Origin of the sequence: Massilia horti (genome assembly GCF_004614195.1) — a bacterium.
GTDB lineage: Bacteria > Pseudomonadota > Gammaproteobacteria > Burkholderiales > Burkholderiaceae_D > Telluria > Telluria horti.
In genome coordinates, this window is record NZ_SPUM01000081.1 from 1 (window position 1) to 57,671 (window position 57,671).

The window sequence follows — 57,671 nt, forward strand, 5'->3', positions numbered from 1 at the left end:
GCCCCGGCCTGGCGGCGCGTGGCGGAGGTGCGCGAGGGGAGGGCGGAGCACCCACCGCCGCGCGCGATCGCGCCGCACGGCGATCCCGCCGCGGTTGTGCCAAACACGGTCACCGTCCGCATTGCCCGGCCCGAACCGCACCCTGCACCGGCACCGGCACCGGCACCGGCGGCGCCCACCGTGCATGTGACGATCGGCCGGGTCGAGGTGCGCGCGCTGCCGGCGGCGCAGGTGACGCGTCCTCGGCCAGCCACTTTGAGCCTGGAGCAGTTCCTCGCCCAGCAAGGCTCGCGAGGCAAGCGATGAGTGACGCGCGCGCCATTGCCGCCGTCACGGCCACCATGCGTCACCTGCTGACCAAGCCGGTGCAGGACCTGCTCGGCAACCTGAGCGACCTGCTCGTGTCGAGCCAGCCGCTCGACCTGGCGCGCAAGGGCGAGACCAGGCCGGCCCAGATCAACATCTTCCTGTACCAGCACATGGTCAATGCGGCCTGGCGAAACAACGACATGCCGCGCCAGGCCCTGCCCGGCGAAACGGCTTTCCCGCCATTGGCCTTGAACCTGCACTACCTGGTCACCGCTTACGGGCGCGGCGACAATGACAATGACGACTCGGCCGCGAGCCAGCTCCTGATCGGCGGCGCCATGAGCGTCCTGCACGACAATCCGCTGCTGGGGCGACAGGACATCCGGGATGCGCTGCTCGACAGCGACCTGGCCGACCAGTTCGAACGGATCCGGATCACGCCACTGGCGCTGACCGTGGAGGACCTGTCGAAAATGTGGACGGCGTTCCAGGCGCCGTACCGCATATCGGCGGCCTACGAATGTGCCGTGGTTCTGATCGACAGCAAGCGGGCCGGCCGCGCGCCACTGCCAGTGCTGCGCCGTGGCCAGCAGGATCAGGGTGTCGACGCTGTCACGCGTGGTGCGCCGGTTCTGCGCGCAGTGCGGCCGCCGCTTCGCCAGGGCGCCGCGCGCCTTGGCGAAGCGGTGTTTCTCGACGGCGACAACCTCCTGGGTGGCGACACCTTCGTGCGGTTCAGCAGCCTGATTCCTCCGCTGTCGAACGCGGTCCCGATGCCCAAGCCGCCCCCGCTGGTCGAACTAGGGCCCTTGCAGGCCGACGCGGATGGCGCCGTCACGGTCGTGCTGCCGGACCTGGCGCAGGACCCAGATGCATTCGAAAAGTGGGCGCCAGGTTCGTACGCGGTGTCGGCGATTGCCCGGCCGCCGGACAGGCCGGCATTGCAAAGCCAGGCGGCCGTGGCGTTCGCGCTGGCGCCCGCGATCACGCTCACACCGAACAATACGACCGCGGCCAGCGTCGCGGCGGGCGACACCCTCACGGTCCGCTGCGCGCCGCGCTTGCGCGCCAACCAGGATGTCCGGGTGCTGTTCGGCGAGCGCGAAGTGCGCGAACTCGCGATTACCCAGCCCGATCCGGCGTCGCCGGCCTTCAAGCAGTCCCCGACCGTGATCACCTTCGCGGTGCCGGCGGTGCCCAAGGGTGTCTACCTGGTCCGCCTGCGCGTGGATGGCATTGACAGTATTCCTGTGATCACGCCGGGCGACCCGCCGTTGCCGGGGTTCGACCCGGAACAGCAGGTGACGGTATGACGACCGACATCGACCAGTGGCTGGCCGCCAACGACGAGTACCTCGCCGTCGCGCTGGAATGGTTGCGCGCGCGCCTCGGGCAGCTTGTCCAGCATAGCGCGGCGACGCCGGCGCAAGCCGGTCCGGCGACCAGCCTGGTGCCGGCCGACAGCCCGCGCTCGCGCCCGTTCCTGGGGCGATTCCGGCAAGCCGAAGCGGCCGCCATACCGGTGCCGGTGCTGCCCGCACCCGCGTCGGCAACGACGCCGCAGCCGCCCATCGCCAAACCGGCCGCCATGGTGGCGGCCGAATCGGCGGATCCGCCGCCTGCGCTGGTGCTGCTGGCGCGGCGCATGGGCTTGTCCGAATTCGAACGCCTGACCTTATTGCTGTGCGCGGCGGTTGAACTCGATCCGCGCCTGCCCGCCCTGTACGCCAGAGCCCAGGAGGATTCGGGACGCCCGTACCCGACCTTCGCATTGGCGCTCGGGCTGTTCAACGATCCGGCCTGGGACGTGATGTCGCCGGAACGCCCGCTGCGCTACTGGCGGCTCATCGAAATCAGCCAGGCGGGCGCGCAGGCACTGGTCTCCAGCGCCCTGAAGGCTGACGAACGCATCGTCAATTACCTGAAGGGCCTGAACCACCTGGATGACCGCTTGACGCCCTTGCTGGCACCGGCCGTGCAGCAACCGGGTGGACTGTCTGGTTCGCAGCAGCAAGTAGCTGACCTGATCGCGCGCCAGGCCGGCCGTGGCAGCGGCGCGCTGCCGGTGTTCCAGTTGGTGGGCAGCGACAGCGAGTGCAAGCTGCTGATCGCCCACGCCGCGGCGGAGAGGCTCGGCATGATCCTGTATCGCCTGCCTGCGCTGGAAATACCAGCCCAGACAGGCGACCTGGAAACTTTTGTCCGCCTGTGGCGCCGCGAAGCTGCACTGCTGCCGATCGCCTTGTACGTGGAGGCGGCCGGCATCGACCACAATGAAGCCGCCGCGCACATCTCGGCGCTGCGGCGCCTGGTCGAGCGCGACACGGGATTGTTATTCCTCGACGTGCGCGAGGCATGGAACGATGCGGGACGCAACTGGCTCGCTTTCGATGCTGCCCGGCCGGAGCCGTCCGAGCAGAAGGCGGCGTGGACGGAAGCGCTCGTGTCGCCCGATGCCGGTCAGTGCGAACGCCTGTCCGCGCACTTCAATTTCAACCTCCCGTCGATCCGCCAGATTGCAGCCGCGGCCGACGCCGAAGCGCGCACGGAGGGCGCCGAGCTCGGGCAAGCGTTGTGGAACCACAGCTTGCGGCGCGCGCGCCCGGCGCTCGAGCGGCTGGCGCAACTGGTGCCGGCAAAAGCCGGCTGGGCGGACCTGGCGTTGCCGCTGGCCGAAAAAGAACTGCTGCGCCAGATTATCGGCCAGGTCAAGGCGCGCGGCCACGTCTATGACGGCTGGGGCTTCCGGGCGCGCATGAACCGGGGGCTGGGTATCAGCGTTCTGTTCGCCGGCGAAAGCGGCACGGGCAAGACGATGGCGGCTGAAGTCATTGCCGGCGAGCTTGGCCTGCTGATTTTTCGGATCGACCTGTCAGCCGTGGTCAGCAAATACATCGGCGAGACCGAAAAGAACCTGCGCCGCCTGTTCGACGCGGCCGAGGATGGTGGCGCGATCCTGTTCTTCGACGAGGCCGACGCACTGTTCGGCAAGCGCAGCGAGGTGAAGGACAGCCACGACCGCTACGCCAACATCGAAGTCAACTACCTGTTGCAACGCATCGAGGGCTTCCGCGGCCTGGCCATCCTCGCGACCAATATGAAGGCTTCGCTCGACGCCGCCTTCCTGCGCCGCCTGCGCTTCATCGTCAACTTCCCGTTTCCCGGCCCGACCGAACGGGTCGCGATCTGGCGCAACATCTTCCCGGCCACCGTGCCGACCACGGGGCTTGACTATCATCGCCTGGCGCGTCTCAACCTGACCGGCGGCAGCATCCACAATGTGGCGCTTAACGCTGCTTTCCTGGCTGCCGACCGGGGTACGCGGGTGACGATGCCGCTGCTGCTGGAGGCGGCGCGCACAGAGTTCCGCAAGCTGGAAAAGCCGGTTAGCGAGGCCGATTTCCGCTGGCCCGAGGCGGCGCCGGCCGGCACAGGGGGTGCATGAACATCGAACTGCACATGGAGCGGCTGGTGCTCGATGGCGTCGACTTGCCACCTTGGGAGCGTCGCCAGTTGCAGGCGGCGGTCGAGGCGGAGCTGTCGAGCCTGCTGGGCGATGGCAAACTGGTATCGGGGCTGGCCGTACGCGCGCGGCTGCAGCAACTGGCCGGCCAGGCCATCGAACTGGCGCCGGGCTGCGATCCGGCCCGGCTCGGCCGGCAGATCGCGCAATCGGTCTTCGGGAGCATCGCGGCACGGGTGTGGGAGGCCTACCCTGGCGTTCGGGCCGAGCCGGCCGGAGCGGCCCCGGCGCAAGGGCAGGAATCGGTGTCCCGGGAATAGACGCAGGCACTGCGCAAAGCGAATCGCCGCCGGAGTTCGTGGTCCGGCAAGGCGGCAAAGGGAGGAAAACATGAAAAGCATGGCGAACCTGGACGGACATTCCGGCGCGGAGCGACCGACACCCACGACCGGTGGCATGCTGCATCGCGCAGGCGGCATGCCCGGGCAACCGGCGGCCGGTGTGGCCGAAGTGCTGCGGTCGGGCGGGCGCCCGCTCGACGCGGGCCTGCGTAGCTCGATGGAAGGGCATTTCGGGCGCGACCTGAGCCAGGTGCGCGTACACACCGATGCCCGGGCCGCCGAGTCGGCGTCGGGAATGCATGCGGCGGCCTACACCGTGGGGCGGCACATCGCCTTCGCACTGGGTCGCTTTGCGCCCGATACGGTCAAAGGCAGGCAGTTGCTTGCGCACGAGCTTGCCCACACCGTGCAGCAAGGCTTCGCCCCTGCGCCGACCGCAATCCCGGCCATTACCCGGCCTGTTGCGGCCGACGAGGGCGAGGCGAACCGCGTGGCCGCACGGGTCGGCGCCGGACAACATGCCGGCGCGATTGGGCAAACGACGGGCGGGCGCGCGCTCGTGCAAAAGCAGGATCTCGTCGAGGCGCCCCAGACCATGGAGGCGCCGGGTACGTCCGCGGCGGGCGCCACGCCGATGTCTGCCGCGTCCTTGCCGGTGACGCGTAGCTTCACGGTCCCCGTGGGCTTGAGGCGCTTTAATAATGTATTCCATATTCCCGCCAGCGGAAGCTTTTCGATCACCGCCAGCGGCGTGATGTCGCGCCACCCGGGCACCGTGTTGCCGTACTGGATAAAGCCGATCACCAGCGGATTTCACTTCAATGGCGATGAATTGGAATACACCACCAATTCCGGTCGCCAGACACGCACCTGGAGCGATCTCGCCGGGGATGTGGACTGTGGGTTGGAGATCTCGACGGCTAACTCCGACCCGTCAAACGCGTTGGTCGTCGACTTGACGGTTTCCTAGGCACAGGTCTAACACGGTCACAGCAAGGAATTCTATCGATGAGCAGCTTCCCCGGCTCCCCGCGCCTGATCAAGGGCGCCATCATTGGCCTTGATCCGCTGAACCCGCTGGCCAGCGTGGTGGTGTTCCAGTACAACCCCGACACGATGACGCGCCGGCTGGAAGCGCGTACCAGCGGCGGGGGCGACAACAGCGACCGCGCCGAAGCCTTGAGGCTGGCCGGGCCGCCGAAGGAAACGATCACCCTCAACGTCGAGGTCGACGCCGCCGACCAGCTCGAACAGGGCAATCCGCAGGCGCAGCTCACCGGCGTGTCGCCGATGCTCGCGGCACTTGAGATGCTGCTGTATCCGAAGAGCCTGGGCGTGATCGCCAACCTCGCGCTGGCGCAGGTCGGCAACATCGAGATCATCCCGCCGGAGGCGCCGCTGACCCTGTTCGTCTGGGGCCCGACGCGCGTGCTGCCGGTGCGCGTGACGGGCTTTTCCATCACCGAGGAAGCCTACGACACGCTGCTCAACCCGATCCGCGCCAAGGTCGACCTGACCTTGCAGGTACTGAGCTACGTGGACCTGAAGGTGAGCAATCCCGGCCACAGCCTGTTCCTGGCGCACCAGATCGCCAAGGAGGTGCTGGCCACCAGCAACGTCGTCAACAGCGCCCTGAACGTGGGCGCGTCGTTCAAGCTCTAGTGAGGCAGCCATGTTTCCCGTCACCAGCCGCTATTACGGTATCGAGACTGCGACGATCGAGGGGCCGGACGGCCGCCCGGTGGCCTACCTCCGGCGCCGCTTTGTGCCGCCGCCGGACCCCGGCCCGCCGCTGGCCGAACACGCGGTCGTTGAGGGCGACCGGCTGGACAACGTCACCGCGCGCTACCTTGGCGACCCGGAGCAGTTCTGGCGCGTGTGCGATGCCAACAACGCGATGCAGCCGCAAGAGCTGACCGACGAGATCGGACGGCGCCTGCGCATCGTCTTTCCGCGGCAGGGAGCGATCTGAGATGGCCGGCCTCGGTGTGCGCCTGCAGTTGCTGGTCGGCCCGACGCTGCCGCTGCCCGCGCCGTATCCGGTCGTGGACGCCTTGCGCGGGCTCGAAGTGACCAATCGGGACAGCGACTTCGACGGGTTCAAGCTCAGCTTCAGTCTGGGCCGGGATGCGCTGCTCGATTACGGCTTGCTGGCGAGCGGCCTGCTCGACCCGCCCAGCCGGGTGATCGTGATGGTGGTGATCGGCGTGATGCCGCAAGTACTGATCGACGGGATCATCACCAACCACCAGGTCGGAACCAGCAACCGGCCGGGCGAATCGACGCTGGAGGTGTTTGGCAAGGACATCAGCCTCAAGCTCGGGCTGGAGGAGAAGAACGCGACCTTTCCCAACCAGCCCGATTCGGTGATCGTCACCCGCCTGCTCGCCGACTACGCGACGCTGGGCCTGGTGCCGCAGGTAACGCCGACTACCGACGTGCCGATCCAGGTGGACCGGATCCCGTCGCAGCAGGGCACCGATCTGGACTACATCAAGGAGCTGGCGCGGCGTAACGGCTTCGTGTTCTACATCGAACCGACCGCGGTACCGGGCGTGAACACCGCCTACTGGGGCCTGGACAACCGGCTCGGCCTGCCGCAGCCCGCGCTGACCATGAACATGGGCGCCGACACCAACGTCGACCAGCCGCTTAACTTCAGTTTCGATGCGATGGGGCCGGCGCGGCCGCAGGTCACGGTGGTCGAACCGTTCACCAGGCAGGCGATCGGGCTACCGCTGCCGGCCAGCCCGCATCCGCCGCTCGCGCTGCGCCCGGCGCCCGCGCTGCGCACCACCTTGCCGCGCGACTCTGCCAACCTGAATCCGATGCAGGCGGGCTTGCGCGCGCTCGCCAGCGCATCCGAGTCGGCCGACGCGGTGACCGTCAGCGGCGAGGTCGACTCGGTGCGCTACGGCCAGGCCTTGCGTGCCCGGCGCCTGGTCGGCGTGCGCGGCGCCGGCTTCAGCTACGACGGCAACTATTACGTGCGCGAAGTGACGCACCGAATCCGGCGCGGCGAGTACAAGCAGTCGTTCTCGCTCACGCGCGAGGGCCGCGGCGCCCTGCTGCCAATGGTGCAACCATGAGCGGCGCGAACGGCCGGCTGCACGGCAAGTACCGCGGCGTGGTCAGCGACAATCGCGACCCCCTGCTGCTGGGCCGCGTGCGCGCCCGGGTGCAGGACGTGTACGGCGACAAGGAAAGCGGCTGGGCGCTGCCGGCCCTTCCGTATGCGGGTAAAGGGGTCGGCCTGTTCCTGGTGCCGCCTACCGGCGCCTGGGTCTGGATCGAGTTCGAGCATGGCGATCCGGACTATCCGATCTGGACCGGCTGCTTCTGGGCGCAAGGGGAGCCGCCGGCGAGCCCGGCGGTGCAGGAGATGAAGGTGCTCAAGACCGACGGCGTGACAGTGACCCTGAACGACTTGCCCGGCGCGGGCGGGCTGACGCTGGAAACGTCGGCCGGGATGAAGATCGCGATCACCGCCAGCGGCATCGAGATCAGCAACGGGATGGGCGCCAGCGTCAAGCTGAGCGGGCCGCAGGTCTCGATCAACGGCAACGCGTTGGAGGTGACCTGATGCCCGGATTCCTGCTGCACATGGGGGCGACGGTTCAGTGCGCGCATGCCGGCCAGGCTCAGCCGAGCTCGCCCAACCCACGCGTGCGGGTTGGCGGGCAGGCGGTCGTCACGCAGGCGGCTCCGTATCTGGTGGCGGGTTGCATGATGCCGCCGCCGCTGGCCGGCAACGGGCCGTGCGTGACCGCGCAATGGATCAGCGCGGCGATGCGGGTGCGGGCGGGCGGGGCGCCGGTCCTGCTGCAGGACAGTCAGGCGATTTGCGCGCCGACGGCAACGCCGCTCAGCGTGCTGGTCACGCAAATGCGGGTCAAGGGGGTGTAATGGACGTCGACTTCCCGTTCCACTTTGATCGGCGCGGACGCACCGCCGGCACCGACAATGGCGACCATATCCGCGACATGATCGAACAGTTCCTGTTCACCAGCGCCGGCGAGCGGGTCAACCGTCCCGACTTCGGCAGCGGCCTGCTGGCCAGGGTGTTCGAGCCGAACAGCCCGGAGCTGGCCGGGGCCCTGCAGTTTGCGATCCAGGCCGGGCTGCAACGCTGGCTGGGCGACCTGGTCGAAGTGCGCCAGCTCGATGTGCGGGCGAACGATGGCACCCTGGGCGTCGACGTCGCCTACGCGCTGCGCAGCAGTGGCGAGTTGGTGCGCGCGAGTTTCACGAGGGAGGTCGGCAATGGCCAATGATGCGCTGGCGTGCGCTCGCCTGGTGCGGCTCGCTCGCCTGTTCAACAACCCGCGCTGGAACGGGGTCGATTTCGTCGAGGTCTCCGACGCGCAGCGTTCGCTGTGCGTGCACTTCTTCGGCGCGATTCCCGAGGACCTGACCGTCGCCAATGTCCGGATCGAGGGCGGCCGGCGCATCCGCGACATCCGCGTGCTGGCACTGGCGATCGACCGCTCCGGCGACCCCGACCACGACGACTGCCTGCGCATCACGCTCGACAAGATCGGCGACAGCTCCACCTACCGCCTGTGTTTCGTCGAAGTCGCGACCGCTTTGGGCCAGGCCGCGCGCGAGCGCCCGTTCCATGGTCTCGATCCGCGCTATGCCTGCGTGCAGTTCCGCTTCCGGCTCGACTGCGCGGCCGACATCGACTGCCGGTCCGACTCTTCGTGCGCGCCACCCGTCCTCCCGGCGCCCGAGATCGATTACCTCGCCAAGGATTATGCGAGCCTGCGCCGGCTGATGCTGGACCGCCTGGCGCTCACCATGCCCGCCTGGCGCGAACAGCATGTGCCGGACCTCGGCGTGACCCTGGTCGAACTGCTCGCCTATACGGCCGACTACCTGAGCTATTACCAGGACGCGGTGGCGACCGAAGCCTACCTCGACACGGCGCGCCAGCGCATTTCGGTGCGGCGCCACGTGCGGCTGATCGACTACCGCATGCACGAGGGCTGCAACGCGCGCGCGTGGGTGACGCTGGAGTCGGCCAGCGACGTCGGCCCGCTGCCGCTGGCCGGCCTCTACTTCATCACCGGCTTCGCGCAACTGGGGGCGCAGGCCGGGGCGGTGCTCTCCCACGACACGCTGGCGCGCTATCCCGCCAGCGCATATGAGGTGTTCGAACCGCTGGCATCCGATCCGCAGGCACAGCTGCGCGTACGGGCCGCGCACAGCCGCATCGGCTTGCATACCTGGGGCGACAGCGAATGCTGCCTGCCGGCGGGCGCCACCCGCGCCACCTTGCGCGACGGCGCGCCGCTGGGGGAGGGGGGCGGGGACGGTCCCGCCCGCGTGCTGGACCTTAAGCCGGGCGATGTGCTGATCTTCGAAGAGGTGCGCGGGCCCACCACCGGCGCAGTAGCCGACGCGGACCCGGCCCATCGCCATGCAGTGCTGCTGACGGCGGTGACGCCGGCGCTGGACGAACTGCTGGGGCAGCCGGTGCTCGAGATCGAGTGGGCCGCGGCCGACGCGCTGCCGTTTGCTCTTTGCCTGTCGGCGCGCCTGTCGCCGCAATACGATTGCGTGCGCATCGACGACATCACGATCGCGCACGGCAATGTGGTGCTGGTCGATCACGGGCGGCGCGCCGCGGCCGATCCGCTGGGGCCGGTGCCCGCGCAAAGCGAGCTGGGCGAATGTGCCTGCGACGGCAGCGTACTCGAAACGAGTACCGTGCCGGCCGTGTTCCGGCCCACGCTGGCCGCGCACGGGCTGGTCTGGCGCGAGCCGTTCCAGGCCGCCGGCACCGCCGCTGCGATGCTGGCCCAGGATCCGCGCCAGGCCCTGCCGGACCTGGTGCTGGCCGAACGCGGCGGCGCGCCCGGGACAGACTGGGAGCCGCGTTACGACCTGCTGGCGAGCGGCCCCGAGGATCGGCATGTGGTGGTCGAGATGGATGACACGCGCCGCGCGCACCTGCGCTTCGGCGACGGCGACCTGGGGCGGCGCCCGGATGCAGGGACGGGGTTCGACACCCGCTACCGGACCGGTGGTGGCGCTGCCGGCAATGTCGGGCACGATGCGATTGCTTACCTGGTGCTGCGCGCCGGCGTGCTGGACGTCGCCGGGTTGGTGGTGCGCAATCCCTTGCCGGCGCGGGGCGGCGTCGAACCCGAGCCGCTGGACGAGGTCAGGCAATTCGCCCCGGCCGCCTTCCGCAGGCAGCGCCTGCGCGCGGTCACCGCCGCCGATTACGCCGAGCTGGCGCAGCAGGACGAGCGGCTGCAGCGCGCCGCCGCCGACCTGAGCTGGACCGGTAGCTGGTACGAGGCGCGCGTGGCGATCGATCCGCTCGGCGCCGAGGCGGCCGAGCCGGCGCTGCTGGCGCAGGTGGACGCGATGCTGCAGCCCTACCGTCGCATCGGCCACGACCTGGCGATCGCCCCGGCGCGCTATGTGCCGGTCGCGTTATCCCTGCAGGTGTGCGTGCTGCCCCATTACACACGGGGCGAAGTCAGGGGCCGGCTGTTGCAGGTGCTCGGCAACCGCCGCCTGGCGGACGGCAGCACCGGGCTGTTCCATCCCGATAATCTCAGTTTCGGCGAGGGACTGTACCTGTCGCCGATCGTCGCCGCGGTGGCGGCGGTCGAAGGCGTTCAGAACGTGACGGTGCTGCGTTTCGAGCGGGCCGACCAGGGAGGCGATCCGGCCGTGGCGGCCGACCCCGGTGCGCCGATCAACACCGGCGTGCTGGCGCTGGGGCCGATGGAAATCGCACAACTCGATAACGATCCCGATTTTCCCGAGAACGGGACCCTGACTTTGCTGCTGGGAGGTGGACGATGAGCGGCTTACCGTGCGACTGCTGCGCTGGCCCGCGCGTGCTCACGCCGCAGGAGGAGGGCAACCGGCCCAGCCTGGACAAGCTAAGTTACAGGGTCGGGACCTACGCGACCTTCTTCGACAGCATGCGCGCACGCCTGTCGAATGGCACGTTCTTCGATGACGTGCGGCGCCGCCTCGGCCACGAAGGACCGCTCGGCCTCGCCGGACTGACCACGCGCGAGCCGGACGACTTTTCGATCGCACTGCTCGACACCTGGGCGGTCGCCGCCGACGTGCTGGCCTTTTACCAGGAGCGCATCGCCAACGAAGGCTACCTGCGCTGCGCGACCGAGCGCCGCTCCGTGCTCGAATTGGCGCGCCTGGTCGGCTATGTACCGCGCCCCGGCGTCGCGGCCAGTGTGTATCTGGCGTATGCGCTCGAAAAGGATGCCGCGCCGGTCGAGATCCCGAAAGGGGCGCGCGTCAACAGCGTGCCGGCGCCCGGCGAGCAGATGCAGGCGTTTGAAACCGCCGAGCCTTTGACCGCGCGCGTTGAGTGGAACGAGCTTGCCCCGCGCACCCGTCGGCCCCTGCGCCTGCTGCCGGACAATGCCAGCTTCGTCGAACGAATCCGCTTCAAGGGCACGGCTATCGGGCTGGCGAAAAACGACGTATTGCTGTTTACGTTCGGCCGTGGCGCCGGCCAGCAGGTCATGCGCCGGGTCGCCGCGGTCACGCCGGACAATGCGGCCGGCGAGACTGAGGTCATGCTGCAATTGCCGGCCGAGGCCAGGCCGATACTGCTGGCCTGGAGCGATGCCAGCGACCGTTACAGCAACCTGGAAGCGCGCTGCCTGCCGACCACGGATCCACTGCTCAAGGCGGTGTCCGATAGCCTGATCGCGCTGCGCGACGCGATCGATGCTTACCTGCGCATCCCACCCGCGCCCGACGTTACGCGCTCGACGAAGGCGGCGGCGCGGCAGATGTCCGATGTCAACGAGAAGTACCAGTTGTTCAAGGATGCGGCCACGGCTGCCCTGAAGCCAGGCGACAGGGAAGTGCGGGCGTGGCTGACGGCCTATTACATGGAGATGGCGCGCTACCTGGGCATGGGCCTGCTCGGCGAACGCGAATTGCTGGACCGTTTTGCCCAGGAGTTCGGCTTGTCGGACGGTATTCGAATCTTGAGCCAGGGCCAGGCCGCGGAACTGGTGCCGGCGCTGTCGCGGGCGCAGCTGCCGCAGCCGGCAAACAGCCAGCGCCTGGTGCGCGAGCCGGGGACGCTGTATGCGCTCAAGTCGGATCTCGGTATGCGCCTGCTGGCGAACCTGCGGCCGGCATTGGCCGGCGACCTGTACCAGGCCTGGCGCAATACCCCGGCCGCCAAGCCGGAGGCGGCCGAGGTGTTCGTGCTGCGCGTTCGTGCACAGCTGTTCGGCCACAATGCGCCCAAGCGAATGAAAGTCACACAAGGCGAGGTCACCGTGCTGGGCGATTGGCCGGTGGCGCGCGCGGTGACTGCGCAATCGGCCGCGATCGACGTGCGCGAAGAAGAACATGCGGTGCACCTCGATGCCGCTTACGAACAGATCCTGCCGAACAGCTGGCTGGTGGTGAGCACGCCCCGCACCCGGCTGACCGACCCGGCCTCGACAAAGTTTTTCCTTGCCGGGAATCCCAATCCCACGCTCAGCCGTGCCGAATATGGCATGACTGGCAAGACCACCCGGATCGAGTTGCGCGTACCGGACACCCTTGCAGCCGGTACGTGGTTCACGAAGCCACCGTCCCCGTCGGATCCGAAGGAATACTCGGACAATTACGACGACTTCAACGCCATCCGCAGGACCGTGGTCTACGCCGCCAGCGAGAAGCTGGAACTGGCGGAGATGCCGATCGGCGACGACATATGCGGCAGCCGCATCGAGCTGGCCGGCCTGTACGACGCTCTGGAGGCGGGGCGCTGGCTGATCGTGTCCGGCGAGCGCACCGACATCAAGGACGGGCTCGGTAAGCCGGTCAGCGGCGTGGTGGCGAGCGAGCTGGTGATGTTGGACGCGGTGACGCAGGATGTGCTGCAGGTGCAAGCGCCGCCGGCGGTGACGCGCGCCGCGCTGCCGCGCATCGGCGACATCGCGCTGGCACAGCCGCTGTCGGCGCGGCGGGCGGCGCGGGCAGCGGCGGGCCCGCAACAGGCCAAGGACGCCAGCACGGTGGCGCTGGCGGGCGACAGAGTGCATACCCATCTCACACTGGCCACCGGACTAGCCTACAAGTACAAGCGCGACACGGTGAAAATCCGCGCCAACGTGGTGCGCGCGACGCACGGCGAAACGCGCCAGGAGGTGCTGGGCAGCGGCGACGCCACACAGGCATTCCAGTCGTTCACACTGAAACAGCATCCGCTGACCTATGTTTCCGCCCCGACGCCCGCCGGCGTGGCATCGACCCTGACGGTGCGGGTCAACCAGCTCGAATGGCACGAGGCCGCCAGCCTGGCAGGGCTGGGGCCGCGCGAGCGCAGCTTCGTCACCCGTACCGATGACGACGGAAGCACCAGTGTGGTGTTCGGCAACGGCCAGTCCGGCGCCCGCCTGCCGGGCGGGATCGAGAATGTGCGGGCCGAATACCGCTACGGGATCGGCCGCCCCGGCAACGTCAAGGCGGGGCAGGTGAGCCTGCTGGCGACGCGGCCGCTGGGCGTGAAGGGCGTGGTCAATCCGCTGCCGGCGTCGGGCGGCGCCGACCGCGAGACCCGTGACCAGGCGCGCAAGAACGTGCCGCTGGCGGTCACTGCGCTCGACCGGCTGGTGTCGGTGCAGGACCATGCCGACTTCGCGCGCACGTTCGGCGGCGTCGGCAAGGCCGTGGCGCGCGAACGGTCGGACGGCCGGCGTCAGGTGGTGCACCTGACCATCGCCGGCGTGGACGACATCCCGATCGCGGCCGACTCAGACGTGTTGCGCAACCTGCGCGCGGCGCTGCACCTGTACGGCGACCCGGTCCTGCCGACCCGGCTGCAGGTGCGCGAACGGCTCGCGCTGGTGGTGTCGGCGCGCGTGGGCCTGGCACCGGACTACCTGTGGGAGGCAACCGAGCCGCTGCTGCGCCAGGCGATGCTGGCCGCGTTCGGATTCGACAACCGCGAACTGGGACGCGACCTGTATGCGTCGGCCGCGATCGCCGTGCTGCAGGCGGTGCCGGGGGTGGCGTGGCTCGACCTCGAAGTGTTCGACGTCATTTCGGAACAGGCGCTGCTGAACGGCTTCGACGAGGCACGGGCGCTGCAGCTCAAGCGCCAGGACCGGATTGCCGTTTCGTGCGGCGAACTGCGCGGCGCCAGCTTGCTGCCGGCACAGATCGCTTACCTGTCGCCGGAAGTGCCCGACACCCTGATCCTGAAGGAGGCCAGCGCATGAACCGCGAACTGGACCGGCTCTACGAGTTGCTGCCGCTGGTGCACCGCATGCGCGACGCGGCGCAAGGCTATCCGCTCAAGTCGCTGCTGGTGGTGATCGCCGAACAGGTTGGCGTGGTTGAGCAGGACATCGCGCGGCTTTACGATAACTGGTTCATCGAGACCTGTGACGACTGGGTCGCTCCTTATATCGGTGACCTGGTCGGATATCGGCCGGTCGGCGAAGCGCGCACGCGCGGCCTGGAAAAGGCCGTGTTCCCGCGCCGCGAAATCGCCAATACGCTGGCCGCGCGCCGGCGCAAGGGCACGCTCGCCTTGCTCGAGCAACTGGCGAACGACGGCGCAGGCTGGCCGGCGCGCGCCGTCGAGTTTTATCGGCTGCTCGGCTGGACCCAGCATCTGGACCATCGGCGACCCAACCGCGGCCGCAGCGCCGATTTGCGCGACGGCAGCGCGCTCGACCTGCTGGGCGGCCCGTTTGACCCTTTCGCCCATGGCGTCGACGTGCGCCGCATCGCCAGCACGCGCTCACGTGGACGGTACAACATCCCCGAGGTCGGGCTGTTCGCCTGGCGCCTGAAGACCTACCCGGTGACCCTGGCGCCGGCGAGCCGCCAGCACGACGACGGCAGGAACTGCTTTACGTTCAGCGTGCTGGGGAACGACACACCGCTCTACAACAGGGCGCAGCCGGAAGCTTCGCCGACCGGCATCGCCGAAGAAATCAACCTGCCGGTGCCGATCCGGCGTCGTGCGCTCGAGTACCGGCAGCCAGGCACGACGCGGGCGCAGGCGTCGGCTGACTATTATGGCGCGCTGCGCAGCATCCTGGTCACGGTCGAATGGCACAACAAGGACGGGATCGTCGCCATTCCCGCCGAACAGGTGGTGGCCGCCGACCTGTCGAAATGGAACCGGCAGCTGGAGCGCGGCCAGGTCGCGGTCGACCCTGAACTCGGCCGTATCCTGTTCGAGCGGCGCGGCGTACCCAAACGTGTCTGGGTCAGCTACCGCTATGCGTTCAGCGCCGACATCGGCGGCGGTGAATATCGGCGCCCGCTATCCCAGCCGCAGGGGGCGCTGCTGTTCCGGGTCGGGCATGGCGAAGCGCTCGGCAGCATCACTGCGGCCTTGCTGGCCTGGCGTGCCGCCCAGGACCAGGACCCGGCGGCCAAGGCGGCCGTCATCGAGATCGGCGACAGCGGCATCTATAGCGAACAATTGGCGCTGGAACTGGGCGCGGGGGAGAGCCTGCAGATCCGCGCTGGGCAACGCTCACAGCGCCCTCCGGGCGATAGCGGCGGCTGGACGCGCCCGCTGCTGCGCCTGCATGGCGACGAGCAGGGCGATCCATTCAGCGTGCGCGGCCGGGCCGGCAGCCGCCTGGTGCTGGACGGCTTGCTGGTCAGCGGTGGCGGCATCAAGGTCTATGGGCCCGGCGCGGACGGCGATGCCGGCGACGTCGCCGACCAGCTGTGCGACATCACGATCCGCCACTGTACGCTGGTGCCGGGCTGGCGGCTGGGCTGCGATTGCGCGCCATGCCACGAGGACGAGCCCAGCCTCGAGCTTTTCAACTGCCGGGCCGCGGTCAGGATCGAGCACAGCATCCTTGGCAAGATCCGCGTCAGCGCCAGTGAAGTGGAAAGCGACCCGGTGTCCATTGCGCTGAGCGACAGCATCGTCGACGCCACCGGGGTGGAACTGGCGGCGATCGAAGGTGCGCAGGGCGCTCTGGCGTTTGCTGAGCTGACAATGCGGCGCTGTACGGTGCTGGGCACGATCGGGGCGCACGCTGTCGCACTGGCGGAAAACAGCATTTTCATGGGCACGCTGCAGCTGGCGCGTCGCCAGCTTGGCTGCGTGCGGTATTGCTATGTCAGCCCCGGCTCGCGCACGCCGCGCCGCTATCACTGCGAGCCCGACTTGCGCTGGGCCGCGGTCGATGAAGCGATGCTGCAGGTGCCGGCCGTGGAGCGCGACGCCGAGAAACAACGCGAGGCGGGGCGGGTACGTCCCCGGTTCAACAGCCTGCGCTACGGCGCCCCGGCTTATTGCCAGCTGGCCGATGACTGCGCCGCCGAGATCGGCCAAGGCGCCGACGACGAGTCGGAAATGGGCGTATTCCACGATCTGTTCCAGCCGCAGCGGGAGGCGAACTTGCGCGGCCGTCTTGACGAATACACCCCGGCCAGCCTGGACGTCGGGATCATTTTCGCCAGCTAGATGAGGAGACTTGCATGAAAGGCGATTTCACCCGCAATACCTTCGATTCCGCCATGCACTTCAGCCGGGTCCTGATGCAGCAAGGACGTGTGCAGCTGGACGCCGACTGGAACGAACAGGCCGACATCGTGCTTCATCTGCTGCGCTCGCTCACGTCAGACCTGATCGGTCCGCATGGCGGAGCCGGCGATGGATTCTTGGTACAGCCGCGCAAGGACAGAGCTAACGATTTCCTGATTGGCTCCGGCCGTTACTACGTCGGCGGCATCATGTGTGAAAACGACGGCGGGGACGTGGGTTACGCTGCGCAAACGGGCGTCGGGGTCGATCCGGATCTACCGGTGATCAGACCTGGCACTTACCTGGCCTACCTGGACGTTTGGGAACGCCACCTCACCAGCCATGAGGTGCCCCGCATCCGCGAAACCGCGCTGGGCGGTCCCGATACGGCGACACGCGCACGGGTCGAATGGCTGGTCAAGCTGCTGCCGGTGGACGCCACCCCGCCACTTAGTTTCAAAGACTATGCCGAATTCCTCGATTTCCTCAAGCGGCACGGGCGCTTCAGGTTGTCCGAGGGTCGATTGATGGCGGGCGTCGCGGTAAACACGGATATGACGAATGCCTGCGTCGTGCCTGCGGATAACCGCTACCGCGGACTGGAAAACCAGCTCTACCGGGTTGAGATCCACCACGGCGGAAAGGCGTGGAACGGCTCAGGCGACAAGACAATTGCCGCAAGCTTCAAATGGTCACGCGATAATGGTTCGGTGGTGTTTCCTGTCGCCGGCGTCCAAGTGAACGGCGGCGACAGGGTGACCACGACCGTGACTTTAAAGGATCTTGGGCGCGACCGGAAGACGGGGCTTGCAAAGGACGACTGGGTGGAATTGGTGGATGATGCCTACGTCTTGCGCAACGGCGCCCAGCCCCTGCTGCGTGTGCTGGAAACCGACAGCGACAACATGACCGTGATCCTGGACGGGGAGCCCGGACCCGGCGTCGGCACGGACCCCGGCAGGCATCCTTTGCTAAGGCGCTGGGATCAGCGGCTCAAGACAGGAACGACGAATCCGGCCAATGACGGTGCGTTGTTGGTCCAGGCGGATTCGACGACTCCGGATGGCATCTGGATAAAGCTCGAGGACGGCATTCAGGTCAGGTTCGAGGCTGGCCGGACCTACAGCAGCGGCGATTACTGGCTGATCCCAGCGCGCACCGGGACTGGCAACATCGAATGGCCGGAGGAAGGCGACCCGCGCCACCCGAGCTGGGTGCAGCCGCGCGGAGACGTCCATTACTACGCGCCATTGGCGCTGGCTAGCGTCGATGCTAGTGGCAAACAACTTACTGTGTCGAAGGACTTCCGGCGCAGGATCAAGGACATTACGGCGTGAGTGCGGCGTTTCCGGCCGTCTGTCGCTACTTGGTTCCCACAATGTAATATTCTTGGAAGGCGGGATGCAGCTTCAAAGATGCGGAACAAATACCGCACTGCATGTACTCGTCGAGATGATTCGGTTGATTGTCGAGGCGAGGGTGCCCCGACTGATGCATATGGGCCTCGAGTGCGCAGATATTCGTCCTTACGTCGAGCCCGCCGAGGTACAGGGGATGAATATGGTGGGCGTCGTATGGCGCGTTCCACCTCGATTCGTCGTGCTCGACCATTGGATCGCAGGGTGACGGGGGCGGAATGTGCCTGCTGCGCGCATCGGCGATCTCCGCGGCAAACCGCGACTGCACGCGTCCGCGATCGCCCAGCCCTTCGGCCTCGCGGACATCGGATGGCGTACGAACGAGCACGAACTCTGGAGGATATGGCAATTCGGCCGGCCAATGAATCGGCAAGGGCTGGGGGCAGGGCGTGCTGCGGCAACGCCGCTGCTCATCCTCCTGGGTTGGACTGTCACTCGACAGGGTTGTCGCTGCCACCCCGGTGCCAATGGTTGCGGTCGCAGCCGTGAGCACGGACGAGCTTGTCGAGGCGGCTGCAGGGGCCACGGTTTCCAGCGCGGCAGGCGCTACCGTTTCTAGCGCAGCCGGCGCCACCGTTTCCACCACTGCGGGAGCGGCAGCCTCAAGGACTGCCGGCGCTGCCACTTCGCCAGCCGCCACCAGTGCACCGTCCGTGATGACCACCTCGGCGCCCACTTCGGCGACGACAACTATCTCCGGCGTTGCTTCCGCGACGACGATCGCGCCTGCCACGACTGCGGGCCAGCGCTGGATCTGCAGCGGGGTTTCGCCGAGTCCGCGGGACGCCGGGCCGGCCCCATGTCCCGCGACCGCCGCAGCCCCGGCGCGCTCGGCCTGCCGTTCCAGTTCCACGCCGCCCGGGCCGGATGTTGGCTGCGCAAGGCCGGCGGCTTGCTGTACCGTGTGCGCCAGTTCATGGGCGATCAGCAGGTCGCCGGCAGCGGTTCCGGGACGGTACTGGTTCGCCGCAAAAGCAATGTCCTGGCCAATAGTGAATGCGCGCGCCCCCAGGACTGTGCTAAAACGTGCGGCGGTGGGATCATCGTGTATGCGCACGGAGGCGAAGTCTCTCCTGAACGAACTTTCCATTCGGTCGCGCGTCGCCGGCTCCAGCGCGCGTCCGTTGCCAAGTTGCGTGCGAACGAGCGCCGGGTCGTGCGCTGGCAGCACCGCATCCTGGCGCTCGGTTGCCGCCTGCGCGCGCGGTCCCTGTCGCTCGGCAATTCGTCGCGCCACCACCCGAGCGCGCTCGGTCACGGCACGGATCAGGCCCGGCGCATCGGCGCCTGGAGCCGGATGCGCAAACGCGCGGATCAGGCGCATCAACGAAGACAGGGGACGGTGAGCGTAGCGTTCAATCGTGCGGAGGATGTATGGGCAGTCCGTCGCGGTGCGGCCGAAACGCCTGAGTTCGTCGTTGGTAGCCGCAAGCAAGGAGTCGCGCAACGCCGTCAGGAACTCCGATCGATGCATCTGGCCAGCCGCAACACGCTGGCCATCTTCGACGATGGCAGCACCGCGCGAAACGGCGGGGCGCGCGGGTGCGTCGCCGCGGCGCTGCCGTTGTATGGCACGGCTAGCGCCGGCGTCGAGTGGCGCTAGATATACGGTCGGCGCTGGCCCCGGATTGCCTGAAATTGGATCACTGGACAAGCTGGACGCGACCGCATCGGCCTGCCTTTCGTGAGCGTCGTTTGGGTCGCTGACGCGCATGCCACCGACGGCCGCCCGGCCAGAAACCGCGCCAGTCGACTGCTGGACCACATGGGCGAGTTCATGTGCGAGCAGGTGCCGGCCGGCGCTGGTTTGTGGGGAATATTCCCCGGTGTTGAACACCAGATCGCGCCCGGTCGTGTACGCTGCCGCATCGATTGCTTGCGCGGATTGCGCCGCCGCGGGTCCTGTATGTACCCGGACCTGACTGAAGTCGTAGCCGAAACGACGTTCCATGAATGCACGTGTGGAGGCGTCGAGGGCTTGGCCGGGCGAGCTCAGAACCTGATCCACGAGGAGAGCGGCGCCTGGGTTTTCAGCCTCATTGCCACGAGGCGAGCGCGCCGCGCGCTGCAAGCTTCCTTTCCTCGCACTGCATTCAGCACACTCGCGACCGTCGGCCGTTTGCTTGCCGCAAGAACACCTTCGGTGCAGCACCCGGTTCGATGCAGGCGTGCGGGACGGCTGTTTTTCCTGCGTGCATGGTCCTCGGACTATCTCGCTCATACGATCCCTCGCTCAAGCAGATGTAACGACATGCGCCGTCAATCGGGCATTTCGGACCTGTGGTCCGCAGGCGTCTTTTCGCCCTTTACTTCGCAAGCCCTTGATTTTTAAGGAGGTGTGCTCCCAAGGGTCAATTAAACCTTTGAATTTCAATGTACCACGAAAAAGTCGATTAAATTTGTGAGAAAGCCGAACGTACGTGCATTGACACGCTGGGCTGGCGCAACAGCAGCAACTGTCAACTGTTGGTGTATATTGAAATCCATGTTCCACGGCTCAAGCTGGTTCTCTACGAGCCTTCCTTTGTGCGCGTCCTTTCACTGAGGGATTGGCATGAATAAATCTACGCTCGCCCGGCAACTCGCTGCGCCAAAATTTTCACCAGCCATTCCAGTCCAACTTAGACGTAAATGTTCATGCGGCGCGCATACGGTTGCGGGCGCGACCTGCGCGACGTGTGCGAATAAGCGCCCTGGCGTGCAATCCAGGCTCGCCATTGGGGCCAGCGGCGACCCACTCGAAGTGGAAGCGGATCGGATCGCCGCTCAAGTTCTGTCGACGCCAGGAAAAAATGTCGTTGGCCGTGCAGGCCCAAGCATCCAACGCGTCTTCGGACCATCGGGCAAGGAGGCGGAACGTGCACCCGTCAGCGTTGACCGCGTCCTGGCTAGTTCCGGTGTACCCCTCGCCCCTCCGCTGCAACAGGACATGGAGAAGCGATTCAGCCACGACTTTTCGCGGGTGCGGGTGCATGCGGACGTGGCGGCGGAACGGTCGGCGCGCGACGTCGGTGCCAATGCGTACACGGCGGGACACCATATCGCGTTTGGTGCGGGACGGTTTGCTCCCGCGACGCATGAAGGGCAACGCCTGCTGGCACATGAGTTGGCGCATGTTGTACAGCAGTCCCGTAATGGCAGTAGTGCTATGCCGACGGTCATGCAGCGCGACACCGCAGGCGGAGGGGCGACGGAATTCCAGGACCAGGTGACGACAGTGAGCAGGCCGCCCGGCGAGCCTGGCATAGTTGAAGGCACGATTGCCCGCACCGAGACGTTTCCGGCAAGCGGTGCGACGCCGGCGAAGGATGAGACTGTCGGTGAAATGCATGTAAGCTTCGACCCGTCCGACTGTTCAGTTACCCTCCCGTACGGTTACAAATTTGTCCAGGCGGCGAGAGCGGCCCAGGAACCGATCTGCGCTGATCCTCCACCGACGACCGCAGTACCGCCGCTTGCTGCCGCCGCATTCAATCGGCTTAAGGCGAACATGCTTGAGTACGTCAACCGCGGCTTGAATGGCTGGTTCAATGTCCGCCTTTCAGGCAACGCCTGCCCAACTGGTTGTTCAGGACGCCCGTTACCTATCCGCGTCCAGGCACGCGAAGATGACGCACGTCCGGACACGACCATTAACGTTGTGAATCGAAGTGGCCGCGCAGACTCGGGAACGATCTGTGCCGGCTCGTTCGACCCCAGCACCTTAATGCACGAGGCCGGACATCAGATTCTTGGCGTCGGGGACGAATACCTGGAAACGAACGAGCACTATCGTGCGAGTAAGCCTGAATGGTTTCGACCCGAGCGCGTCCGGCGCGACTACTCGACGATGGGCCCCGAGGAGCAAACGCGTTTCGCGATGTTCCACGAACGGCATTTCAACGCCGTCAAAGTTTTCCTGGAGGGTGCCTTCCCTGGATGTTCTGCGACCTTGGAGGCGTTGCCGCGGCCGGTCATTCCAGACTACCGAATAAATCTCGGAGTCGGCTATGCCTCCCTGGGTGGGGCACCTGGCGAGTTCTTCGCGGCGGGTTTGCGTATCGGTATCCCGCTCGATCGTCTGCGCCGCTGGGAGGTCGTGGTCGGGCCGCAGTTCACTGCAATCTCTGCCCGCGGAGAGTCAATCACGAACGCCTTCCTCCTTGGCGCGAGGCTTGGGATGGAAAGGAGTACAGGTGAGGCCGGGCACGGATTCGTCGCCGAGGCCTTTGGCGAAGCGGGTTACGGTAGGTTCAGCTCAGGAATTGGCGCAGCGTCCCATAGTTCCGGTGCGCCGTACGGGGCGTTGGGATTGAGTGCCGGCTATCGCACCCCGATGCTCGACGGGATGCGCTTCGACTTCCGCCTGGAAAGCGCCGCCGGCACCGCGCTAGGAGCGGAAGATCCTGAACGCAGCAGATGGTTCCGTCTGGGCGTCACGGTCGGCACGCAGTTCTGAGGTGGTATGCATATGGCTTCTGTGGATGAGGTGTGAATGCTAGTAGTTCTGTCTATACGCTGCGCAAAAACGTCCCAATGACGCGATCACTCGGAATAAAAAGCTGCAAATTGTAGGTGTTTTGCATAACGAGAAGTTCCGTGAAATCCTTGTTTTGATGGCTAGACTTGAGCCAATACCGCAGCGGCGGTGTAGACGAGTTGACCTGCCCTGAAGACAACCAAGCTCTAGCATTGACACTTTGCTTCACAGACCATCCGGACGTTGGCACTTTTGTCTGGCCTTGTAGATGGCGATGGCCAGACAATGACAAAACCAAGCCGAGGGCGTTACTTGACATAATATAGATTATGCGAATGCGTGTTGTAAGTGCCATAGTGTAATGGCCGGTTTCCGCCCCAAGAACGCTCTTACCTAAATCTGCATTCAAGATAAACCTAAACGTTCCCTCAAATAGCAATTCCGCCGTATTCACTTTTTAGAGGTACGTTTAGGTTTCCGTCGGATGAGCATTCTTTTCAGGGGTACGTTTAGGTAAACCGTTTCGTGGCGGCGATGTCGGCGCATTACACCGGTCGGGCTGTGAGCCCGTGTCTAATGACTCCTCACACATTCCGGCTGTTAACGACTCGTACCAGCCGCCGCTTCTCCGCGCGTTTACCGTCTCCATCTGCAACGTTTCGCTTGCACCTGGCTGATGGGGTTTGCTGCGCTGCCTGCGCGCGGACGCGAGCCAATTCCTCCACAGCTTATTCCGCGCGCGCTGTCGCAACTGCAGCCCTCGCGAATCGCCACCTCGGGTTGATCGTGCGTCGACTGTCTGGCCGAGGGCCCGATCCCGCTCCTCTCGAAGTGATTGATGTTGAACCCTGAAATCTAATCAAGACCCACCGGTGGCGATGCGATTCGCGGCGAACGGCCAGACGCATACTAATTCTGTGACCCCAGGGCGTGCCAAATGCATCGAGACCGATGAGTCAAAGTTGCTCTCGGCCATTCAATTGCTGCTTTTGACCTATCGACTTGCAAATAGAGGTAGCTGTGCGGGCGAAGCGTTCGTGCATCGCAGCAACCCAGGAATCGCCGCTCAAAATGTTGCTGTAAATATTAAGCGTTGCGGCAATTCAGCTGCTGTGGCATCATGTATCGAAATTATTTTTTTGCTATGTCCGTGTCGGTTCGCGTATGAAGGAGAGCTGCATGTACGGCGCCACTTTCTTAATGATTACATCGCTCTCGTCGAGGGCAAACGAATCCTGCTCGCCGATCCCACCACTCAGAATTGTCCTTTGCCTAAGGGGTAATTTAATTATGGCATGAATTAATAGGAAGAGCATGCTCGGCACTCAACTCACGCTGATGAAATCCGCCAAGCCGGAGCTTATATAAAGTGATTTGCAATATGATTGATTGTAAATATTTTTAAACTAGGTCGTGCGGCCTCTCAAACAGAAAGGGTGCCATGATGTTGAGAATAACTGTGGCTTTTATGTTGACTGCTTTTATAGCCGGCCATGCAGTTGCAGGAGATTACCCGTTGAGCAAAGATATCGTAGTCGGTGACCATCTTCGCCTGGGAGTCGACCTTTATGGATTAATACCGATTTCCGCTGATATGGCATTGCCGCCTCCTGGCTCAAGCGAGCCTCGATGCGCAGGCGTGGATTCAGTCTACATGGTCGACAAAGTAACGAATGCAGATACCGTAATCGAGTTCATCTCGGTTAAGGATCCAAAAGCAACAGATACCTGTCCGAGAAATGCTCCGCCAGCACAACCTGGATCTCAGTACAAAATAAAAAACGAAATCTATTCAATGGTCAGCTACAGGACGACTGGTATCGCCTTTGGCGGACTTATCGTACCATTTAAGTTCCGATTAGGTAGTGACAAGAAGATCGCTGCCTCGCCAACCATCGCACCCTATCTAGGGTTTCGCTCGTCTTGGTTCCAAGGTTTTGGCACCGAGGTTATTCCTGTGGTTTCTGCCGGTCTTGGATTGGTACCTGTGGCAGACCCCAGTACCAATAAGACTGAAACCAAGCCTGCCTTCTCGACCGCCATTGGGATAACCATGAACAGCAGTAAGAGCAAAGACTTCAGCGCGGGCATTTTAATAGGGAAAGATTTTTTGAGCCGTGCCGATCGAGCGCCTGACCCGTCAGTAAGCAAAGTTTGGATATCTGCTTGGGTGGGCATCAGCAGATAACAAGTCGTATGCTTGGGGCCTTGGTCGACATTCTCGTCTGCGCGGTCCACCCCAGTTTACATCTCCGAGAGTTGCGAAACCGGCGGCGCTCGCCAGATTGCGCGCGCCGCCATTGCTTTTAGAACTTGCCGTAGTCGTTCGTCGACGGGCGCGCTTTAGGTCGACTGAGTAGCGTCCCTTTCGACATAGCGCGCCAGCATCGCAGCGAGCTTAGGTGCGATCTCCTCGTGGCTCGATACCGTCATGCTTAAATCACGCAACAGACCGTCGTACAGTCCGTAGACCCGACTGTGGATAGTGAGCGGCTGGACGCCGACGCGTTGCGGACGATAGTTGTCTTGGCGACGTTGATCACCTGCTCGGCCACGTTCAGTTGGACTAGGCGGTCGTGAGCCGCGCTAGGGCCGAGCACCTCGCCAGTTTCCACGCTGGGACGCAACGCTTGGGCTACATGCATGTGGGTTTCACCCGGCCATTTCGCTGGGAGTAAATGAAGCAGGGCTCTTACTCAACCGCCCCCTTGGCGTCCGCTTGTCTTTCCCGAGCCACGAGGAACGCGCGCAGTTCCGCGACGAGGCCCTGTTGCCCCTCATTCCTGGCATTCGCCGCCGCGAGCGCGATTTCGAGGCCACGTGCCCGCTCTGATAACGTCGCAATCTGGTTATCGAGCGTGGCTGCTTGCCGTTCGCTGTCTGCGAGCTGCGCAGTTAAAACGTCATTGCGTTGTTCGACGCCTCGGAGCGCCTCGAGCTGGATTGCATAGCGGCGTCCGCGTTCCTCGGACTCGTGGAGCGTTTGCCGGGCTTGCGACAGTTCGGTTATCAGTCGCGCCCCTTCACGGTTCAGCCGTGTGACGTCGTCCTGCCTGACGATGATCGTCTGCTGGGCCGTGCGCAGCTCGGCCTGCAGTTGCTGGACCTGCTGCTCGTGGCGCCGTGCATCCTGCTCGCGCTGTTCCTTAACCGATTGCCGGTAGTGCTCGAGCGCTTCGTAGGCATGACGGTGCTTGTCTTCAAGCGAGGCGCAGTGCACCTCTTTGTCCGTCAGGCGTTCCAGCAGGGCCGCGCTGCGTTGCTCTGCGGCATGGCGGGCGATATGTTCCTGCTGCAGGGCCTCGCGGGTGCCCGCGTGAGCTTGCTGCTCTTCCGCAAGAGCCGCTTCCGCGTGTTGACACTGCGTGCGCCACTGCTCGGCTTCCGCGCGGGCGGCCGAGAGCGCCGCAGCCTGCTGCCTCTCGCGTTCTGCATGCTCGGCGCGCAGCGTCTCGATGCGTCCATCGGCCTCTTCCTGGAGCCGGGCCGCGAGGCGTTCCACGAGATCCTGCAGGGCATCGGAGATCGACGCCTTGCGCCCGCCGGCGGCGCCCTCCTCTGCCTCCAACTCCTTGAGGTACTTGTGGATAGTCGTTTTCGAGCCGGTGTTGCCGAGCGCGATACGAACGGCGTCAACCGATGGACGCTTGCCTTGGGCGAGCAATGCGTCGCGCGCCTTGCGCACCTCGGAAATATAGATGCCTGCCTTGGCCATATCCGGGTTCTCCACGATTTAACGTACTGCGTTATGTACTACGTAATTACATAATAAATACAGCTAAGCAGCAAGCGATATTTCATCCAAATATAAGATCGGATAATCAGACATTATCCTGTATGATGTGAGAACTCCCACCGTTTTTCCGGCATGCGTCCGTAATGCTCCCTTTGGCAGCGACACGATGACCAAGCTCGACCAATACCTTGAAGCCGCGGTCCGAGATAACACGCGCCAGAGCTACGCCTCAGCCATCCGGCACTTCGAGATCGACTGGGGCGGCTTCCTGCCCGCCACCGCCGACAGCATCGCTCGTTATCTCGCCCACCATGCCGAAACGCATTCGGTCAACACCTTGCAGCAACGGCTGGCGGCGCTTGCACAATGGCACATCGAACAAGGCTTTCCCGACCCGACCAAAGCCCCGGTCGTGCGCAAAACCTTCCGCGGTATTCGTGCACTGCATCTTTCCCAGGAAAAGCAGGCCAAGCCGCTGCTGTTCGATCAGATCGAGCAGGTAGCGCAGCGGCTCAATAACGCGGTGCTGGACGCCCGCCGACGGTGCAACCGCGGCGACGAGCTACGCCATCTCCGGGACAGGTCGTTCCTACTGCTCGGCTTCTGGCGTGGCTTTCGAGGGGATGAACTGACCCGGCTCCTGGTCGAACATGTCGAGGTGGTGCCGGGGCAAGGCATGATCTGCTACTTCCCGATAAGCAAGGGCGACCGCCAGAACGAAGGCAGCACGTTCAGGGCGCCGGCGCTGTCGCGCTTGTGCCCGGTCGACGCCTTCGTTACATGGATCACCGCGGCGCAACTGACACAAGGCCCGGCGTATCGTGGCATCGATCGCTGGGGACATGTCAGCGATCGTGGGCTGCATTCCGACAGCGTTATCCCGCTCCTGAGAGCAATGCTCGGCGAGGCCGCCATACCTGACGCCGATTGCTACAGTGCACATTCGCTCCGTCGGGGATTTGCCAGCTGGGCGACATCCAATGGTTGGGACTTGAAAACGCTGATGGAGTATGTCGGATGGAAGAATGTCCAGTCGGCCATACGCTACATCGACGCCGGCGATCCTTTCGCGAGGCACCGGATCGAGTCGCAGATCCAGTCCACACTGGTCGACGATGCCGCGCGGCCCCGAAAACTCCGGTGACGCCAGGCTTTATCCCGCCGGCTGCGATTCCACTTTCTGTTGTCGTTGCACTGGGATCGTCCGCCCCACGCTACTGAGGTCAATCTTGGTGATCCACCACGCCTTCCCTTGGAAGGTGAAATTGAAAGCGTCCAGCTTGATGACCTTTCCTTGTTCGACCCGCTCCAGGCCGGGTTTCGGCCAATAGCCGTCCAAAACAGTCGTATCGGAATCGCCTTTGTAGTAGGCTTTGTGTAACGCGAGCATCGTCTGGCGCAGCCGTGTATCGCCCTTTTGCAAGGTCTGGCAGGTTCCCACTGCGCTGCAAAGCTGGACCGGGAAGGCTACGAATCGTTCAGCCCGATCAAGCATGTCAGCATCCCTCAGATAGCTGAATACCCAAGTAGCCGCTTCTGAAATTTCGCGCGCTTCTTCCAAAATGTGTTGATTTTCGTATTCGATCTCGTTGCGCATCGAGTTTCTCTCGGAAAAGCGTCCCTTCTCAGCGACGAGCACATCGTCGACCCGCCAGCTGCTGTTTTCCTTCACCAGCACGTACCTCATCTTCCGATCGTAGTCGGCGCCGTATTCAGGATACACTTTGAAGGAAACATCGACGGTATTCTTGCCGGAGACAACGGCCTTGAAGCCGGCCTTTTCGAAGGAGAGCTTCGGGTCGATCTCCTGGGCGTCTAGGAATACGTCATAATCCGCGCCGTAACCACAGATCTCATCACCGCGAGACAGTGTCCCGCACAGCTTTGCGTTGGTTTCGATCCGGGCTTCTGCGCCTTTTGAATAGAACGACCCGGGCGGAATTACGTAATATCCCTGTTGCGTCTCTGGCATAGACAGGTAGTTTTTGTAGAAGCTCGTGATGAACTCGACCTGCTCACGGTCCCGGGCCTTCACGTAGTACGAGAATCCCATCATCGCCGCGACGACGCAAAGAAGCAGGCTGAACGTCAACAGGTACTTTTTCTTGGCTTGCACGATAGGTCCTCCAAGGCGTCGGCGGTGAGTGAGATTGTGCTTGAGAGTAGTCGAAGGGGATTGGCAATCGTCAAGAATTTGAGCTGCTCGCTGACCGCCGCAGAACTTCCGCCCTACTGCCAGGCCCGTCCACCGATCTGTTTGGACGAGCGGTTGATGAGTACCCAGTTGACGAGCAAACCGACGAGAAGGACACCCACCGGAAGAGAGCCATTGGAGATGCCCCGTCGCCAGCGAGGACTGGCGAAACGGGGCGCCGTTGTTGAGGAGGTAACTGGTATAGACGGCTTTGCAGGCCGCTGGAGCCCTTCGAAATCAAAGACTTGCGTTAGCACTTCAGTTAACACCTCATGCGTTCGCACAAATAACCACTTGAGCTCGCTCATCACTCACGCCGCACGTAACCGAAAACGGCGCAGCCGCCCCCCAATGCCGGATGAAAAAACGAAGTGGGAAAGAAGCGAAAAAGTGAACCGCCCCCTTCCTCCTTACAACGTCGCAGCTAGGTCTGGCCCAACAAAGAGCACTTCCTACACTCTTCAACATCGTGTAGTGTTGTCACCCGCATAACCACTAGCAATGGAGCGACAATGAAACAATATCAGATAAGCCAGTTTTTAACCCAAGCGCAGGCTGTCACGCAGCTAGCGCAAAGAATCCGTGACACGCTTCTGTCGACATCCCCCGACGATCTCCTTTCGCAGCACGTCGTTTATTCCCTTGTCCCGGACGAGCCTCTCAGCGTTTTCGCTGACGTCCTTCATACGCGCCACATTGTTCGCCTCGAGTACGCTAAATACACACTGCCTAATGGCGAGCTCGCTTCCGCGCGCTACGTCGACATCTCCCTCATTGGAGGTAACGAGGTCACAGGTAGCATATTGATGAGCATTGTTGCGCCCAACCATTTGCTGTTACCCAATGATGAGAACCTGGAGTTCCCGTTAGGTGGAGACGACAGTTATCAGGTGGGCCGCGTTCGAAACGCCATTACACAAGCTCTGCTCGGGTCAGTAATTGGGGGCCTGCCAAAGTGGACTAGCGGCAGTTGAAGATGTGCGCGAGGGGAGCACAGAAGTAGTTTCATCCAGGGGCGTTCTAGCTACGTTTTTATCGAATGCAGCGGTAGGATGACGTCCTCAACCATGAATCGTTTTGAATCATTCATCTATGCCCGATATCTCCGCTGACAACCTGGAACCTGCCAAAGTAACGCTCGACGACCTCCGAAGCGCCGGCGTGAACGCGGTTTTGGATCAACCGTCGACCGTTGACTACACGGCCATGAACACCTCGCTGAACAAGGCCGCGGATGAGGCAAAGGCTGCCGGGGATGAAGCCAAAGCTCGGGCCTTGGGCTTCATGGCGGCAATCTGCTCAATGATGCTGACGCCCAGCGAAAAGGCGGCACCGTTCCAACCGATGCTCGTCATCGGGGGCCGGCGAACCATGATCCCCGACGATCTCAGTCAGGCCGATATCGACCTGCTGGGCAGTTTTTGCGCCGAAGTAAAAAATGACCTGTTGCGGGCACGCTTGGCCGACTTGGTGTGGATGAAGGACCGGCGCAAAGGTATCGGATTCGCACGTACGGCAATCGACGGCTATCGCACACACCCCATTGATGCCGATACTTGGCACATCAGCGGCCAGGCCGTGTGGCACCGCGCGCTGCAACTTGCAATTTCGATCGGCGCCGGCGCAGAGAACCGAGCGACGGAGATCGAATCGACACTTTTGGGCGCATTTGATAATGCGCATGGCGCTGACGGCATCGAGCCGCTCTGGTACGTACGTCCGCTTTTCGTCGAAAAGCGCGCCCGTCCCGAAGCCTCCAGGATCGCCGGTGAATTCGAACGGATCGGTCGGGAGCGCCTAGCCGCTGGCAACGGATTCGCTGCTGAGAGCTTCTTCCAAGAGGCCGAACGGTGGTTCGAGCGCGCGCATCTTCCGGAAAAGCAGGCCGGCGTGCTGGCAATGCTCGCGTCTAGCTACGCCGATTTGGCGGAGGCAAGCGGATCCGCGATCGCTCGTCAGGAATTCATCACGCGCGCGATCGCGACCTATCGCCAAGTCCCAGGGCAATACCGGGCAGAGCACAAGGTCGAAGAGACCATCGATACATTGCGCGCGAAGCTTGCCGCTGCTGGGCGCCTGGCCTTGGGCGAGATGAAGCTTATCAAGGGCCCCACGATTGATTTGACGAAATTCGTGGAACAGAGCATGCGAGCGGTGACCGGGAAAACGCCGCTGGACGCGCTGCTTGCGTTCTGCGCACTACACCCCTTCCCAAACCGCCAGAAATTGTACGACGCGGCAAAAAATCTGGTCTCGCAGAGCCTCGTCGGCCGGCTGTTCGGCGGAGCCACTTTGGCTGAGGACGGACGCGTGATCGCCCGACGCGGCGGGGCCGACAATGGGGCTGAGGCGGAGGCGGCCCAAATCGAGGCTCGAGCGGTCAAGTCTTGTGTCGAGCTTGCAGCAATGACGGCGCACGGTATGATCATTCCAGCACTCGACGCCATGCAGATGGAATCGCATCTGACCCCGCTGGATTTCGCCAACCTAGCCTACAGTGCCTCATTCGTCCCGAACGACCGAGCAGACGTGGTTGCGAAAGGTTTATATGCTGGTTACTGCGGCGACTACGTGCAGGCCATCCACATACTGATGCCACAGTTCGAACACATGGTGCGGGTCGCGCTGCAGAACGTTGGCGCACATACAACGACCCATGACAAGGACGGTATCGACATGGAAACCGGCCTTTCGACGCTCGTGGAGCGCGAACAAATGGCAGCGGTATTCGGAGAGGATCTAACCTTCACGATTCGCTCGATCATGTGCGAACAGGAGGGCCCCAACCTGCGCAATGCTGTTGCCCACGGCTTGGCAGACAGCGGATTGTGCAACGGACAGCTTGGAGTCTACGCGTGGTGGCTAGTCCTTCGCTTGGTAGTTTGGTCCTATATGGCGGCGATGCAAGGGCCTGATCCCGAAGGTGTGGCGCCGTCCAAGTAGCAATCCACAGCCGAGCTCATAGTTAAATTGAACAAAAATGGGACAAAGTAAAAATCGAAAAGACGCACTATTCGCGAAACAGAGCAACTGCGTTTTCTGTGGTGGCCTAGAGATCGCAACAACAATAGAGCATTGTCCACCTCGAGCGCTTTTTCAGGATCGTCAGTGGCCAGAAGGTTTTGAGTTTCCGGCATGCGCTAGCTGCAATAACGGGACCTCTGACCAAGATCTTCTTATCGCTACGCTAGCAAGATGCGGCCTGGACGATCAAGGGAATACTGATGGACGATTGGAGGGGCTCTTAAGAATGGTGAATCGCCAATATCCTTCACTGATCAAGGAGATGCTGCCAAACTCGATAGAAGCGAGGCGAATGAACCGCGAGTTGGGTATTACCCCGGATCACGGTGAAACGCACAAGGGTGTCGCACCTGTGAAAGTCACCGAAGAGATGCACTCGGCTGTGCAAACCTTTGCAGAAAAACTTTCAAAAGGTATTTTTTTCATCGAGACGAACCGCATATTTCCAAGGGCAGGCAAGTTGGCGCTCAACTGGTTTACAAATGCAGAGCTGATTCGGAGCGGTCATTACCCGATTTTCAAGCTGCTTGCCGAAGTTCAAGGCGTGGTCCCAACCTTAAAGCGAAATCGACAGTTTCTTAACGACCAGTTCTCGTACAAGTACAGCGGAGTGCCCGATGCGGACATGTTTGTGCTTCAGGTATCGTTTGGCACGGCTTTCGGGTTCCTGGTGTTTGGAGCGGAGCAAGCTGGGCGCCTTGAGGCTATGCTAGCGAATATGGAGGCAAAGACGGGTCGCAAAGGCCCGTTCGTGCTTCTCTAAGCGTCTTGCCACGTCTGCTAGGCGCTGGGAAAACAACACACCGTGGATAATTTCCGCAGCCCGCCGCCCTTGCCCGTGTCGAGGAGTGAAGGCCACTGGAAAAATAGCGGCACGAGCTCGCCCAAACCATTTCCTGAGCTCGCTCAGAATCCGTCCCCCGCAAGGACGGAGCGGGCGGCACTAAGCACAAGTTGACAGAGTCAACGGGCCCCAACGGGGCCCGTACTCGGAAAACTGGAGGCGAGGACGGGAATCGAACCCGTCTAGACGGCTTTGCAGGACGCTGTGTTTCCACCTGGGTCACCCGCTACAAAAACACGTTCCAGATGGCGGTTCCTTTGCTGAAACGCGTATTCAGGCACCCGCGCGAATGAGCCCAAGCAATGCGCCGCACGTTATTTGATGGATACTTTTTCAGAAATCCGTATTGATTGCCATTGCCCGGTCGTCGCCTCGGTGGGCATTCTCGGGAAACGCGGCCACAGAGCGAGAGATGTGAAGAATGCTTCAGGTACTTGCTACGCATCGGATCGTCGTCTTCGACAGCGAACTACTCGGCCTACGTGGCGACCAGTACGCCACTGCGCTCGTCACGTGGAACGACGATTATCACGCCGACGGATACTGGGCCTGGTTTCAGAAATTCTTCGATGAGGAACGCTTCGAGGCCGTTCTATGCCCGACCGACGGCCTTCAGGCTCCAATCGACTACGGGCTCTTGCAGTAGGACCGGTCGGTCCGCCCCTGTCCATCTGAATGCCGTGCGATTTGCGGCAACACAGCATGCCGCGTCGTTGCAACATCGATAATTCAACGAGAAGGTACGGCGTTGGCTGAGCGATCCCGTTCTGTGGAAAGGCCCCGCAGCCAGTCGGTTCAGAGTACTTCAACTTTGGCATTAAGCCCGACTATGCTTCGATTCGCTCCAATCGTCCTGTCGTGGATGGTGATAACGGCAAACGCCAGTCCGGTCAGCGACCTGGCGAGCGCAGCGCGAGCCCAGATCGGCGTCACGATACTCTATGACAGCAGCTACCAGCGCATCGCTTATCCTGGAGGAGACGTGCCACTGGACCGCGGCGTCTGTACGGACGTCGTGATACGTGCGTACCGAACGATCGGCATCGACTTGCAAAAATTGGTGCACGAGGACATGCGGCAGGCGTGGAATGCGTACCCGCACCCGGCAAAATGGGGCCTGAAGTCGACCGACACCAACATCGACCACCGCCGTGTACCCAACCTTGCCACGTTCTTTCGTCGTCATGGAACATCGATTGGCGTAACTGGCCGGCCCGCGGACTTTCGCCCGGGCGACATCGTTACCTGGCAGATCCAGCCGAGCCTACCGCATATTGGCATCGTGTCGGACCAGGTTTCGGCAGCAGGCACTCCTTTAGTGATCCACAACATTGGTTATGGCGCGACGTTGGACGATATCCTGTTCGCGTTCCCGATCACAGGCCATTACCGGTACCCATCGGCGTCGACCGGGACACCTCGATAAGGATCTTTTGTCGGGCACCGGATCGCGTCGCGGGCGAAGCGCAAAGCGTCGACAGCGCCGGGCCCCGCGTAGAACAAGCGGGACAACTTAGCATGTGCAAGCTCAACACCTCACTCGCGAGGGTCATCCAATCCTCGTTGATTACTTCCCAACTGCCGGCGCGTTGTTGTCATGCTTGCTCAATGGATATTGAATGGGGTGCCGCGACGTACACAATCTTGGATGGGATATGAAAGAGCAGATCCGCCTCTCTCTTGGGCGAAGCGCGCGTGATTTTCGGAATATTGTGTGGCCTTTGATATTAACGGTGCCTTTACTCAACGGAGGTACGCTGAAACCTGGGGAGGCAGCGGCCGGACAGGAGTCGAAAGACGAATTGGATTTTTTGGCAGGGATTGACGCATGGCAGCTATTCACTCGAACCTCTGTGGTACGTGGAATCGCTAGCCGCGTGCAGTGGAAGGATTGCTACCAAACTTTTACTGTACGGGTCAGCCGCCCGAATGGCGGCGAAACTGAGTTCCAAAAGCGCTTTGATGTAAAAAACAAAAATAATGGCCACCTGTATCCCTACATTACGGTGCAAGCGTTTTTGAATGGTAAAGGTGGGCGCCTTCTGGCAGCGGCAGCGATAAAAACAGAAGATCTTATCGAGGCGGTATCGGATCCCCACTGGTGGCAGAAGACCGCGGTTTTCTTTTCGATTGGAATGGGAAACCTATTGGGTGCCGGACTGAACTATCATCCAGAGTCGCCTGTTTAGCTACCTCCCCTAGCCCTCGCGTACTTGCCACTAATAGTTGTACTTAATGAGCTCGATATTGGGCGTCCGCTGGGGCCGCGCTCGGCTCAGTGCGCGGCACCTCGATTGGCCAGTGCTGCCCTTCGTCCCCCGGTTCCGGCCACGCTCGGGCGCTAGATTCCCTGGCCGCCTGCGTGTTAGGCCAGAATAATCTTGAATGGTCCCCCAATAAAAACAACAACTTAAGAATGAAATACAGCCTCGTTGGCGGCTGTAATTTCTTGAACAGACCAACATTACAGCGCGTTTTGGCTCCCCTACGATAATAGTCTCTTGAATGGGTCCCGAACTGTTCCGTGAAGCTACTCATCGCGGCAAGCCGTTTCCACATGTTAATGAAACAATCGCTTCCTGGGTAGGAATTTCACGTGGGATAAGCTCCCACGCTCGGGTTGGCGCGTTCGCTCTCGCCCCTGCACAACCGTTCTTGGGGAAGCGCGTTGCGGCTCGCTTTCACGATAGCCCACAGCCGACGCACATCAGGATGTTTGGCGTAGTCCAGCACCACTTGGGCGCCTGCCAATTGACCGTTATACCGTCCCTGTAGCTTGGATTTGCCTAACAGGTCGCGCAACACATCTTCTGGCGGTGCCAGGATTCCCCTGAGGTGTGGCAGCCGCGATGCAATGGCAAGGCCCTCCGGGTCGTAATCTGGCGCCGACCATACCGGGCGACCGAAAGCGTCCAGAAAACTTATTGCCGCGCCAATCGAGGTATGGCCGCCGCCCCGCCACAATACGAGCGGGTTTTCTCCGGCTGCTCCCAGATCGAGTTCGAGGTCGTCAATGCGCTCGAAAGCCTCCCAGTTCTCGACCACAATCACCGACTCGTGTCGTATGCAATCGAGCGCACTGGAGACATCGCATTCCAGATTATCCCGCGGCGGTAGGAAGATAGATTCGCGTCCGCACTTCAGTGGCCGGCCCGGTAGCGCCTTCAGCGCAATCCTGTTGGCACGTACGGCCAGGCCCGCCCATTTCTCGTCTGGCCCCAGTTCCAGCGCTGCAGCGCGACTGACACCAGCCCAGGCTTCGGCCGGAGTAGTCGGATCGATGTTGTCGGCGCGCAGCCAGGCGCGAATCCGCACCTTATGCGCCGCGTTGAACATGACGTTCCTGCCCCGAAGGGTGCCAATACCGCTTTCAGCGACGAATGCTGTAAGCGTCTTCGAGGCATGGAATTGCATTCGCTCAGCCGGGCTCTGAACAACTTTCAACAAGCTCTGGGCGAGCATTTTTGTGGTCATCAACGCACCTTCGATAGCAATAGGTCGGTAACATAAATATTCCCACACAACGGCTCTGTATCGATTGTTATGGGCTCGAAGTTCACATCGGCGCTGCGCCTGCGGCGCAAGGAGCCTTCGTGTAGCAGGCACAGCAACCAGATATCGTCATCGAGCTGCGCAAGGTCGCAACGCTGTGCTTTCCAAGCGAGCGCGGACACCGGCACGTCACCGAGATCGGCAAGCAGTGCCGCCAGCGCTTCTTGCCACGGTTGGGTACTCGCCATTTCGTCGTCCGTCAGTTCAGGTTCATCCGGCAGCAGAGCGCCGAGCCGTGCCGGTGCGCTGATGGGTGGCTTGACGCTTGGGATCGACATCGCAATGTCATAAAATACCTGTTCCTGAACCGGATTTTGAATACATGGATGCGCCACCAAAGAAAAGCCAGCGGCCCGGCGCATCCACGCCGGCGCGTCATCGAATACTTCGATCTCTTGCGGGACAAAGGATGGCGTACGTTTTAAAAAGAGCTCGAAGGCACGCATGCGTTTTGCGAGCAGTTCGATCTGCCTGGTGCGGAAAAGATAATCCCGCAAGATTGCGGTGATGTCGAGCAGTTGAGCACGCCATTGGGGAAGATGATTTACGATCTGGGAGCGATACGTTTCGCACATCCGCTCCCCCTCAGGCGTGGCCTCCAGCGTGTGGAGCAAGTTACTGGACTGGATTGCGCCCAATGCTTGGCTGATGCTCTCGACACGCCCCAGATAAAATTCGTTCTGGGCGCGTTTCTCTGCATAGGTGGGAACGTTCGCGAATCGGTTATCGGCCAAAACACGGAGGAACTGCAGGGCGACGGTAACACTGTCGGATAAGGCGAAAACCGCCCGGTCGAATTCGTCGATATAGCGGTCCGCATCGTCCGGGCGCCCATCAAAGATTGCGTGAGCGACAAGGTCCGCGATCTCCGGAAGCCGCCTGTCGAGATCAGCGACATCAGCCCCTACCATTGAGTAAAGCCTGTCGACACGAAGTGCCTCGTCAAGATGCTTGGCGAGGGAGCTGGCCAGACGGTAGGTACCTTCTTTGAACGGGATAAGAATGCGTGCCTGGTTCAGCTTGTGCAGACCCCGCCCTCCATCCGGATCGTCAGAATGGTCGACTTCACCGCGGTTATACGCGGCGGCGATGAGCTGCCGGTGCTTGTGCAACTCATTAAGGTGTGCAATGACGAGGTCAGGGTGATTCGGCATAGTAAGCTATAACAAACGCGGTACAGGTGCTTCTTCTTCCTCGATATCGTCGCCAATATTTTCGGCAGTCATTAGAAACTGCACGATTTCGGTGAGATACTCGATCTTGCCTGTGACTTGGTAGATTTCTCGCTCTTCATTGACGCAAATGAGAAAGCCGTCGTCGACCAACAGTTTCAATTGTCGATCCAGGCTCCCCCGCAACTTGCCGTCGGTGGCTCCGCCTCGCCCGACGGTGCCCATTGCTTGAAACTCAGCACGCAGGCCGGGATTGCCATCGATCGCGGCCATGAGCGCGTGAGCTTCTATCTTGTCTCCTCTAGAGTAAAAGACCTCCATTCCGCTCGCGCGCATCGCCTTAACGAAGAAGTCGACCAGGAACCGGACTTTTTGCTTGATGTGCGCAAATTCCTCCTTAATGGCGCGCTTCTCATCGGGCCCAATGCGCTCATATGCGGCGTACCAGGCGCCGCGTTGCTCGGTCATCACCAAGGCACGGCCGATCCGGGTCAGATACGCATTGACGTCCTTTTGGTTTGACTCGATAGCAAGGAAACGGTAGGCGTCCGGATAGCGCACTTCACAGATAAATTCCCCGGACAAAAGCAGCGGCATTGCCTGTTCAAACATGCTTGGCGCCCCCTTGTGCACGGTCCTGCCGTTCAGTTGGCGCAGCGCAGGTCGGGTCATAGATACACCGGTCGAGCTTGATAGAACGCCGGTTTCGGAACAGCGCGAGCACATCGGGATCTGGATCCGGACATGCCGAAACGAGAGTAATGTTGTTCCTGTTCAGGATGTCCATCAATAATTCCACATTCCCGAGGTCCAGATCTTTGATCTCATCTAAGGCCCAAACCACATTGACCGGCGCCTTACCGCGGACGCGGTTGATGAAGGCCACAAAGATGAGGACGATCACGATATACGATAGTCCGTTGGAGGAAATGGTCTCCAGGTCTTCCGCCTTTTTGAATGGACGCCGGTTCCCATTTTCGACGACCTCGCCCTGAATGCGAACGAGATTGGTTAATTCTGCTTGGATGCCCTCCTTCAAATGCCAATGGTCAAGGAGCTCGCGGAGTGCTGTGGCGAAGGCAGGCGGCGGCAGGTCGACCAATTCTCCATCCAGCCAGTCAGCGCGCGCGTCAATCACCTTTTCGATTGTGTCCCAGTACTCGAGTTCGCGAATCGACGACACGATCTCCACGCTCAGCTGCCCGATGCTTTCAAAGCCCTGGTTGGCATTTAGGCTTTCCTGCAATTCCCTGTTGAATTGCAGGACTTTGCGGTGAAAATTATCCATCCGATTGCGAAAGTCCCCGACCGCTTCCGCGATCGTTCGGGCATCGACGCGAAGCAGGTGCCGATATTGAAGGTGTTCGCTCGTATACCATGTCTTGAAGGCTGGAACCCATTCTCTCGCTTGGGCAGCACGGTCGGGGCCGATCGTTTGACGGTGCGTGTCATAGTATTGGTCTGGTGGCGAGAGCCGATGCGCGGTAAACGCCTTTTTGATGGTATCGATTTCGCGCGCCAAGCGTTCTTCGCTGGATTTCAGTTCCCCCACCTGAAGCACGTATTGACCGATGAGGGCTGCCAACTGCCAAGCCGGATCGAACACTGGGACGGAGTGTGCTGCAATAGCGTAGGGTTCAAGGAGCTGGAGATGTTTCGAGACCCTCTGCTGTTCCGTGGCGATTTCCGCGAGTCGTTTGCGCAGCGTTTGCAGCACCCGTGCGCGAATTGTCTTGTCTTCATCCCATGACTTCATGCACGCCGCTTTGGCCTGCTCTTCCTTCGCCTTGTCCTTCCTCGCCGACGTCAGCGCGTTTTCATAAACGGGGCGCTGGCTCCATTCTGAGGCAAGCCAGAGGCGCCATTCAGCGACGTGATTGCGCGCCTTTCCGATGGACTTAAGTTGGTCCTGCGCCTCTTTGATCTTCTCGTCCAACTCACCCAGGGCCGCCATGTCAACGCCGTTCGCTTTGAGTTTGGTCGCCCGGTCATCTTCGATCTGGGCACGGTTTTCTTTGTAACGCTCCTCCGCTTCCTCTGCTCTGCCGTCTATCTCGGCAAGCGCCTGATCAAGTTCACGATCGCCCTCCTGTTTGCGCGCGAGACGCTGTGCGACCAGTTGTGCTACGCCTTCCTCAACGCGCTTTCGCTGAGCTGTGAGCTGCTCCTTCGCGTCCAAGCATGTGCGCTCGGTCTCGACGTAGGTTTGCCGTGCTTGCTCTAAAGCTGCTTCGCGGCTGTGTTGCACGTTGGCCCGCGCAGATTTCAGCAGTTTTTCGGCCGATGCCAGGCCGGCCTTTGCACTGGCTGCCTTCCCTGAGCACAAATCGGCCGTGCGTTGCGCCGAAAGCCGGTCGGCGCCAAGTTTGGTAATGGCGGCTTCTTGCTCGGCGATTCGGTCCTTGGCCTTCCGAATGTCGTCCCGCGTTGCGTCGACCTTACGCTGCAGCGCGTTTTCGTCGGCTATCAGGGGCGTTTCGACCGCATCCAGATTAATCCGCAAGCCGTAGATGCTGTCGGTAATCTCGCCGAGCACGGGCGCGAGATCGGTGCGAGTTAACAGATCTTCACGCAACACCTTGGCAATGTCCTGCGTCCATTGAGGGTGCTGCGCACGCAGGGCATAGAGGACGCTATCTTGGTCCGGAGTGGCCTGCAAAAGAAGGGTTTCTAGGCGGGCCTCCGCGTGACTTACTTCGGAGTGCAGGACCTTCAACTGGCTCTCTGCCTGGTCAAAAGCATGTCTCGCCCGGTCATAGGCCTTGCTTGCGAGCGCATCCTGGCCGGCGCATTCATCGTATTTCTCGCGCGCCTGGGCGACATTTGCCTCTTGCTGGGCAACAATCTCGACCAGGCCGGCGTCGGGCTGGGGACTTTGCAGCTGCGCCTTGGCCAATCCCAGTGCCACGTTTGCCGCGGCCAGAGCCTCTTGAAGCTGTTTCTCCTCCGGGATCGCCTGCTGGCGGGCGTGTTCTTGCTGCGCGTCGAATTCGCGTGCCACCTCCTCCATTCTATGCTGATGGTCCCGCCTTGAACTGGAACGCTGTCGTTCGAATTCATGTGATCGCTGGCTGTGCTCGAGGTCTAGCTTTCGCGCGAGCGCCTCGTATTCAACATCGATATTGGACTGCTCGCGTAGCAGCAAGCTTTTGCGCTCTCCCAGCCGAGCGTTGGCCTCAAGAATCTCGCTTTCCAGGTCAACCAGGGCCGCCTTTTCCGCAATGCCTTCTTTCTGGAACTGTTCGCTCTGCTTAGAGAGCACATTCAATTTGCGCTCTGCATCTTCGATCGAGAGGTTGGCCTTCTGGATTCGCTCAAGGATGGCGCTGCGCATCGTGGTAAATTTTTGGCCCGCCGCAGCTTCCTGTTCTATCGCTGCCTCGAGCTCCAACTGCAGATTCGTCTGGTCCGTCCTGAGGCTATCATCGAGTGCTTGAAAGCGGCCATGCAAGGTGCGCAATTCCTGCTCTGCCGCCAACGACGCAAGGTACGCCGCCTCCACCTCTTCCATGCGGCTGGCGTGGGCCATGACGGCAGAATAGCTATGGTAGGCGTCGGGCCAACTTTCGACCTTTTTGCGCTCCGTACCAAGTGAGATCTGACCTGCCGCGTCGGTCACAGTGGCAACGATCATCCTCTGCAAATCGGCGAAATTCGTTTTCCGAGTGAACATGCCAAAAACGATGCGTTCGATGTGTGGCAGGGGCTGACTTGACGGGCAGAAGGAGTACGCCAGGACGTCGCGCCGATGCTGCTTCAGATCACTGCCATGGGCACGTTTGCCTTGGATGATTGCGCGATATTCGTCGAGCTTCATTTTGCGACTACAGACAACTCCCCGCAGTTTGAAGCGTTCGAGCAAATTGGCGCTTGCCACCAGCGATTTCCCATCCTCATGGACGAACCAGTCGCGTTGGTAAGCGCCGCCGACGAAGCGGTACTCGACTGAATCGCCAGACGGGTCGCCACACAAGATGGCACAACAGGTGACGTCTTCCCGGTAGTACTCGTAGACGATGTAAGAGGTCGACCGCGGCAAATAATATCGGGCGAAGTTTTGCTGATTGCTGACGGGCCGCACAATCCGATCCGGACGCTCACCGAAGAATGCGGGGATCAGCTTCAACAGGGAAGTTTTTCCCCTACCGTTGCGCCCAGTAATGGCCGTCCCCCCTTGGAGGGGCAGTTCCGTAATCCGGCCGGCGGTATAGGAGTCCACCATAATCACTCTGTTCAAAGCAAAGCGACTGGCCGGGGCCGGGTTGTCGGCAATCATCTGAGCACTCCTCGAAGCTAGAAAGCGATAAAGGAATAAAACTATTTATCTATAAATTTAATATACATGTATCTTAACTTAACCGTTTGTGATAGCATCTGTCAACACTGTACGAAATCACAGGATATCTGCGTGACCGAACCCCGAATTGCCCCGTTGTCGCCCCCAGAGGCGGCGCAACTGCCAACCAGCGTTCGGCAGCGGTTGATGCATATCGAGCGCTGTCTCTTTTGGAAGGGAGAGGTCCAACGGGCCGACCTGGTCGATACATTCGAAGTGACTACCGTGCAAGCGGCAAAGGATTTCCGCCTCTACATGGATAGCTTCCCGGGAAAAATGGTTTATAACAAATCCCGTAGACGCTACGTCCCGGAGCCTGCCTTCTCGCCAGCTTTGATTCGGCCCGACACCCTGGATGAATTTGCCGCTATACCGTCAGCGAAGGTGCCCGTTGCCCACTGGCCGCTGCCGCTCCGGCGCGCGAGCCCCGAAGTATTATTGTCGGTGGTGGAGGCTGTACGGGAGCGGCGAAAAATCGAGGTTCAATATCAATCGATGACGGGCCAAGCGCCCGAATGGCGCTGGCTATCACCGCATGCGTTCGCTTCCGACGCGGAGCGCTGGCATGTACGAGCTTTCTGCCACACGCGCCGTGAATTCCGCGACTTTGTACTGGGGCGCATACTCGCCACGCGCGCTGTTGCTGCAACGAACATCGATCCTGTGGCCGATACAGAGTGGAACACTTTCGTGGAAGTTCTCGTCACGCCCAACCCCAGACTTGAAACTGAGCAACGGCAAGCCATCGGTGCGGAGTACCAGTTGCCGGATGATTTGGAGCTTACCCTCAAGCTGCGAGAATCGATGCTCTTTTATGTCAAAGCGAAGTTCGAATCACCCAAGACAGACGATCCTGCTGCCCATCAGCTGTTTGTGGCTGAGCTCAAGCAACTAAAATAAGTTGTAGCGACGAGTTAGAAATCGTACGGGGAGGAAGTTTGAGCAGGACCGATGGACTGGCGCAGGCTTTGAGCAGGCGTGCAAAAATCAAAAAGATTGAAGCAGCGATAGCTTTTTTTGCTGCGAACAGGGCGTTCCTCGATCGTTATGAGGATCTGGAATCATTCGTGTTCAATGCCTTCGAACACGACGAAAAGCTCGCCCAAGGAGTGGAGTACCACCTTGTTGCTTTGCGGCGGCAGTTGCTCGACGAATTATGGTCGCGCCACATATTTCTAAGCGTCAATGCTATAGAGCAGTTGCTGTACATGTCCCTCAAAGCTGACGTACACCCTTTTGTTGCGTTTTGCGATTGCGTCCTGGAGAACGGGCTTCATCATCCCGGATTGGTCCTTTATCCGCTACATTCGTTCGGATTTCTCGGGTTAGGTCTGTTTGGTCTCGGTCGACCACAACGTGTAGCCACATTGGATCTCTCGGCAGCTGGGATTGAGTTGACTCCTCAGACAAACAATTTTGATCGAAGTATTGCTTTCGTTGAGTTCGCCAGAAAAACCTTGGGAATCGTGCACGAAGTACCTCGAGAACTACTGGAACATTACTACCGGTCTCGGCCTTTAAAGTGGTTTACCCAGAATCCGCTGTTGGCTGTCAGGGTTTCTTCGTATGCCAGCGGTTACTACGTAAACCAACGAATCCTACTCATGAAACTGCGGCTATCCACTACACTTATCGCAATGGTAGCGGTGATGGGCAGGCGGGAGGTTCCCTCGGAATATCATGATTTTAGTACGGCGAGAGTAAACAACTGGGAAACGCTCGACATTGCGCATTATTTGTTGTTCCAAGCTGACCCGAATAAGTCTCACCTGAGCGTCGACTGCACGCCCATGCACGTCAATCGGATTGAACTCGCCGAGTTGGCGGACCTCGGTGTTGACATTGACCCTCGCGCTTGGAAGGGCAAAGCGCGGCGGTCACAACTTACGACGATTCGAAATGCGCTTGAGTTCCTCGAGGATGGTTATTTGCGTCACTGCGTCATTGGAAGCAAAAGTCAAGAACTCAGCCGCTTGTTCCGTAAGCTATTAAGTTCAATTAATTATTTCCGTAGGTCTCTCCGGGCCCGCGGACAAACGTCCGAAAACATTGTTGCGCTGGCGATTGCGTTCGAGACTCTCTTGATTGACTTTTATGCTCGGGGTGTCACTGACCGCATCCATATGCGTGTACGGACATGTTTAGCGGGGAAAAGTGGGGTTGCCGCTATGTGTGATGCAGTCCAAGAACTGTTTGTCAGTAGGGGAAAGATTTTGCATGCGGGCGAAACCCTGCAGTTTAAGGACATTCCGCTTGCGAGAAAAGCATACGTGATTTGTTTTGTTCACATCTCCCAAAGGCTGACGTTGCTAGACCCTAAGACGAAGAATCCGTTAAGCGCCATTTTTTTGTAGGACCATCTGTTTATCGTCGGCTGTCGGATATCGCCTGCATTGAACGAGCGGCGCTTGCCATACCGATCGACTCCGATCCAGCACTTAGAAGGACTGGTTATTTCAGCCCGGATCCGGATCGCACCGACACCGCTATCGTCCAAGGATGCAAAGCGGCACCAATCCCCCGAGCGCCTATTCATAAGTTAAACTTATGGCGACTGTCTGAGCGAATCTCGGCAATCGTGCGCTTGATGAAGCGCTGGCTTTCATGGTCCAGACGGCCCAGGTCATTCTCGATCCGCGCAAGATATTTCTCGCCACCATAAGACCAGGCCACTCGCGAGAGGATTTTGGCGACGTCGCCGCATCGATATGCGGTTAAAGCTAGATCACCCGCCTTCCAAGATGACGACATAAACGCGTCGACCAGCTCACGACGCGCGGTTTTGCAGCGATCCCAATCGAGGAAGGGTACATACCTCAGATAGTCGGATACGTCATCGGCCTTTGCCATTTCCCGATAAATTATAGGAAACAAGGCTGCGATCATCAGCGAAACAGGCTGCCGACGGGCACGAAGTAGCGATGGCATGAGCCAACCGGCGGCATTGACCAAAGCCATGAGCGATGTCTTCTCCGCATCGAACATGAGCCTGGCGCACGCGTCGTTGGCAACTTCAGCCAGATCCATGACATGTCGCCCATGCAGAGCGCGGGCAATCTCATCAACAGCCCCAACGATACGTTTGCGCGCGACCGACGGCGCATTCTCAAAGGCGATAAGGTTCCGATCCGCGACATCGGCGTCGATGCCGCGCTCCAGCCCCGTCCTGGCTGCCCATCCGCCGTCAAGTCGTGCACCGAGAATGCCGAGCAGCATAGACAGAACTGCGCTTTCGTCACCGTCGAACCGGTTCCGGAGGCACCTTCCTGTCACGCGCCCGGCGATCTCAAACTTCCTGGCATCGTCGACCTTCGGCATCACAGATCGGATGACACGGATATGCGCATTCATGGGGAGACCGTCCTGCATCGCCGCCCTCACCAGCAGGTCGACGGCGTCATCCGGGATGCGCGAAACTATGCGCTCCCCAATCTCCCAATCGGAGAGCAGCGCCGCGAACTGCCTATCGTCGGCACGCCGCAGCACACGTACGAGTAGCGCAGCGGACGTCGCTTCGGAGAGGCGCTTCTCGTCCAGAAGCCAAAGCACATCCGAACAGATGGGTTCGACCGCCCGCGCGAGCAGTTCGTCCCTTCGCGCCGAGGCGTCCGACAAGATCAAGACATCGCGAACGGCTGGCAGGCCCCCGACCTCGCGCGCCCGATCGATGAGCACGGCGGTAAGCCGCTTGGCGTGGAAGTCGTTGGCCTCCCCTAGCCAACGGAGTTCCGCGGCGATCCCTTGTAGGTCGAGCCTGCCGAAGATGGGCATTGCGGCGGGAAGCTGCCGATCCTCGACCAGGAGGGGGAGCAACATCATGCCGGCCTTGTCTCCGAGCGCTCGATCGACCTCGGCTAGGACGACCCCCATCCTTTCGATGAGTTCATTATCCGCAGCGATACGACTGGTCAGTGCGCCGCCTTGCGAAACAAGACGCGCGATGATGTCCGACGGCGCCTCGAGAAGCACCTGTTCGACGCGCGGTCCGGCTCCGTTGCCGAGACCTATTGCAATGTTGGGAATGAGTTCGTCAATCGCACCCTTGAGATCAGGCTGTCGCAACAAGCTTACCGCACCACCGGGCGCGCACTCGGCCAGATGCGTCGCAAGCTGCTCGACCGCCGTCCTGGCGGCTGGCATGTCGTGTCCCTGCATCTTCCGGGCGATCGCGCCGACAAAGTCCCAAGCTTCATTGGGCGGAAGGCTGCCTGCAGCCCTACTCGTAGCCTCTGCCAACCGAAATTCAAGTGTTTCCACCGACGATGTATCACTGAGCATCCCCGAATTGACAATGTCCAATAGCCCTAAGGCGGCGGTGGGGGCGCGGTCTAGCTTGTCGAGTAGTTCGTCCCACAACAACGCTATACGCAGGGCGGCCACACTTTCCGCGGCACGATCACCAAGAAGGTCGATCTCCCTATCGGACAGCAGCCTCGGCACAGGCTCCTCAAAGACACGACGTACGATTGTTCCCGTCCACCTATGCCGATCAATTTGCGACGAGCGGCCGTCCACACGACGTCCGGGCCAGTCGGAGAACTTGGCCTTGGCATTCGACGGCGAGAAGACGAGGTCGAGGTCGCGCCCTCCTATCTTTCGAGGCGCCAGGGCGAACGTCGAAAGCGCGAACCGCCGCCGGATATCGGGCCACAGCGCGGTGAGTAGGCGCAAAGCGATTAGCTCGGGATCAGGTGCGTCAAACACCACCACCGGCTTTACTTCCTCAAGAAAAAGTGCCTCGAGCAGTTCGCTCGCGCGGAAGTTGGGAACGGGGGGAAGTCGCTCCTCAAGCTGTTCCTCCAGTTCGATGCGCACCGCATCCGTCTCGGTCGGCAACTGAGCGGAATCGAGCAGGCGAAGGATGGGGATGATCGGCGGTCTGCGGGACCAGACTTGTGCATTGATCAGTACGCTCTTGGTTCTAACGCAGCCCGCCCGAGGAACGGTCATGTCCTGCCATGTCCTGGCAATGACGTAGTAGGTTCCGCTCGGCAGCGGATAGGCAGACAGATAAGGCGTGAACTGTTCCTTGGGACGCAGAGGACCGGCCACGTCGGAGAGGCGATCCACAACCGCCTGATCGTCCTTTGCCAGTACGACAGACGACGCTAGTAGCTGGTGCCCCTTGCGATAGCCGTGGATCTGGATTTCGGCGTAAATCACGGATTCAGAGGCCCACTGCCCAGGCAATCGGCAGGGTGACGTCGGGATCCTTCCTCCACCCATCTCCGTCCCGCACGGCGACCCATCCTTGGCCATCTAGCCCCGCCTCTAAAAAAGCCTCCCGATAGTCGGCATCGTGCTTTAGGTCGCCGCCGACGACGCTGAGGCCGAATATCTGGACATCGAGATTCTCTAGGTCGGCAAGTCTCCCGGCGACAAGTGGGTATTCACGCTCGAGATAGGCCACGGGCCCCTGCTCGAACTTGCCCGCGTCGACTAAGTCCCATGCGGTGACGACGACCGAGAGGCGGGGAAGCCCGCCGCCCTCGCGGTCGGCGAGTGAATCTTCGAGAAAACGGATCAGCTCACATAGCATTACCTGAGTTGGGAGACCCTGGTCCTCCTCGCCGCCGAGCTTCTCTAGCATTTTGCGTGACGTCACCCAATCGAGCGGCCGGACATCCTGGTCGGAACCAACTCGCACGAAAAGGAGAGCGGCGTCCGCTCGCTGCAGTTCGCTCATCCAATCCGGGTCAATTTCGCTATCAATGACAGCCTTGCGCCAAAGTTCGCCCGAGATGTCCGGCACAATGACCCTTGACTGCGGCCCGTCCTTCGTCGCGGCAACAACCACTTCGAAGTCGCGACGCGCGTCGCTGTGTTCGGAGCGCGGCGCAAAGCCTCCTTGGAAAAGGTGGTCGGTTACCTCAAGCACGAATTTGATGTCTTCGGGCTGCTCCGCAGCATGCAGCGCGCCGGTCCCGTCGTCCAGTGCTCGCCATAGACGGCCGATATAGTTGGTCTTTCCCGAGTCGGGACCACCAAGTAGTATGATCGATCGGCTCAACGATCCCTCCTATAGCTCAAATAGGCGCGATCGCTCTCAGCCGGTTCGGACGATTGCCAGAAGGTAGGTCGCTCGGCCGGCCTCCCAACGGTCAGGTCAATCAGTTCGGCCATACCGAATCCCGCCGGCACCTCGTCTGGATGGTCGGAGAATGGAGCGACCCCTACTATCTCGGCCTTCGCGCCTCGGCGAATAAGTTCCTTCTGCAAACGATCGGCCACGTTGTCGTTGAGGATATGCAAATCGCGATGAGTCACCACGACCATCAACCGTGGCACATGGCCGTCCAGCATGGTGTTCAGACGTCCCGCGAGTTGTCCCACTCGAGCTATGAGTCCCTGGCGCTTCTCGATGTCGGCGAGCGTACGGCCATCAAGCACGATCCAAATAGCCTCAGCCGACTTCATGAAGTCCAACCGGTCCGATCGGGCCGTATTGACAAGCGCCTGCGTCCATTCCCCCGGCACGTCGGGAAGCGCTAGGTCGACACGCCGTCCGTCCGAAAGCCTGACGAGCCTGAGGTGGAGGAAGCCAGGACTATGATCGTCCGCTAACTCGGTGTGGACCGTCATTTGTTCCGGCGCCTTGCCATCGTTCCAGTCACGGGCGCCGCGCGCGATCTCCTCGAAAGCAGCAAGGCTCCTGCTGTCAGCGAAGGACCAGCCCTTTAGCATCGCATGCGAGACGAGTAGATACAGGCTAGCCAAACACGCCGTTTTGCCGGATTCTGGATCGCCGAGGATGCCAACCACGTTGACGTATCTGGCGCCCATCATCGCATTCAGATCTTCCAGCCCGAGCCGTCGGCTAGAAGGGAACGGGCTCATGCGCACGGGCTGTTCAAGTACAGGTGCCCCCAGCCGGTCACCGGGCTGTGATGTTACCTCGTCAACAGGAGCATCCGCCGAGATCGCGCCTACTGCCTCATTGCTAACACGGTTGCCACAGGTTGATGGGTCGCGCTCGAGTGCGCAGATCCCCGTCTCGTCGACGGTGCAACCCTCGAAATTGCATGATCCGCTCATAGCTTGCCAGCGCCCTGCGACATCAATCTGGCGAACCCCGCTTCCAGCAGGGCCCGCTCACCCCACTCCGAAACACGCCGCTTCGTGGACGCACCCGATCCGTCCACTTCACCAGTGACCAGTGCGTGAAGGAGCGGGAAAACGGTGGGATGGGCGACAACATAGTTCTTGATCAATGCCCCGCTGAGTACTGCACGATCTTCGCCGATGGCCACAAGCATTTCCGGCAGATCCAGTTCCGGATCCTGGTCCAGGGTCCGAAGGACGATCTCGCGATGGACCTCGCAGGGAAGGCGGCGAAGCATCCTTGCCCCTTCGATACCGGCGGTTACGATCCGCGTCGGCTCGGTTATTGCAGACAGCTGCTTCTTGAGCAACCGGCTGCGGCCGAGCTGCGCCCACCACAGAAAATCCAGTTCCTCACGATCCAGCGCGGCATTGCGACTCAGCGCCTCAACTGTATCGGCCATCGCTTTCTTGAAATTATTGGTAACATTGTTGCCGTCAATGGTGATCTCTACGTCGGACGGGTCGGGAACATTGATCCGCTCCCTTGCCTTCTCGGCCACCGTTGCGCTCCAGCGGGCAGCCGCATCAAGAACTTCACGGCGGAGATTCTCGCGTCGGTCGGCTGCAAGTGCCGGTTGATAGGCAAGTGCGGACCAAAGTGCAGTGGCATAGACATCGGGGATCGACCATCCACCCGCGCCCGGGCTGGCACCTAACATAGAAACCATTGCCATGCCAGCACAGACGCTAACGTCGAGCGGGCGCTCCTCGTATAGGAACGAGGGTGCCTTTTTCTGGATCGCCTTCTGGATTTCACCGCCGAGAGTGGGCGAAGGGGTGCCGTCGCCGCCAAGCGCCTCGGCAACATCAGCTGCCTTAGAGACGATCGTCGATACCTGTTTTTCCTTTCCCCAACTGGTTGCGAGGCTGGTTGCCGCCGCGCGCCGGGAATCCACATCGCTATCGCTTACGGCGACGCCGGAAATCCGCATGTGAACCGCAATTTTGTCCATTACCGTGCCCCGTCCTTCCGTTCACCAATTAATTGATCGATCATCTTCTTGACCTCAGCCAACTTTCCATTCCGGACCAGCATATCAAACAACCTGCGTTCCAGCCCCTGCGACATCCGCTCATCGGAATTCTCCGGAAGCGCGTCCAGCTCAACGAGGATGCGTAGGCGCTCTCCTTCGAGCAGATCGCGGAAGAACCGGAGCCGGGCGATCTCATAACCTTCTTCCTTCGGTGACATGGGCTGTGGCTCCCCTTGTAAGGACTCCATCGGGACCATTTCGATGGTCGGCTCCACGGAAAATGTGCTCCCCTGGGCAATCGGTGTATCTGCAGGTTGAGCGGTCGTAGGCGCGGCGGCTGGACGATCCGCCTTGCGAAAAAACGGGCACGCTAAACGGAAGTTGGGATTCTGCCCGCCCAGACGTTTATGATCAGCCTCGAAACAGGTACGCTTCGGATTCCACGCTCTGGGGTGCATCGTCACCGATAATCCATCGTTTTCTTCATCCCAATCAAATTCTATTATGTTATAGGTGAAAGTGAAGACTTCGTTGGACTTATAGGGGACGGTAGCGCCGGCGGCGAGCATCATCACATCGCAGCCCGCCTCGACATTATCGATCGACACCTTCGGGTTGTGTTCATGGCCTGATATGAATACTCGAGCCCTGCTGCGGATGTAATCCCGCACTTGATCCTGATCTTTGTACCAGTTCAAAGGGTGGTGAACGAGGACAATATTTTCCACTCCGATTGTACGGGGGATGATGAACTGACGTGCACCTATCACCAGTTCCGGGTGCTCATCTCGCTCTTCGCCATGGCAAAGGAGGGAGGAGTTGAACCTGATAAAACGAATCGCTCGACCGGGCGCGAGATTCACTTCCATCTCGGACGCAAAGATACCTTCGTTGTTGAGGGGACAGTTGTAGCCGAAGCTGAAGCGGCCATAATCCTCGAACCGGGCGAAAAGTGCTGCCCGATCCGTCGAATTGTTCAGGATATCCTCATATTCCTTGGGGCCACCCGCACGAATGTGGTCGAGAATCTGCTTTCCAGAGAACGACAGCTTTGATCGGTCGAGATCATGGTTGCCTGGCACCATCTGAACACGGTGGATCTCCACGCCGATATTCGCCGCCAGTTCGTCCAGCCATTTGCCAGCGTCCTCATATTCCGCCCATTTTCCAGACTGTGCGATATCGCCGGTGACCAAGATGCCGTGAGCGACCCCGCCAGCTATATTTGAGACGACTTCCTTAGCATCGGCAATCAACTGCTGTTTTACATCAGCGTGGATGTGAACCCGATCATCCTTTTCCTGACCGAAATGGATATCTGACACGTGAACGAAGACTGCCGGCATACGCCCCCCAAGCTGCGGCCTATGAAATATATAAGGCCGAATGATACCAGAATGGCAACTTCTGTCACCTACATTCACTTTTTACCATCGAAGGTGTATGTGCCAAACTGAAGGTCCGCCCCGGCACCGTTCGAAGAAGAGCAGCAGCAAGGATTGCAGATAGAGTGATATGCAGTTTTCGGTCCGGCCCGTACTACTCCATCCAGGCTCGAGTAATCGATCGACTTGGAACAGCGCGTTGCCGTTGCCAGTGTTCGAAAATCGCTAACCGTTCTGTCAGAACGGACAGGCGTTGCAAAATGCGCGAGGTCATGACGATAGCGCAATCAGTTCCAATGCGAGATTCGGGAAACCATCAGCCGTATATATCCAAATTGTCCGCGCCTTCATCAGGTTCGCGTACTTTGGACTGTTTTGGCCCAATGCAAAGTAGCAGGTGTTAGGCCGCATCGGCAGCGCCGCTGGGACTTGCGACATGTGCACGAGCTCAAGGCCGGGGAGCGCGACCAATACGCTTTCCTCAACATCGTCCGGGGCGCCAACCTTGAAGCGCGAGCTAACGCCACTGATTAGTTCGGCGGCCGGCACATCCGCGCTGACGCACAGGTAGAGCGTACTCTGGGGCGTGATCTTGTAGGATTCGAAGCGTCCGGCATGATAGGACGGCTTGACCTTCGAGAGTGGAATTGGAATATACCGCGGCGACACAACCGTCTCGATCAGCTCGCGTACGATCGCGTATAAGCGCGCAAAGCCGGGGCCCGGGTCGGCGTGGTCGTAGTCGGGCAGGTCGGCGTGCGTCCGATTTTTTGAATAGGCCATCAGGCCGCCGGCCAGGCCGAGCAGTTGCTCGAAAACGCGCTCTGGGTGCAGGCGCGGATGGCGTTCGTAATGCTCCAGCATCGCCAACGACATGCTAATCGTATGTAGCATCCAGAACGACGAAGCATCGGCGATTCTGAGCTCGATCACGTTGTCCCTGGGCTCGCTGTGCAGGCGGTAGAGGGCGTCAACCTTGGCGCGCAAGGTGTCCAGCAGGCGCCTCAGCAGCGCATGCAGGCCGCCCGCCGCGCGTACTGAGACGCTCGGCGCCATGAAGTAAGCATCTGTTCGGAAACCACCACTCGGGTCGCGCACCACGCGCACCACCGGCAGACTGACGAAGGCGTCGCGCGGGATGGCCGGTGCCAGCAACTGAAGACGGCTCGGAGCAAGCGGATCGCGCCTTGCGGGCAGGCCGGCGTGAAATGTGAACGCGGTCTCGGTCGGCGGCAAGGTATCCAGTTCGACCGGATCGGGCAGCGCATCGCCCTGGGGTGCGTCGTAGATCGTACCATCCTGGAAGACGAGCGACAGGTCTTCCGCGCGAAGGCAGTTGTTGGCCAGCCCGTCACGATCCCATATGGCGCGACGCACGCCCCATGCGTACGGGTGGAGTGTGACTGTCATTGCATGCAAGTGGCTCTCGTGGTACTGGTCCTGCTGCTGGAACGTCTCAGGGCTGAGGTACATCCCTTCGCGCCAGATCACCCGTGCCTTTTCCATGTGGCCCCCTTTTCTTGTTGCCCCGCAACATAAGCATGGCTATCTTTGAGGGAGAGCAAATTGCGTTCCCGCAAGCAATTTCAAACTCTTGATGGCCTCAAACGCTGTTGTTGTCGAATAATGACTCTAGGAATTAAAAGTCGCAGATTGAAGACGACAGGAGGCGGCATGGATAAGGTGTTCGAGTCGAGCGTATTGGACCGGTTGATCGGGCATCCCACAGAGCCACAGGGAGACGGGCGGATGCGGTTGACGCTCGAAGAACTGAAGGCAAGTGTGGCGCGCGACCTCACCGCGCTGCTGAACACCCGACTCGTGATCACTCCAGACGAGATGGAGGCCCATCCGGCCTGCCAGCGTTCCATACTCAACTATGGGTTGAGAGACTTCTCCGCCCTGTCTCTGACGAGCAGCAAGAACAGGGAAACCATTTGCGTCGCGTTGCGCGAAGCAATCGAGCGCTTCGAGCCGCGGCTGACCGGGGTGAAGATTACGCTTGTCAGGCGGCGCGGTGGCTTGAACCGCCTGTCGTTCGTGATCGCAGCCACCTTGGCGGCACGTCCCGACGAATCGGTCTGCTTCGACGGCGCGTTCGAACCGTCCAGTTTGCAGTATGTAGTTCGGCAGGCAACGCAGCTCTAGCTACTACCGGCGATGCGACGCCTGCTGCCCTACGTCGAGCATGAACTGGCTCTGCTGCGTGACTATGCGCGCGAATTCGCGCGCCAGTATCCGACCCTCGCCCCCGCGCTCGGCCTGCATGGCAACATCTGCGAGGATCCGCACGTCGAACGATGGATTGAAGCGACCGCGCTTCTCAACGCCCGCACTAGCATGCGGCTCGATGCTGAATATCCCCAGTTCACCGAGGCGCTGCTGAATGCGAACTACCCACACTATCTCCGGCCGTTCCCCGCCTGCTCGATAGCACGCGTTGACCACACCGCCCACGCCACCCAGCTGGCGGAGAAGCCACTGGTGATTCCTCGCGGCGCCATCTTGAATGCCGTAGAACACAAGGGTGTCGTGTGCCGCTTCAGGACCGTGTACGACTCGGTGGTCCTGCCGTTGGCCGTTACAGAAGCAGTCTTCCGCCCGATGATCGATGCGCCAGCGTCGATTGTGCTACCGGCGGGAGCCATGACCAGCATTAGCCTGACGGTCGAAGGCCCCTCCCCCGCGTCCCTCCAGGCATTGGGGCAACGCCCGCTCCGTCTGTACATCGACGGTCCTCAGCCGTTTTGCGCGACGCTGCGCGATACGCTTTTCATGCGTTCGATGGCGGCGTACCTGCAGGTCGATGGAGGCCCAACCTGGCGTCGACTCGATCAGATGCCGCTACGTCCGGTCGGGCTGGCCGACGACGAAGCGTTGCTGCCATTCCCGGCAGCGAGCCATCCCGCATACAGGATACTGAGCGAGTATTTCGCATTTCCTGAAAAGTTCGACTTCGTCGACCTCGATCTAACCATGCTCGCCCCACTGGTGCCTGCGGGCGCCAGCCGCCTTACGCTGCACCTGATGATCACGGGAATACGCGCAGGCTCCGACATGGCACGCGTCCTGGCGTCGCTGTCGGCACGGAATCTCGCCACGGCGTGCACTCCGGTTGTCAACCTGTTCCCGCAGCGGGCGGCTCCGATCGCTCTCACACATCAACGCGTGGAATATCCGCTGATGGCCGACGCCAGCCGGCCAGCGGCATACGAGGTCTACAGTATCGACGACGTTCGCGTCGTGCGCGAGACACCGCATGGCAGCACCATCACTGAATTCCACCCGTATTACTCGCTACGACATGGCAAGGCCGGGCGCCGCGGCCATTACTGGGTAGCGCGCCGCGACGAAGCGCTTGCGCTCGCCCAGGCTGGCCACGAACTGCAACTTTCGCTGGTGGATATCGACCTGGACCCCACGTCCATCGAACTGGCGACGGTATCGGTGGCGTTGACCTGCACCAACCGCAACCTGCCCCACGACCTGCCGTGGGGCGCACCGGGCGGCGATCTGACACCCGAGCTACCTGCCGGAGGGTATCCAATCCGGTTCCTGCGACGGCCAAGCGCGACATTGCGTTTCTCGTCGGAAGCGCACTGGCGCCTGATCGCGCACCTATCGCTGAACCACCGGTCACTGGCCGACCTGGAGTCGTTCAAGGAAATGCTCACGCTCTACGACATCGCGGACTCGCAGGTGACGCAGCGCTTGATCGCCGGGCTAACCGGCTTGTCGCAAAAACAAGCGCGGGCATGGATAGACGACGAACAAGGCGGTGCGCTGGTTCACGGGATCGAGGTGCAGCTGACCGTAGACGAAGATGCTTTTGTCGGCGTCAGTCTGCATGCGTTCGCACAAGTCATCGAGCATTTCCTCGGCCTTTATGTGCACGTCAACAGTTTCGCGCAACTGGTCGTGATCTCGAAACAGACCGGGAAGGATCTGATCCGATGCCAACCCCGAATCGGCGCTTTGAGTCTTCTCTGATCGAGCGGCTCTTCGCCGAGCCCTATCGCTTCCAGTTCGCGCAAGCGGTACGGCTGCTCGAACTATGGCTGGGCAAGGCCGGGGCCAGCGGCGAGACGTTGCAGCGCACTATCCGCTTTCGTAACAGCACCTCACTGGCCTTCCCGCCCAGCGAGCTGGAGGCGGTTCAGGTGGAGGACGAAGACGACCAGCACGCGCAAGCCACATTGATCGCGGCGCTAGCCGCTGGCCGTGGTGGCGCCGTCTGGATCACCCCGACGTTCATCGGCCTGCTCGGATCCCATGGCGCCCTTCCGCTCCACTACACTGAGAGCATCGTCGCCCAAGCCACGGAGTTGCACGGCGACGGCGCGCGCGCATTTTTCGACATGATGTCGAGTAGAACGGTTGCATTGTTCCATCGCGCATACTGGGCCTATCGTGTCCACCACAACGCGACGCCAGATGGCGCAGACAGGTTCCTGCCGCTGCAACTTGCGCTCGCCGGCAGTCCAGAATGCCTTTCCACCCAGCAACGCGCCAGCACGCGCGTTCCGGCCGATGTCCGGGCCTATTACTCGGCCGTGCTGCGACATCGCCCGGTTAGCGCAGCGCTCATCGAACGGGTGCTGTCCGACTATTTCCAACTGCAGGTCGCTGTCGAGCAGTGCGCGGGCCGGTGGGATGAATTGCCGCCCGACAGGCGGACCCGGCTCGGCGTGGCCAACACATTTATGAAGCGAGGAGCAATCCTCGGCTCGCGTTGCTGGCGTCGCGACCTGACCCTCCGGCTGCGCTTGGGTCCACTTGCACCCCAACAGTACGAGGACTTCCTGCCTGGCCGCGAGGGAACACTGGCGCTAGCCGAAATGGTAGCCCTGCTTAACCTCCCAAATTTGCGGATAGATGTCACGGCGATACTCCGGGCGGAAGGCGCCCTCCCGGCACGGATCGGTGCCGACGCCTGCGGTCGCCTCGGGTGGGACGCATTTCTGCTCACCACGCCGGAGAGCCGTGATCGGCCGGACCTGTGCTACCCACTACCGATCTGAATGCTGCGACTAGGCATCGATAAGGAGAATTCACGACGCTCAACACTTCGTCAGCCATTGATCACGAAAGATACGGGAGTTCGGTATCCGATGAATACTTGATGTTTTTTGACCGCTTTCGGGATGTCCGCAGGCAAGAACTGGTGGAGACGTGGATTTCGACGCATGGACCGATGCTCTGCATTTTGGCATGCACCTGAGCGCCCTGAACCGTCCGCTGCGTTTGCGATTCGGGTTGTCGAAGGGCCAGTACGACGAGCGCCTGCTGCCACACAGCGTCACCCTGATCGAAGGTGTCTGCGAAGGTCTCGACATGCAGGTGCTGTGCGTCGCCGAAGACGCGACGATCCCCCTCAAGGAATTAATCGGTCTGCCGACCGAACTGCAGGTGGTGACCGATCGCGGCACCCTGCGTCCATTCTGTGGCATCGTGACCGAGGCGCGCGCCGGAGACAGTGACGGCGGCTTGGCCACCTATCAGTTGGTGGTCCGCGACGCCCTGGCGGTGATGGAAATGCGTGTCAACACACGGGTATTCATCAACAAGAGCGAACTGGAAATCGTGCAGTTGCTGTGCACCGAGTGGCGCCAGGTGAACGCGGTCCTGGCGGCCGCGTTCGAGCTCGAATTCGACGACTCGCTATCGAGTGGAAAATACCCGAGGCGTGCGCTGATCATGCAAGCCAACGAGTCGGATGCGGCCTTCCTGCGTCGACTACTCAAGCGCCGAGGAATTTGCTGGCATTTCCGCGCCGGGCGCGCGAGGAACAGCACGGCGGGCAACGATGCAACCCCTGCCCATACGCTTGTCATGTTCGACGAGGTCGCGCTGTTGAAACCGAATGCAGCTGGCAGGGTGCGTTACCATCGCGACGACGCCACGGAAGAGCGCGACACAATCACCTCCTGGTGCGCCGCGCGAAGTCTGCAGCCGTCCGGGGTCACCCGCTTTAGCTGGGACTACCTCAACGTCCACGGCACTGGTTTTATGCATACCAGCGCAGCCGGGCAAAGCGACCAGGGGCCAGTCGGCAACCACCTCGCTGCCACCCTGGACGACTATCTTGTCGAAGTCCCCCACGCAGCTGACAGCAATGATGACCTCGCCCGCATGGGGCGTGTCCGGATGGCGCGCCACGACCTTGCGACCAAATGTTTTTACGCGGAGGGTACCGTGCGCGACCTTTGCGTCGGCGAATACTTTGCGCTCGAAGGCCACCCCGAAATCCAGACGCACGTCCCGGCCGAACGCGAGTTCGTCGTCCTCCATCAGCATATATGGGCGCGCAGCAACCTATCCAAGGACTTGTCAGCGAGGGTCGAGCGCCTGTTTGCGCGCAGCCAGTGGCGCAATGAACCGGCGGACCTAGTGCCAAACGATGATTCTGACCTACGCTACCGCACGCGCTTTACCTGCGTGCGGCGCGGCATCCCGATCGTTCCCGACTTCGACACACGCACCGACTTGCCACGGCCGTCGCTGCAAAGTGCGATGGTCGTCGGGCCTCCAGGAGAGGTGGTTCATTGCGACGCGAAAGGTCGAGTCAAAGTGCGTTTCCTCGGCACTCGTCCCAATGACCACGAGCACGCGCGCGGCGCCGGTGCTTCCGATACCGATGCGGATTCAGCGTGGGTACGCGTGATGACCGGGTGGGCCGGAAACGGGCCTCTTGGCACCAGCCAGTGCGGGACCCTGACACTGCCGCGCATCGGCACCGAGGTCGTCATCGACTTCATGGGTGGAGACCCGGACAAGCCTGTCATTGTCGGCCAGCTATACAACAACATCGGCGTGCCGCCCGCGCTAAGCAAGGAAGGCGAGCTGCCG

42 protein-coding genes and 1 pseudogene (1 of these 43 running past the window's edge) are annotated in these 57,671 nt (G+C 61.4%); 30 read left to right on the forward strand and 13 right to left on the reverse strand.

Features of this window, described 5'->3' with window-relative positions; genetic code table 11:
* From E4O92_RS12350 to E4O92_RS12415, 15 genes and pseudogenes are all read left to right on the forward strand, one after another.
* A pseudogene (locus E4O92_RS12350) lies at positions 1-306 on the forward strand (hypothetical protein); the annotation flags it as partial.
* Positions 303-1,622 carry a Pvc16 family protein gene (locus E4O92_RS12355; protein WP_135190077.1) on the forward strand — a complete coding sequence of 440 codons (1,320 nt, stop codon included), beginning with the start codon at positions 303-305 and terminating at the stop codon, positions 1,620-1,622. The pseudogene E4O92_RS12350 and the gene E4O92_RS12355, both read left to right, overlap by 4 nt.
* A complete protein-coding gene (locus E4O92_RS12360) occupies positions 1,619-3,754 on the forward strand; it encodes an ATP-binding protein (RefSeq protein ID WP_135190078.1) in 2,136 nt (711 codons plus the stop codon). The genes E4O92_RS12355 and E4O92_RS12360 overlap by 4 nt, the downstream gene beginning before the upstream one ends.
* On the forward strand, positions 3,751-4,092 hold the full coding sequence (locus E4O92_RS24820) for a hypothetical protein (protein ID WP_167759775.1): 342 nt from the start codon (positions 3,751-3,753) through the stop codon (positions 4,090-4,092). The genes E4O92_RS12360 and E4O92_RS24820 overlap by 4 nt, the downstream gene beginning before the upstream one ends.
* Positions 4,093-4,162: 70 nt before the next feature.
* The gene (locus E4O92_RS12365) at positions 4,163-5,083 is read left to right on the forward strand and encodes an eCIS core domain-containing protein (RefSeq protein WP_167759776.1); all 921 of its coding nucleotides are present in this window, start codon (positions 4,163-4,165) and stop codon (positions 5,081-5,083) included.
* A gap of 38 nt (positions 5,084-5,121) precedes the next feature.
* Positions 5,122-5,775 (forward strand): hypothetical protein, encoded by a 654-nt coding sequence (locus tag E4O92_RS12370; protein ID WP_135190080.1) that lies wholly within the window; start codon positions 5,122-5,124, stop codon positions 5,773-5,775.
* A 10-nt stretch (positions 5,776-5,785) separates the two neighbouring features.
* Complete coding sequence (locus E4O92_RS12375; RefSeq protein WP_135190081.1) at positions 5,786-6,085, forward strand: LysM peptidoglycan-binding domain-containing protein; 300 nt, start codon at positions 5,786-5,788, stop codon at positions 6,083-6,085.
* A 1-nt stretch (position 6,086) separates the two neighbouring features.
* On the forward strand, positions 6,087-7,202 hold the full coding sequence (locus E4O92_RS12380; RefSeq protein WP_135190082.1) for a hypothetical protein: 1,116 nt from the start codon (positions 6,087-6,089) through the stop codon (positions 7,200-7,202).
* Positions 7,199-7,696 (forward strand): phage baseplate assembly protein V, encoded by a 498-nt coding sequence (locus E4O92_RS12385; protein WP_135190083.1) that lies wholly within the window; start codon positions 7,199-7,201, stop codon positions 7,694-7,696. The genes E4O92_RS12380 and E4O92_RS12385 overlap by 4 nt, the downstream gene beginning before the upstream one ends.
* Positions 7,696-8,019, forward strand: coding sequence for a hypothetical protein (locus E4O92_RS12390; RefSeq protein ID WP_135190084.1), 324 nt, complete (start codon positions 7,696-7,698; stop codon positions 8,017-8,019). The genes E4O92_RS12385 and E4O92_RS12390 overlap by 1 nt, the downstream gene beginning before the upstream one ends.
* Positions 8,019-8,387 (forward strand): GPW/gp25 family protein, encoded by a 369-nt coding sequence (locus tag E4O92_RS12395; protein ID WP_135190085.1) that lies wholly within the window; start codon positions 8,019-8,021, stop codon positions 8,385-8,387. The genes E4O92_RS12390 and E4O92_RS12395 overlap by 1 nt, the downstream gene beginning before the upstream one ends.
* Complete coding sequence (locus E4O92_RS12400; protein WP_135190086.1) at positions 8,377-10,938, forward strand: putative baseplate assembly protein; 2,562 nt, start codon at positions 8,377-8,379, stop codon at positions 10,936-10,938. Before E4O92_RS12395 ends, E4O92_RS12400 begins: the two co-directional genes overlap by 11 nt.
* Complete coding sequence (locus E4O92_RS25025) at positions 10,935-14,339, forward strand: putative baseplate assembly protein (protein ID WP_206076862.1); 3,405 nt, start codon at positions 10,935-10,937, stop codon at positions 14,337-14,339. The genes E4O92_RS12400 and E4O92_RS25025 overlap by 4 nt, the downstream gene beginning before the upstream one ends.
* Entirely contained in the window at positions 14,336-16,564 is a 2,229-nt protein-coding gene (locus tag E4O92_RS12410) for a hypothetical protein (RefSeq protein ID WP_135190087.1), read from the forward strand. The genes E4O92_RS25025 and E4O92_RS12410 overlap by 4 nt, the downstream gene beginning before the upstream one ends.
* A gap of 14 nt (positions 16,565-16,578) precedes the next feature.
* Positions 16,579-17,961, forward strand: coding sequence for a DUF6519 domain-containing protein (locus tag E4O92_RS12415; protein ID WP_135190088.1), 1,383 nt, complete (start codon positions 16,579-16,581; stop codon positions 17,959-17,961).
* A gap of 25 nt (positions 17,962-17,986) precedes the next feature.
* Here the strand turns inward: E4O92_RS12415 and E4O92_RS12420 are convergent, their stop codons facing one another.
* Positions 17,987-20,263, reverse strand: coding sequence for an eCIS core domain-containing protein (locus E4O92_RS12420; RefSeq protein WP_135190089.1), 2,277 nt, complete (start codon positions 20,261-20,263; stop codon positions 17,987-17,989).
* A gap of 333 nt (positions 20,264-20,596) precedes the next feature.
* Here E4O92_RS12420 and E4O92_RS12425 point away from each other — a divergent pair, with 333 nt between their 5' ends.
* A complete protein-coding gene (locus E4O92_RS12425) occupies positions 20,597-22,480 on the forward strand; it encodes an eCIS core domain-containing protein (protein ID WP_135190090.1) in 1,884 nt (627 codons plus the stop codon).
* Between the two features lie 1,537 nt (positions 22,481-24,017).
* On the forward strand, positions 24,018-24,689 hold the full coding sequence (locus E4O92_RS12430) for a hypothetical protein (protein WP_135190091.1): 672 nt from the start codon (positions 24,018-24,020) through the stop codon (positions 24,687-24,689).
* A gap of 504 nt (positions 24,690-25,193) precedes the next feature.
* Here E4O92_RS12430 and E4O92_RS12440 read toward each other — a convergent pair.
* The gene (locus E4O92_RS12440) at positions 25,194-26,216 is read right to left on the reverse strand and encodes a DNA-binding protein (RefSeq protein ID WP_135190092.1); all 1,023 of its coding nucleotides are present in this window, start codon (positions 26,214-26,216) and stop codon (positions 25,194-25,196) included.
* Positions 26,217-26,403: 187 nt separating this feature from the next.
* On the opposite strand from E4O92_RS12440, the gene E4O92_RS12445 reads away from it, so the two are divergent.
* A complete protein-coding gene (locus tag E4O92_RS12445; protein ID WP_135190093.1) occupies positions 26,404-27,381 on the forward strand; it encodes a site-specific integrase in 978 nt (325 codons plus the stop codon).
* Positions 27,382-27,390: 9 nt separating this feature from the next.
* Here E4O92_RS12445 and E4O92_RS24825 read toward each other — a convergent pair whose 3' ends face one another.
* Positions 27,391-28,353: a hypothetical protein gene (locus E4O92_RS24825; protein ID WP_167759778.1), complete on the reverse strand. Its 963-nt coding sequence runs from the start codon at positions 28,351-28,353 to the stop codon at positions 27,391-27,393.
* A 590-nt stretch (positions 28,354-28,943) separates the two neighbouring features.
* Between E4O92_RS24825 and E4O92_RS12455 the strand changes: the two genes are divergently transcribed.
* The 6 genes from E4O92_RS12455 (at position 28,944) to E4O92_RS12480 (ending at position 34,488) form a co-directional block, all read left to right on the forward strand.
* The gene (locus tag E4O92_RS12455) at positions 28,944-29,405 is read left to right on the forward strand and encodes a hypothetical protein (RefSeq protein WP_135190094.1); all 462 of its coding nucleotides are present in this window, start codon (positions 28,944-28,946) and stop codon (positions 29,403-29,405) included.
* A gap of 118 nt (positions 29,406-29,523) precedes the next feature.
* Positions 29,524-31,374 carry a DUF7380 domain-containing protein gene (locus E4O92_RS12460; RefSeq protein ID WP_135190095.1) on the forward strand — a complete coding sequence of 617 codons (1,851 nt, stop codon included), beginning with the start codon at positions 29,524-29,526 and terminating at the stop codon, positions 31,372-31,374.
* Positions 31,375-31,747: 373 nt separating this feature from the next.
* A complete protein-coding gene (locus E4O92_RS12465) occupies positions 31,748-32,218 on the forward strand; it encodes a hypothetical protein (protein WP_135190096.1) in 471 nt (156 codons plus the stop codon).
* A 502-nt stretch (positions 32,219-32,720) separates the two neighbouring features.
* Positions 32,721-32,945, forward strand: coding sequence for a hypothetical protein (locus E4O92_RS12470; protein ID WP_135190097.1), 225 nt, complete (start codon positions 32,721-32,723; stop codon positions 32,943-32,945).
* 183 nt (positions 32,946-33,128) lie between these two features.
* The gene (locus E4O92_RS12475; protein ID WP_135190098.1) at positions 33,129-33,725 is read left to right on the forward strand and encodes a DUF1287 domain-containing protein; all 597 of its coding nucleotides are present in this window, start codon (positions 33,129-33,131) and stop codon (positions 33,723-33,725) included.
* A gap of 229 nt (positions 33,726-33,954) precedes the next feature.
* Positions 33,955-34,488 carry a hypothetical protein gene (locus E4O92_RS12480; RefSeq protein ID WP_135190099.1) on the forward strand — a complete coding sequence of 178 codons (534 nt, stop codon included), beginning with the start codon at positions 33,955-33,957 and terminating at the stop codon, positions 34,486-34,488.
* Positions 34,489-34,891: 403 nt separating this feature from the next.
* On the opposite strand, the gene E4O92_RS12485 is transcribed toward E4O92_RS12480, so the two are convergent.
* The 4 genes from E4O92_RS12485 to E4O92_RS12500 are packed head-to-tail and all read right to left on the reverse strand — an operon-like array spanning position 34,892 to position 41,299.
* On the reverse strand, positions 34,892-35,773 hold the full coding sequence (locus E4O92_RS12485; protein WP_135190100.1) for a DUF7281 domain-containing protein: 882 nt from the start codon (positions 35,771-35,773) through the stop codon (positions 34,892-34,894).
* Positions 35,773-37,005: a hypothetical protein gene (locus E4O92_RS12490; RefSeq protein WP_135190101.1), complete on the reverse strand. Its 1,233-nt coding sequence runs from the start codon at positions 37,003-37,005 to the stop codon at positions 35,773-35,775. Before E4O92_RS12490 ends, E4O92_RS12485 begins: the two co-directional genes overlap by 1 nt.
* A 6-nt stretch (positions 37,006-37,011) precedes the next feature.
* Positions 37,012-37,635 (reverse strand): condensin complex protein MksE, encoded by a 624-nt coding sequence (locus E4O92_RS12495; protein WP_135190102.1) that lies wholly within the window; start codon positions 37,633-37,635, stop codon positions 37,012-37,014.
* The gene (locus E4O92_RS12500; RefSeq protein WP_135190103.1) at positions 37,628-41,299 is read right to left on the reverse strand and encodes an ATP-binding protein; all 3,672 of its coding nucleotides are present in this window, start codon (positions 41,297-41,299) and stop codon (positions 37,628-37,630) included. The genes E4O92_RS12495 and E4O92_RS12500 overlap by 8 nt, the downstream gene beginning before the upstream one ends.
* A 132-nt stretch (positions 41,300-41,431) precedes the next feature.
* Here E4O92_RS12500 and E4O92_RS12505 point away from each other — a divergent pair, with 132 nt between their 5' ends.
* Both E4O92_RS12505 and E4O92_RS12510 read left to right on the forward strand, forming a co-directional pair.
* Positions 41,432-42,259 (forward strand): helix-turn-helix transcriptional regulator, encoded by an 828-nt coding sequence (locus E4O92_RS12505; protein WP_229483312.1) that lies wholly within the window; start codon positions 41,432-41,434, stop codon positions 42,257-42,259.
* 38 nt (positions 42,260-42,297) lie between these two features.
* On the forward strand, positions 42,298-43,713 hold the full coding sequence (locus tag E4O92_RS12510) for a hypothetical protein (protein ID WP_135190105.1): 1,416 nt from the start codon (positions 42,298-42,300) through the stop codon (positions 43,711-43,713).
* A 178-nt stretch (positions 43,714-43,891) separates the two neighbouring features.
* On the opposite strand, the gene E4O92_RS24830 is transcribed toward E4O92_RS12510, so the two are convergent.
* The 6 genes from E4O92_RS24830 to tssK all read right to left on the reverse strand — a co-directional run bounded on the left by E4O92_RS24830 (position 43,892) and on the right by tssK (position 52,328).
* Positions 43,892-46,522 carry a GAP1-N1 domain-containing protein gene (locus E4O92_RS24830; RefSeq protein WP_167759779.1) on the reverse strand — a complete coding sequence of 877 codons (2,631 nt, stop codon included), beginning with the start codon at positions 46,520-46,522 and terminating at the stop codon, positions 43,892-43,894.
* 4 nt (positions 46,523-46,526) lie between these two features.
* Positions 46,527-47,369, reverse strand: coding sequence for a TRAFAC clade GTPase domain-containing protein (locus tag E4O92_RS12520; protein WP_135190106.1), 843 nt, complete (start codon positions 47,367-47,369; stop codon positions 46,527-46,529).
* The gene (locus E4O92_RS12525; protein ID WP_135190107.1) at positions 47,366-48,394 is read right to left on the reverse strand and encodes a TRAFAC clade GTPase domain-containing protein; all 1,029 of its coding nucleotides are present in this window, start codon (positions 48,392-48,394) and stop codon (positions 47,366-47,368) included. Before E4O92_RS12525 ends, E4O92_RS12520 begins: the two co-directional genes overlap by 4 nt.
* The gene (locus tag E4O92_RS12530) at positions 48,391-49,416 is read right to left on the reverse strand and encodes a GTPase-associated system all-helical protein GASH (RefSeq protein WP_135190108.1); all 1,026 of its coding nucleotides are present in this window, start codon (positions 49,414-49,416) and stop codon (positions 48,391-48,393) included. The genes E4O92_RS12525 and E4O92_RS12530 overlap by 4 nt, the downstream gene beginning before the upstream one ends.
* Positions 49,416-50,783, reverse strand: coding sequence for a metallophosphoesterase (locus tag E4O92_RS12535; protein WP_135190109.1), 1,368 nt, complete (start codon positions 50,781-50,783; stop codon positions 49,416-49,418). The genes E4O92_RS12530 and E4O92_RS12535 overlap by 1 nt, the downstream gene beginning before the upstream one ends.
* 309 nt (positions 50,784-51,092) lie before the next feature.
* A complete protein-coding gene (tssK, locus tag E4O92_RS12540) occupies positions 51,093-52,328 on the reverse strand; it encodes a type VI secretion system baseplate subunit TssK (protein WP_135190110.1) in 1,236 nt (411 codons plus the stop codon).
* A 168-nt stretch (positions 52,329-52,496) separates the two neighbouring features.
* On the opposite strand from tssK, the gene tssE reads away from it, so the two are divergent.
* The 4 genes from tssE to E4O92_RS12560 all read left to right on the forward strand — a co-directional run.
* Positions 52,497-52,970, forward strand: a complete 474-nt coding sequence (gene tssE / locus E4O92_RS12545; protein WP_135190111.1) for a type VI secretion system baseplate subunit TssE — start codon at positions 52,497-52,499, stop codon at positions 52,968-52,970.
* A 12-nt stretch (positions 52,971-52,982) separates the two neighbouring features.
* Positions 52,983-54,812 carry a type VI secretion system baseplate subunit TssF gene (gene tssF, locus E4O92_RS12550; protein WP_135190112.1) on the forward strand — a complete coding sequence of 610 codons (1,830 nt, stop codon included), beginning with the start codon at positions 52,983-52,985 and terminating at the stop codon, positions 54,810-54,812.
* The gene (gene tssG / locus E4O92_RS12555; RefSeq protein WP_135190113.1) at positions 54,776-55,843 is read left to right on the forward strand and encodes a type VI secretion system baseplate subunit TssG; all 1,068 of its coding nucleotides are present in this window, start codon (positions 54,776-54,778) and stop codon (positions 55,841-55,843) included. Before tssF ends, tssG begins: the two co-directional genes overlap by 37 nt.
* 151 nt (positions 55,844-55,994) lie before the next feature.
* Positions 55,995-57,671, forward strand: the 5' portion of a protein-coding gene (locus E4O92_RS12560) for a type VI secretion system Vgr family protein (RefSeq protein ID WP_229483315.1). 1,101 nt of this gene lie beyond the right edge of the window; 1,677 of the gene's 2,778 nt are visible here — the first part of the coding sequence; it begins with the start codon at positions 55,995-55,997; its stop codon lies beyond the right edge, outside the window.

Bases quoted from the DNA above. Each gene is read 5' to 3' on its own strand.
- E4O92_RS12445 (WP_135190093.1), top strand. From the start codon at position 26,404: ATGACCAAGCTCGACCAATACCTTGAAGCCGCGGTCCGAGATAACACG.
- tssK (WP_135190110.1), bottom strand. From the start codon at position 52,328: ATGGAAAAGGCACGGGTGATCTGGCGCGAAGGGATGTACCTCAGCCCT.
- E4O92_RS12365 (WP_167759776.1), top strand. From the start codon at position 4,163: ATGAAAAGCATGGCGAACCTGGACGGACATTCCGGCGCGGAGCGACCG.
- tssE (WP_135190111.1), top strand. From the start codon at position 52,497: ATGGATAAGGTGTTCGAGTCGAGCGTATTGGACCGGTTGATCGGGCAT.
- E4O92_RS12535 (WP_135190109.1), bottom strand. From the start codon at position 50,783: ATGCCGGCAGTCTTCGTTCACGTGTCAGATATCCATTTCGGTCAGGAA.
- E4O92_RS12385 (WP_135190083.1), top strand. From the start codon at position 7,199: ATGAGCGGCGCGAACGGCCGGCTGCACGGCAAGTACCGCGGCGTGGTC.
- E4O92_RS24820 (WP_167759775.1), top strand. From the start codon at position 3,751: ATGAACATCGAACTGCACATGGAGCGGCTGGTGCTCGATGGCGTCGAC.
- tssF (WP_135190112.1), top strand. From the start codon at position 52,983: ATGCGACGCCTGCTGCCCTACGTCGAGCATGAACTGGCTCTGCTGCGT.
- E4O92_RS12375 (WP_135190081.1), top strand. From the start codon at position 5,786: ATGTTTCCCGTCACCAGCCGCTATTACGGTATCGAGACTGCGACGATC.
- E4O92_RS12360 (WP_135190078.1), top strand. From the start codon at position 1,619: ATGACGACCGACATCGACCAGTGGCTGGCCGCCAACGACGAGTACCTC.
- E4O92_RS12460 (WP_135190095.1), top strand. From the start codon at position 29,524: ATGCCCGATATCTCCGCTGACAACCTGGAACCTGCCAAAGTAACGCTC.
- E4O92_RS12400 (WP_135190086.1), top strand. From the start codon at position 8,377: ATGGCCAATGATGCGCTGGCGTGCGCTCGCCTGGTGCGGCTCGCTCGC.
- E4O92_RS12390 (WP_135190084.1), top strand. From the start codon at position 7,696: ATGCCCGGATTCCTGCTGCACATGGGGGCGACGGTTCAGTGCGCGCAT.
- E4O92_RS12495 (WP_135190102.1), bottom strand. From the start codon at position 37,635: ATGTTTGAACAGGCAATGCCGCTGCTTTTGTCCGGGGAATTTATCTGT.
- E4O92_RS12425 (WP_135190090.1), top strand. From the start codon at position 20,597: ATGAATAAATCTACGCTCGCCCGGCAACTCGCTGCGCCAAAATTTTCA.
- E4O92_RS12525 (WP_135190107.1), bottom strand. From the start codon at position 48,394: ATGAGCGGATCATGCAATTTCGAGGGTTGCACCGTCGACGAGACGGGG.
- E4O92_RS12420 (WP_135190089.1), bottom strand. From the start codon at position 20,263: ATGAGCGAGATAGTCCGAGGACCATGCACGCAGGAAAAACAGCCGTCC.
- tssG (WP_135190113.1), top strand. From the start codon at position 54,776: ATGCCAACCCCGAATCGGCGCTTTGAGTCTTCTCTGATCGAGCGGCTC.
- E4O92_RS12490 (WP_135190101.1), bottom strand. From the start codon at position 37,005: ATGCCGAATCACCCTGACCTCGTCATTGCACACCTTAATGAGTTGCAC.
- E4O92_RS12470 (WP_135190097.1), top strand. From the start codon at position 32,721: ATGCTTCAGGTACTTGCTACGCATCGGATCGTCGTCTTCGACAGCGAA.
- E4O92_RS12500 (WP_135190103.1), bottom strand. From the start codon at position 41,299: ATGATTGCCGACAACCCGGCCCCGGCCAGTCGCTTTGCTTTGAACAGA.
- E4O92_RS12480 (WP_135190099.1), top strand. From the start codon at position 33,955: ATGAAAGAGCAGATCCGCCTCTCTCTTGGGCGAAGCGCGCGTGATTTT.
- E4O92_RS12455 (WP_135190094.1), top strand. From the start codon at position 28,944: ATGAAACAATATCAGATAAGCCAGTTTTTAACCCAAGCGCAGGCTGTC.
- E4O92_RS12415 (WP_135190088.1), top strand. From the start codon at position 16,579: ATGAAAGGCGATTTCACCCGCAATACCTTCGATTCCGCCATGCACTTC.
- E4O92_RS12465 (WP_135190096.1), top strand. From the start codon at position 31,748: ATGAACCGCGAGTTGGGTATTACCCCGGATCACGGTGAAACGCACAAG.
- E4O92_RS12370 (WP_135190080.1), top strand. From the start codon at position 5,122: ATGAGCAGCTTCCCCGGCTCCCCGCGCCTGATCAAGGGCGCCATCATT.
- E4O92_RS12355 (WP_135190077.1), top strand. From the start codon at position 303: ATGAGTGACGCGCGCGCCATTGCCGCCGTCACGGCCACCATGCGTCAC.
- E4O92_RS12410 (WP_135190087.1), top strand. From the start codon at position 14,336: ATGAACCGCGAACTGGACCGGCTCTACGAGTTGCTGCCGCTGGTGCAC.
- E4O92_RS12475 (WP_135190098.1), top strand. From the start codon at position 33,129: ATGCTTCGATTCGCTCCAATCGTCCTGTCGTGGATGGTGATAACGGCA.
- E4O92_RS25025 (WP_206076862.1), top strand. From the start codon at position 10,935: ATGAGCGGCTTACCGTGCGACTGCTGCGCTGGCCCGCGCGTGCTCACG.
- E4O92_RS12380 (WP_135190082.1), top strand. From the start codon at position 6,087: ATGGCCGGCCTCGGTGTGCGCCTGCAGTTGCTGGTCGGCCCGACGCTG.
- E4O92_RS12530 (WP_135190108.1), bottom strand. From the start codon at position 49,416: ATGGACAAAATTGCGGTTCACATGCGGATTTCCGGCGTCGCCGTAAGC.
- E4O92_RS12395 (WP_135190085.1), top strand. From the start codon at position 8,019: ATGGACGTCGACTTCCCGTTCCACTTTGATCGGCGCGGACGCACCGCC.
- E4O92_RS12485 (WP_135190100.1), bottom strand. From the start codon at position 35,773: ATGACCACAAAAATGCTCGCCCAGAGCTTGTTGAAAGTTGTTCAGAGC.
- E4O92_RS12440 (WP_135190092.1), bottom strand. From the start codon at position 26,216: ATGGCCAAGGCAGGCATCTATATTTCCGAGGTGCGCAAGGCGCGCGAC.